This window comes from Streptomyces sp. CC228A (assembly GCF_021390935.1).
Lineage (GTDB): Bacteria > Actinomycetota > Actinomycetes > Streptomycetales > Streptomycetaceae > Streptomyces.
This window is the reverse complement of sequence record NZ_JAJPUI010000002.1, coordinates 972,616-1,029,493: the sequence shown is the minus strand read 5'-3', so window position 1 is coordinate 1,029,493 and position 56,878 is coordinate 972,616. Positions and strand designations below refer to the sequence as shown.

At 75.0% G+C, this 56,878-nt stretch carries 38 protein-coding genes and 8 pseudogenes (1 of these 46 cut by a window edge); 30 read left to right on the top strand and 16 right to left on the bottom strand.

The window, feature by feature from the left end; genetic code table 11:
- Positions 1–99 precede the first annotated feature (99 nt).
- A pseudogene (locus L6E17_RS09985) lies at positions 100–525 on the bottom strand (PspC domain-containing protein); the annotation flags it as partial.
- Positions 526–761: 236 nt separating this feature from the next.
- Between L6E17_RS09985 and L6E17_RS09980 the strand changes: the two are divergent.
- A pseudogene (locus L6E17_RS09980) lies at positions 762–2,063 on the top strand (PspC domain-containing protein); the annotation flags it as partial.
- 89 nt (positions 2,064–2,152) lie between these two features.
- Entirely contained in the window at positions 2,153–2,854 is a 702-nt protein-coding gene (locus L6E17_RS09975) for a response regulator transcription factor (RefSeq protein ID WP_236240367.1), read from the top strand.
- 48 nt (positions 2,855–2,902) lie between these two features.
- Here the strand turns inward: L6E17_RS09975 and L6E17_RS09970 are convergent.
- Positions 2,903–4,028 (bottom strand): annotated as a pseudogene (locus L6E17_RS09970) (NlpC/P60 family protein).
- A gap of 429 nt (positions 4,029–4,457) precedes the next feature.
- Between L6E17_RS09970 and L6E17_RS09965 the strand changes: the two are divergent.
- Positions 4,458–4,811, top strand: a complete 354-nt coding sequence (locus L6E17_RS09965) for a hypothetical protein (RefSeq protein ID WP_236240366.1) — start codon at positions 4,458–4,460, stop codon at positions 4,809–4,811.
- Positions 4,812–4,848: 37 nt separating this feature from the next.
- Here the strand turns inward: L6E17_RS09965 and L6E17_RS09960 are convergent, their stop codons facing one another.
- Positions 4,849–5,142, bottom strand: a complete 294-nt coding sequence (locus L6E17_RS09960) for a C40 family peptidase (protein WP_374109023.1) — start codon at positions 5,140–5,142, stop codon at positions 4,849–4,851.
- Between the two features lie 1,604 nt (positions 5,143–6,746).
- Between L6E17_RS09960 and pcrA the strand changes: the two genes are divergently transcribed.
- The gene (pcrA, locus tag L6E17_RS09955) at positions 6,747–9,221 is read left to right on the top strand and encodes a DNA helicase PcrA (RefSeq protein WP_236240365.1); all 2,475 of its coding nucleotides are present in this window, start codon (positions 6,747–6,749) and stop codon (positions 9,219–9,221) included.
- Between the two features lie 299 nt (positions 9,222–9,520).
- On the opposite strand, the gene L6E17_RS09950 is transcribed toward pcrA, so the two are convergent.
- Together L6E17_RS09950 and L6E17_RS09945 are read right to left on the bottom strand one after the other, a co-directional pair.
- Positions 9,521–11,182, bottom strand: a complete 1,662-nt coding sequence (locus tag L6E17_RS09950) for a M23 family metallopeptidase (protein WP_236240364.1) — start codon at positions 11,180–11,182, stop codon at positions 9,521–9,523.
- Positions 11,183–11,404: 222 nt separating this feature from the next.
- Positions 11,405–12,481, bottom strand: coding sequence for a triacylglycerol lipase (locus L6E17_RS09945; protein ID WP_236240363.1), 1,077 nt, complete (start codon positions 12,479–12,481; stop codon positions 11,405–11,407).
- Positions 12,482–12,847: 366 nt separating this feature from the next.
- Between L6E17_RS09945 and L6E17_RS09940 the strand changes: the two genes are divergently transcribed.
- On the top strand, positions 12,848–13,264 hold the full coding sequence (locus L6E17_RS09940; protein ID WP_236240362.1) for a cobalamin B12-binding domain-containing protein: 417 nt from the start codon (positions 12,848–12,850) through the stop codon (positions 13,262–13,264).
- A 517-nt stretch (positions 13,265–13,781) separates the two neighbouring features.
- Here the strand turns inward: L6E17_RS09940 and L6E17_RS09935 are convergent.
- Together L6E17_RS09935 and L6E17_RS09930 are read right to left on the bottom strand one after the other, a co-directional pair.
- Positions 13,782–15,437: a DUF5691 domain-containing protein gene (locus L6E17_RS09935; RefSeq protein WP_236240361.1), complete on the bottom strand. Its 1,656-nt coding sequence runs from the start codon at positions 15,435–15,437 to the stop codon at positions 13,782–13,784.
- A 704-nt stretch (positions 15,438–16,141) separates the two neighbouring features.
- Positions 16,142–17,515, bottom strand: coding sequence for an SWIM zinc finger family protein (locus tag L6E17_RS09930; protein WP_236240360.1), 1,374 nt, complete (start codon positions 17,513–17,515; stop codon positions 16,142–16,144).
- 168 nt (positions 17,516–17,683) lie between these two features.
- Here L6E17_RS09930 and L6E17_RS09925 point away from each other — a divergent pair, with 168 nt between their 5' ends.
- The 5 genes and pseudogenes from L6E17_RS09925 to sucD all read left to right on the top strand — a co-directional run bounded on the left by L6E17_RS09925 (position 17,684) and on the right by sucD (position 25,470).
- A complete protein-coding gene (locus L6E17_RS09925) occupies positions 17,684–18,820 on the top strand; it encodes an AAA family ATPase (RefSeq protein WP_374109031.1) in 1,137 nt (378 codons plus the stop codon).
- Positions 18,817–21,263: pseudogene (locus L6E17_RS09920) on the top strand (DUF5682 family protein). The gene L6E17_RS09925 and the pseudogene L6E17_RS09920 overlap by 4 nt, the downstream one beginning before the upstream one ends.
- The gene (locus tag L6E17_RS09915; protein ID WP_236240358.1) at positions 21,260–22,438 is read left to right on the top strand and encodes a VWA domain-containing protein; all 1,179 of its coding nucleotides are present in this window, start codon (positions 21,260–21,262) and stop codon (positions 22,436–22,438) included. The pseudogene L6E17_RS09920 and the gene L6E17_RS09915 overlap by 4 nt, the downstream one beginning before the upstream one ends.
- 938 nt (positions 22,439–23,376) lie before the next feature.
- Positions 23,377–24,555, top strand: a complete 1,179-nt coding sequence (sucC, locus tag L6E17_RS09910; protein WP_236240357.1) for an ADP-forming succinate--CoA ligase subunit beta — start codon at positions 23,377–23,379, stop codon at positions 24,553–24,555.
- 24 nt (positions 24,556–24,579) lie between these two features.
- Complete coding sequence (gene sucD / locus L6E17_RS09905; protein WP_236240356.1) at positions 24,580–25,470, top strand: succinate--CoA ligase subunit alpha; 891 nt, start codon at positions 24,580–24,582, stop codon at positions 25,468–25,470.
- Between the two features lie 470 nt (positions 25,471–25,940).
- On the opposite strand, the gene L6E17_RS09900 is transcribed toward sucD, so the two are convergent.
- Together L6E17_RS09900 and L6E17_RS09895 are read right to left on the bottom strand one after the other, a co-directional pair.
- Positions 25,941–26,732, bottom strand: a complete 792-nt coding sequence (locus L6E17_RS09900; protein ID WP_236240355.1) for an RNA polymerase sigma factor — start codon at positions 26,730–26,732, stop codon at positions 25,941–25,943.
- Positions 26,733–26,776: 44 nt separating this feature from the next.
- Complete coding sequence (locus tag L6E17_RS09895; RefSeq protein ID WP_236240354.1) at positions 26,777–27,109, bottom strand: hypothetical protein; 333 nt, start codon at positions 27,107–27,109, stop codon at positions 26,777–26,779.
- A gap of 64 nt (positions 27,110–27,173) precedes the next feature.
- Here L6E17_RS09895 and L6E17_RS09890 point away from each other — a divergent pair.
- Positions 27,174–28,178, top strand: a pseudogene (locus L6E17_RS09890) (DUF6350 family protein); the annotation flags it as partial.
- 390 nt (positions 28,179–28,568) lie between these two features.
- Here the strand turns inward: L6E17_RS09890 and L6E17_RS31405 are convergent.
- Positions 28,569–28,778: pseudogene (locus tag L6E17_RS31405) on the bottom strand (serine/threonine protein kinase); the annotation flags it as partial.
- A gap of 924 nt (positions 28,779–29,702) precedes the next feature.
- Here L6E17_RS31405 and purN point away from each other — a divergent pair.
- Positions 29,703–30,335: a phosphoribosylglycinamide formyltransferase gene (gene purN / locus L6E17_RS09880; RefSeq protein ID WP_236240353.1), complete on the top strand. Its 633-nt coding sequence runs from the start codon at positions 29,703–29,705 to the stop codon at positions 30,333–30,335.
- A complete protein-coding gene (gene purH / locus L6E17_RS09875) occupies positions 30,322–31,899 on the top strand; it encodes a bifunctional phosphoribosylaminoimidazolecarboxamide formyltransferase/IMP cyclohydrolase (protein ID WP_236240352.1) in 1,578 nt (525 codons plus the stop codon). Before purN ends, purH begins: the two co-directional genes overlap by 14 nt.
- A gap of 101 nt (positions 31,900–32,000) precedes the next feature.
- On the opposite strand, the gene L6E17_RS09870 is transcribed toward purH, so the two are convergent.
- A complete protein-coding gene (locus L6E17_RS09870) occupies positions 32,001–32,303 on the bottom strand; it encodes a hypothetical protein (RefSeq protein ID WP_236240351.1) in 303 nt (100 codons plus the stop codon).
- Between the two features lie 230 nt (positions 32,304–32,533).
- On the opposite strand from L6E17_RS09870, the gene L6E17_RS09865 reads away from it, so the two are divergent.
- Genes L6E17_RS09865 through L6E17_RS09855 form a run of 3 tightly spaced genes read left to right on the top strand, consistent with a single transcriptional unit; the run spans position 32,534 to position 34,253 of the window.
- Positions 32,534–32,971 carry a helix-turn-helix transcriptional regulator gene (locus L6E17_RS09865; RefSeq protein ID WP_236240350.1) on the top strand — a complete coding sequence of 146 codons (438 nt, stop codon included), beginning with the start codon at positions 32,534–32,536 and terminating at the stop codon, positions 32,969–32,971.
- Positions 32,950–33,384, top strand: a complete 435-nt coding sequence (locus tag L6E17_RS30910; RefSeq protein WP_236240349.1) for a peptidoglycan-binding protein — start codon at positions 32,950–32,952, stop codon at positions 33,382–33,384. The genes L6E17_RS09865 and L6E17_RS30910 overlap by 22 nt, the downstream gene beginning before the upstream one ends.
- Positions 33,381–34,253 (top strand): XRE family transcriptional regulator, encoded by an 873-nt coding sequence (locus L6E17_RS09855; RefSeq protein WP_236240348.1) that lies wholly within the window; start codon positions 33,381–33,383, stop codon positions 34,251–34,253. Before L6E17_RS30910 ends, L6E17_RS09855 begins: the two co-directional genes overlap by 4 nt.
- A gap of 127 nt (positions 34,254–34,380) precedes the next feature.
- Here the strand turns inward: L6E17_RS09855 and L6E17_RS09850 are convergent, their stop codons facing one another.
- On the bottom strand, positions 34,381–34,902 hold the full coding sequence (locus L6E17_RS09850; protein WP_236240347.1) for a hypothetical protein: 522 nt from the start codon (positions 34,900–34,902) through the stop codon (positions 34,381–34,383).
- Between the two features lie 379 nt (positions 34,903–35,281).
- Between L6E17_RS09850 and L6E17_RS09845 the strand changes: the two genes are divergently transcribed.
- The 13 genes from L6E17_RS09845 to L6E17_RS09785 all read left to right on the top strand — a co-directional run bounded on the left by L6E17_RS09845 (position 35,282) and on the right by L6E17_RS09785 (position 50,199).
- Positions 35,282–36,148 (top strand): bifunctional methylenetetrahydrofolate dehydrogenase/methenyltetrahydrofolate cyclohydrolase, encoded by an 867-nt coding sequence (locus L6E17_RS09845; RefSeq protein WP_236240346.1) that lies wholly within the window; start codon positions 35,282–35,284, stop codon positions 36,146–36,148.
- 817 nt (positions 36,149–36,965) lie between these two features.
- Positions 36,966–37,250, top strand: coding sequence for a DUF3017 domain-containing protein (locus tag L6E17_RS30905; RefSeq protein ID WP_308315856.1), 285 nt, complete (start codon positions 36,966–36,968; stop codon positions 37,248–37,250).
- A gap of 240 nt (positions 37,251–37,490) precedes the next feature.
- On the top strand, positions 37,491–38,711 hold the full coding sequence (locus L6E17_RS09835; protein WP_236240345.1) for an XRE family transcriptional regulator: 1,221 nt from the start codon (positions 37,491–37,493) through the stop codon (positions 38,709–38,711).
- Positions 38,712–39,534: 823 nt separating this feature from the next.
- Complete coding sequence (locus tag L6E17_RS09830) at positions 39,535–40,524, top strand: malate dehydrogenase (RefSeq protein ID WP_236240344.1); 990 nt, start codon at positions 39,535–39,537, stop codon at positions 40,522–40,524.
- A 137-nt stretch (positions 40,525–40,661) separates the two neighbouring features.
- A complete protein-coding gene (locus tag L6E17_RS09825; protein ID WP_236240343.1) occupies positions 40,662–40,922 on the top strand; it encodes a helix-turn-helix transcriptional regulator in 261 nt (86 codons plus the stop codon).
- Positions 40,919–41,446 carry a hypothetical protein gene (locus tag L6E17_RS09820; RefSeq protein ID WP_236240342.1) on the top strand — a complete coding sequence of 176 codons (528 nt, stop codon included), beginning with the start codon at positions 40,919–40,921 and terminating at the stop codon, positions 41,444–41,446. The genes L6E17_RS09825 and L6E17_RS09820 overlap by 4 nt, the downstream gene beginning before the upstream one ends.
- Positions 41,447–41,583: 137 nt before the next feature.
- Positions 41,584–43,092 carry an aldehyde dehydrogenase family protein gene (locus L6E17_RS09815; protein WP_236240341.1) on the top strand — a complete coding sequence of 503 codons (1,509 nt, stop codon included), beginning with the start codon at positions 41,584–41,586 and terminating at the stop codon, positions 43,090–43,092.
- 95 nt (positions 43,093–43,187) lie between these two features.
- Positions 43,188–44,732 carry a GMC family oxidoreductase gene (locus L6E17_RS09810; RefSeq protein ID WP_236240340.1) on the top strand — a complete coding sequence of 515 codons (1,545 nt, stop codon included), beginning with the start codon at positions 43,188–43,190 and terminating at the stop codon, positions 44,730–44,732.
- Positions 44,729–45,826, top strand: coding sequence for a glycine betaine/L-proline ABC transporter ATP-binding protein (locus tag L6E17_RS09805; protein ID WP_236240339.1), 1,098 nt, complete (start codon positions 44,729–44,731; stop codon positions 45,824–45,826). The genes L6E17_RS09810 and L6E17_RS09805 overlap by 4 nt, the downstream gene beginning before the upstream one ends.
- 136 nt (positions 45,827–45,962) lie before the next feature.
- Positions 45,963–47,912: a proline/glycine betaine ABC transporter permease gene (locus tag L6E17_RS09800; RefSeq protein ID WP_236240431.1), complete on the top strand. Its 1,950-nt coding sequence runs from the start codon at positions 45,963–45,965 to the stop codon at positions 47,910–47,912.
- An 89-nt stretch (positions 47,913–48,001) separates the two neighbouring features.
- The gene (locus L6E17_RS09795; RefSeq protein ID WP_236240430.1) at positions 48,002–48,964 is read left to right on the top strand and encodes an ABC transporter substrate-binding protein; all 963 of its coding nucleotides are present in this window, start codon (positions 48,002–48,004) and stop codon (positions 48,962–48,964) included.
- 281 nt (positions 48,965–49,245) lie between these two features.
- Positions 49,246–49,428, top strand: a complete 183-nt coding sequence (locus tag L6E17_RS09790) for a hypothetical protein (RefSeq protein ID WP_236240338.1) — start codon at positions 49,246–49,248, stop codon at positions 49,426–49,428.
- A gap of 141 nt (positions 49,429–49,569) precedes the next feature.
- Complete coding sequence (locus L6E17_RS09785) at positions 49,570–50,199, top strand: class I SAM-dependent methyltransferase (RefSeq protein ID WP_236240337.1); 630 nt, start codon at positions 49,570–49,572, stop codon at positions 50,197–50,199.
- Positions 50,200–50,502: 303 nt separating this feature from the next.
- On the opposite strand, the pseudogene L6E17_RS09780 reads toward L6E17_RS09785, so the two are convergent.
- Together L6E17_RS09780 and L6E17_RS09775 are read right to left on the bottom strand one after the other, a co-directional pair.
- Positions 50,503–52,135 (bottom strand): annotated as a pseudogene (locus L6E17_RS09780) (DEAD/DEAH box helicase).
- 88 nt (positions 52,136–52,223) lie between these two features.
- Entirely contained in the window at positions 52,224–52,427 is a 204-nt protein-coding gene (locus tag L6E17_RS09775) for a cold-shock protein (protein WP_071267200.1), read from the bottom strand.
- Between the two features lie 538 nt (positions 52,428–52,965).
- Between L6E17_RS09775 and L6E17_RS09770 the strand changes: the two genes are divergently transcribed.
- Complete coding sequence (locus tag L6E17_RS09770) at positions 52,966–53,442, top strand: DUF6463 family protein (protein WP_236240335.1); 477 nt, start codon at positions 52,966–52,968, stop codon at positions 53,440–53,442.
- Here the strand turns inward: L6E17_RS09770 and L6E17_RS31400 are convergent.
- On the bottom strand, positions 53,410–56,175 hold the full coding sequence (locus L6E17_RS31400) for a WD40 repeat domain-containing protein (protein ID WP_374109022.1): 2,766 nt from the start codon (positions 56,173–56,175) through the stop codon (positions 53,410–53,412). The two genes, L6E17_RS09770 and L6E17_RS31400, sit on opposite strands and share 33 nt — an antisense overlap.
- Positions 56,169–56,878: pseudogene (locus L6E17_RS09765) on the bottom strand (AAA family ATPase) (its annotated part continues 550 nt past the right edge of the window); the annotation flags it as partial. The pseudogene L6E17_RS09765 and the gene L6E17_RS31400, both read right to left, overlap by 7 nt.

The following is a 56,878-nucleotide window of genomic DNA, read 5'->3' as shown; positions in this document are numbered from 1 at the left end:
GGCCGCCGCCTTCGCCGCCGCGCTGGGCGCTGCCGGTGTTCCGGTACGCCTCTCCCGGACCGGGCTGAGTCCGGGTCACGTCGCCTCGTCTGCGGACCGGGGAGGCGAGGAGCCCGCCGAGGAGCCCGGCGGCGAGTCCCCACAGGAGGGCCAGGCCGCCGCGGCCGACCGGCGCTGCGACCAGACCGCCGCGCCGCTCACCGCGAAGACCAGCAGGATCGCGAAACCGACCGCGTCGCGGTTGGCGCCCAGCATGGTGAGGAACAGCCCGCAGCCCACCAGCGCCATCAGGACGGCCGTCAGCGACGAACCGCCGACCCGGCCCGACAGCAGCCGCCGCGCCTCGGTCTCCTCCTCGCCCTCGGCGGGCAGCAGCAGCCACGCGAAGCCGTAGAAGATCAGGCCGATGCCGCCCGCCACGGCGAGCACACCGGTCGCGACCCGGAAGACCACCGGGTCCAGGTCGAAGTGGCGGCCGAGGCCGCCGCACACCCCCGCCATCACCTTCTGCCGGGTGCGGCGCAGCGGGGGTGCGGCGCCGCCGGTCGGGTGCCCCGTCGGGCCCGGTCGCCCCGGCTGGGCGGCGGCGGCGGCGTCGCGGTAGTCATACGACCATGGTGACGGCCGCCGCGCCGGGACGGCAGCCGCCCCGACCCTGGCCGGTCCCTGATATTCCGCTCCCGGACCGCGCCCGCCGGGTCAGGGTGCGGGTCAGGGCCGACCCTGATGTTCCGGCGCGCCGGGCGTGTGACCATCGAGGCATGCCAGCCGCCGTCCCGCGCCCGTCCGCCCCCGCCGCCGACGACCCGCCGCCGCGCAAGCTGTACCGCAGCGCCGACGGGCGGATGCTCGGCGGTGTCGGCCGCGGCCTCGCCGGGCACCTCGGACTGCCCGTCGTGTGGGTGCGGCTGGCGTTCCTCGGGCTGTTCCTCGCCGACGGCCCCCTGGCCGTCCTGCTCTACGCCGCGCTCTGGATCGCCGTACCCCTCGGCGTCGGCGGGCGCTCCGCCGAGCCGCGCAGCCTCTTCGAGACCACCGCCGACGGGCGCCGCAAGCTCCGCAAGCCCGACACCGGCCAGGTCGTCGCGCTCGTCGCGCTGCTGGCCGGCATGTCCGTCTTCATCCGCAGCCTCGACCTCGGCGGCGACGCCAACCGGTACGTGTGGCCGGCGCTGCTCATCGGCGTCGGCGTCGTCCTCGTCTGGCGGCAGGCCGACAACGCCCGCCGGGCCCGCTGGACCGACGCGGGCCGCCGCAAGCAGCTGTTCCAGCTCGCCCGCGGCCTCGCCGGGGTCGCCCTCGTGGGCCTCGGCCTCACCGTGTTCCTCGTGGTACGCGGCTCCGCCGCCCAGCTCGGCACCGCGCTCACCGCCGCCCTCGCCGTGCTCGCCGGGATCGCGCTGCTCGCCGGGCCCTGGCTGGTCCGGATATCGCAGGACCTGACGGAGGAGCGCACCATGCGCATCCGCGCCCAGGAGCGCGCCGAGGTCGCCGCGCACGTCCACGACTCGGTGCTGCACACCCTCACCCTCATCCAGCGCCGCGCCGACGACCCGGCGGAGGTGCGCCGCCTCGCCCGCGCGCAGGAGCGGGAGCTGCGCACCTGGCTGTACCGGCCGGAGGGCACCGGCAAGGACGAGGACGAGGAGCCCGCCACCCTCGCCGACGCGGTGCGGAAGGCGGCCGCCGAGGTGGAGGACAAGCACGGGGTGCCGCTGGAGGTCGTGGTCGTCGGCGACTGCCCCCTCGACGAGAAACTGGCCGCGCAGATGCAGGCCGCGCGTGAGGCGATGGTGAACGCCGCCAAGTACGGTGGCGGGGAGGCGTCCGGCGGCGGGGGCCTCGGCGGCGGCGCCGTCCAGGTGTACGCCGAGGTGGAGGGCCTCACGGTCTTCGTCTCCGTACGGGACCGCGGTCCCGGCTTCGACCTCGGTGCCGTCCCCGCCGACCGCATGGGCGTACGGGAATCGATCATCGGCCGGATGCAGCGCAACGGCGGCACGGCACGGGTGAGGTCGGCGCCCGGGGAGGGCACGGAAGTGGAGCTGGAGATGCAGCGGGCGGTGCCGGAGGCGGAGCCGTCGGCGGCGCCGCGGACCGCGCCGGGAGCGGCGCGGGAGTCGCGGCAGTCGGAGTCGGAGGAGACGGGCGCATGAGCACCGAGGACACGAGCGGGCAGCAGCAGGGGGCGGAGCGGCACGTGCGCGTGGTGCTCGTCGACGACCACAGGATGTTTCGCACCGGCGTGCAGGCCGAGATCGGGCGGACGGAGGAGACCGGCGTCGAGGTCGTCGGCGAGGCCGCCGACGTCGACCAGGCCGTCACCGTGATCACGGCGACCCGCCCGGAAGTGGTGCTGCTCGACGTGCACCTGCCGGGCGGCGGCGGCGTGGAGGTGCTGCGGCGCTGCGCCTCGCTGATGGCGGCGCCGGAGCGGCCGGTGCGGTTCCTGGCGCTGTCCGTGTCGGACGCGGCCGAGGACGTCATCGGGGTGATCCGCGGCGGGGCGCGCGGCTACGTCACCAAGACCATCACCGGCGCGGACCTGGTCGACTCGGTGTTCCGCGTGCAGGAGGGCGACGCGGTGTTCTCGCCGCGGCTGGCCGGCTTCGTACTGGACGCGTTCGCGTCGACGGACGCGCCGCCGGTGGACGAGGACCTGGACCGGCTCACGCAGCGGGAGCGCGAGGTGCTGCGGCTGATCGCGCGCGGTTACGCGTACAAGGAGATCGCGAAGCAGCTCTTCATCTCGGTGAAGACGGTGGAGTCGCACGTGTCGGCGGTGCTGCGCAAGCTCCAGCTGTCGAACCGGCACGAGCTGACCCGCTGGGCGACGGCCCGCCGGCTCGTCTGAGTCGGCTGCCCCTTCTGCGCGCGGGTGGCCGCGTGCAGAAGGGCGCGCTCAGCCGACGCGGGCCGCGCCCGCCCACGGCATCTCGTCGATGGACGCGATCCGGACCGTGGAGCCGGTGCGGGGCGCGTGGATCATCTTGCCGTCACCGATGTAGATCCCGACGTGGCTCAGGCCCGAGTAGAAGAAGACCAGGTCACCGGGGGAGAGCTGGGAGCGGGCCACCCGCTGCCCGGCGTTGATCTGGCTGTAGGTGGTGCGGGGCAGCGCCACCCCGGCGGCCCGCCACGCGGCCTGGGTGAGCCCGGAGCAGTCGTACGAGGACGGGCCCGTGGCGCCCCACTGGTACGGCTTGCCGATGGCCCCGTACGCGAAGGCGACCGCCTTGGCGGAGCGGGCCGTCGGGGCCGGTGTCCGGGGCCCCGGGCGGCCCCGGTCCCCGCCGCCGCGGACGGCGCGGCCGCGCGGGTGAGTCCCTCGCGGCCGGACCGGTCCGTACGGGGCGCCGCACCCGGGCGGCCCGCGTCGCCGCCGTGCGCGTGCGGACCGGCCTCGTACGCCGCGCGCTCGGCGGCGGTGAGCCGGGCGAGCAGCTTCTCGGCGGCGTCCAGCCGCTGCCGCACGGTCGCCTTGTGGCGGTTCAGCTCGTCCTGGCGGGCCTTCAGGTCCCGGGTCCGGTCGGCGGCCTCCTGCCGCAGCCGGTCCAGGTCGACCAGCCGGCCGCGCAGCGACGAGACGGCGGCCGCCTGCCGCGCCCCGGCGGCCTCGGCGAGGGCGGCGCCGCGCAGATAGCGCTCGGGGTCGGAGGACAGCGCCAGCCGCAGCGCGGGCTCAGGCCGCCCGACCGGTACTGGGCGGCCGCCGCGGCACCGAGCGAGTGGCGCGCGGAGTTGAGGCGCTCGGTGCGCCGCGCGGCCTCGTCGCGCAGCGCGTCCAGCCGGTCGCGGGCCTGGTCGGCCTTCTCCTTGGCGCCGTTGTACTTCTCGGTGGCGATCTCCGCTTCGTGGTGGAGGCGGTCGACCTTGGCCTTGACCTGCGCGGCGGTCAGCTGCGGTTCGGCGTGGCCCGAGCCCTCGAAGGCGGTGGCGGTGGCCGCCCCGGCGAGCGCGAGCGTGGCGGCCGTACGACCGGCCTGTCCGCTCAGCGGGGACTGCTTGGGCTTCCGGTGCGCTGCCACGAGGGCGGTCACTTCCTTCGCTGCGTACGGGTGGACGGGGGCGGGACACGGGGTGGCGGTGTGCCGGGGCTCGGAGGCGGTGCGGTGCGGGTCCGAGGGGGCGTGCGGTGCGGGGTGAGGGGCGCGTGCGGGTGCGGCGGGTGCGGCGGGTGCGGCGGGGGTGGCGCAGGGGCATGGGGCGGGCAGGTGGGGGAGGTGTGCGGTGGCCGGTCGGTGGGGAGGTCCGGCCACCTGGGGAAGGACGCTAGGCCGGGGTTTCGGGGAGGGCAGGGAAGTGACCGCTATTGGCCGCAGTTGAGCGCTCGGTCGCTGCCTGCGACCGGGCGAAACGGTTCGGAACCGCGTCTTCCGTGTCACCCGCGACCGTTGCCGCGAAAGAGGCCGACCTCGGTGGCGGCAGGTGATATGGCCGGGGCTAGGCTCCCCACCATGGACGTCCTCATCAATGTCTTCGTCGCCCTGCACATCATCGGCATCGGCGCCCTCCTGGGCGGCTTCCTGACCCAGATGAAGGCCATGGGCGCGGGCACGGCCCGCATGGTTCCGGCCATGCTGCACGGCGCGCTCACCATGCTGGTGACCGGCGTCGCCCTGGTCGGCCTCAGGGAGGCCCAGGGCGCCGACCTCAACCACGTCAAGATCGGCATCAAGCTGGCCGTGCTGGTCGTGATCCTCGCGCTCGTGTACGTGAAGCGCGACGACGAGCACGTGGAGAAGGGCGTCTTCGGCGCGGTCGGCGGCCTCACCGTCGTCAATATCTTCCTCGCCACGCTCTGGACGTGACGCGGAGGGCGGCGGCGACGGTGAGGGCCGCGGCCGGTCAGGCCGGGCGGACCGCCCCGTGGACGGGCAGGTCGGACACCGGTTCCTCGCGGACCGCCGCACCGGGCCCCGTCGCGTGGATCACCGTGCCGCCCCCGGCGTAGACGCCGACGCGGCCGCCGTCGCCGGAGAGGAACACCAGGTCACCGGGGAGCAGCTCGGCGGGGGAGACGCGCCGGCCGCACCGCGCCTGCTCGCCCGCGGCGCGGGGCAGGTCGACCCCCGCCGCCCGCCAGGCGGCCTGCGCCAGCCCCGGGCAGTCGTACGAGCTCGGTCCCGTCGCGCCCCGCACGTACGGTTTGCCGATCTGGGCGCGGGCGAACGTGACAACCTTGTCGGCCTTGGCCGCGTAGACCGCGTCCCCGTCGGCCTCCGCGGCGGCGGCCGTCCCGCCCGGGGCTGGTGACGGCTCCTGCTGCCGCGCCCCCCACCCGGTCGCCGACTGCGGCTCCCGGGCCTGCTCGCCGGCCGCCGGGAGGCACTCCTGCGACCAGAGGGCGGCGTGGACCTCGTGGGCGGGGACCGGCGTGGGCTCCTGTGCCTGGAGGGGCGTCTGGGGGGCGTGGGTACGGGCGAGCGCCTGGGGTGCCTCGCCGTAGGCCGGCGTCGGCTCCTGGGCCTGACAGGGCGGCTGGATCTCCGCGGAGTGGATGAGCGCGAGGGCGGCGTGGGCGGGGGGCGGCGTGGGCTCCTGTGCCTGGAGGGGCGCGTGGAGGTCGAGTGCCGGGGGAGCGCCTGGGCCTCCAGAGCCTGGCGGGCCGCCTCCGCCGCCCGTGCGGCATGCTCCGCCGCCGCCCGCTCCTCCGCGAGGCGGTGGGCCTCCGCCTCCCGCAGGCGCTCCAGCTCCGCCAGCCGCTGCCGCTCCCCGGCCGCCAGCCGGTCCAGCAGCGCGCGGGCCTCGGCGAGCTTCCCCTGCACGGTCCGCTTTGCCGAGCGCAGCTCGGCCTGCGAGACCGCGGGCGTCTCCCGCGCGCGCGGCGCGTCCGCCCGCTGTGCGCCCCCGGCCGCCGGCTGGTCCGGGGCGGCCGTCTGCTGCCGCTGCGCGGGCAGGTCCACGAGCGGGGGCCGGTCGGCGTCCGCCTGCACGTCCGGCGCGGACAGCAGCGCCGCGGGACGGCCGAGCGGCGCCGTCCCGTACGGCGCCGCCGCGCGGGCACCGCGCTCCTGCCGCGGCGCGCCGAGGACCTCGGCGCGGTCGGCCTCCGCGCTGCGCAGGCCGCCGGCGCCGCCCCGCTGCCGGTCGGCGGCTTCCTTGGCCCTGCCCGGGCGCTGGGCCGTGGTGCCGGCCTGCCGGTACAGGTCGTCGACCTTGCGCTGGACCTCCTCCACCGTCGGCTTGTCGTCGCCGGGGGCGGCCACCGCGTTCTGGGAGGACAGCAGCGTCACGGAGGCGAGGGCGGCCGTGGTGAAGCCGACGGCGGGGGCGTGCGAGCGGATCGTACGGGTGGTGCTGAGGCTGCGCGGCTTGCGATGCGACGCCAAGGGTCGGCATCTCCTTCCGTGGGCCGCCGCGCCGGCCAGTGGAAGGGCAGGCAGGACAGGCCGGAATCGGCGGAGCGGCGCGGTCGGCGGGGATCGCCGAAAGGGGGACGGGCCGCTTGGGCGAGCACGCTAGCCAACCTGTGGTGGTGCTGTGAAGGATGATGTGCGATATGCCCGATACGTTTCCGTGACCTTTTCGATGTTTGTTCGCGTCTTCACCAAGGTCACGGCAGAGCGTCGCGCACCGTGACGGTCCGGGCGGGGCAACGGCGGGGGCAACGGCGGGGCGACGGCGAAGCGACGGCGGGGGAGGAGGCGGATCGCCGCCGGATCCTGTGAGTCCGCGCACCTCTCCCGGCGAGCGGTCCGGATCCGGACCGCTCTGTCGGTGGGGCCGCCTAGACTCGATAGGCGATGAGCAGCAGCCTCTTTGACGACAGCTTCCTGGCGGGCTTCGCCGACCACTCCGCGGAGGAGCCCCCGCCGCCCGAGGACCTCGACGGCGGTGCGCCGCCCGCGGAGGAGGTCCCGGACGACCTCTTCGGGGGCCGCTTCGACCTGCCCCCGGATCCGGACGCCTACTACCGGGACGGCGCCCCGCGCCCCGTCGTGGACCCGGCGGCCCTGCTGGAGGGCATGAACGAGCAGCAGCGCGCCGCCGTCGTCCACACCGGCTCGCCGCTGCTCATCGTGGCCGGTGCGGGCTCCGGCAAGACCCGCGTGCTCACCCACCGCATCGCGCACCTGCTGGCCACCCGGGACGTGCACCCCGGGCAGATACTCGCCATCACCTTCACCAACAAGGCCGCGGGCGAGATGAAGGAGCGCGTCGAGCAGCTCGTCGGTCCGCGCGCCCACGCGATGTGGGTGATGACCTTCCACAGCGCGTGCGTCCGGATCCTGCGCCGCGAGTCCAAGAGGCTCGGCTTCACGTCGTCGTTCTCGATCTACGACGCCGCCGACTCCAAGCGGCTCATGGCGCTGGTCTGCCGCGACCTGGACCTCGACCCCAAGCGGTACCCGCCGAAGTCCTTCAGCGCCAAGGTCTCCAACCTCAAGAACGAGCTCATCGACGAGGAGACCTTCGCCGACCAGGCGAGCGACGGCTTCGAGAAGACCCTCGCCGAGGCGTACCGGATGTACCAGGCGCGGCTGCGCGAGGCCAACGCCCTGGACTTCGACGACATCATCATGACGACGGTGCACCTGCTCCAGGCGTTCCCGGACGTCGCCGAGCACTACCGCCGCCGCTTCCGCCACATCCTCGTCGACGAGTACCAGGACACCAACCACGCCCAGTACACCCTCGTGAGGGAGCTCGTGGGCACCGCGGGCGGCGAGGGCGACCCCGAGCCGGCCGAGCTGTGCGTCGTCGGTGACGCCGACCAGTCGATCTACGCCTTCCGGGGCGCCACCATCCGCAACATCCTCCGGTTCGAGGAGGACTACCCGGACGCCACGACGATCCTGCTGGAGCAGAACTACCGCTCCACGCAGACCATCCTCTCCGCCGCCAACGCGGTCATCGAGCGCAACGAGAGCCGCCGCCCCAAGAACCTGTGGACCAACGCCGGCGCCGGCTCCCGCATCACCGGGTACGTCGCCGACACCGAGCACGACGAGGCGCAGTTCGTCGCCGACGAGATCGACCGGCTCACGGACGCGGGCGACGCGAAGGCGGGCGACGTGGCCGTCTTCTACCGGACCAACGCGCAGTCCCGCGTCTTCGAGGAGATCTTCATCCGCGTCGGCCTGCCCTACAAGGTCGTCGGCGGCGTCCGCTTCTACGAGCGCAAGGAGGTCCGGGACGTCCTCGCCTACCTGCGGGTCCTCGCCAACCCGGAGGACGCCGTCCCGCTGCGCCGCATCCTGAACGTCCCGAAGCGCGGCATCGGCGAGCGCGCGGAAGCGATGATCGAGGCCCTCGCCCTGCGCGAGCGGATCACCTTCCCGCAGGCACTGAAGCGGGTCGACGAGGCGTACGGCATGGCGGCACGGTCCGCGAACGCCGTGAAGCGCTTCAACCAGCTCATGGACGACCTGCGCACCATCGTCGAGTCCGGTGCGGGGCCCGCCGTCATCCTGGAGGCGGTGCTGGAGCGCACCGGCTACCTCGCGGAGCTCCAGGCGTCCACGGACCCGCAGGACGAGACCCGCATCGAGAACCTCCAGGAGCTCGCGGCGGTCGCCCTGGAATTCGAGCAGGAGCGGGGCGAGGGAGAGGGCGCGGGCACGCTCGCGGAGTTCCTGGAGCAGGTGGCCCTGGTCGCCGACTCGGACCAGATCCCGGACGGAGACGAGGAGGGCGACGGCGTGATCACGCTGATGACCCTCCACACCGCCAAGGGGCTGGAGTTCCCCGTGGTCTTCCTGACCGGCATGGAAGACGGCGTGTTCCCGCACATGCGGGCCCTCGGCCAGGCCAAGGAACTGGAGGAGGAGCGCCGTCTCGCCTACGTCGGCATCACCCGCGCCCGCGAGCGCCTCTACCTGACGCGCTCCACCATGCGCAGCGCCTGGGGGCAGCCCGCGTACAACCCGCCGTCCCGCTTCCTGGAGGAGATCCCGGAGCAGCACATGGACTGGCGCCGCACCGGCCGCAGGGTGGGTGCCCCGGCGGGCGGCCCGGCCACCCCCGCGTCCGGCGTGGCCGCCTCCCTGTCGGCCCACCGCGCCCGCTCCGGCCCGGCGGGCTTCGCCACGCGCCGCACGACGGACAGGCCGGTGATCGCCCTGGCGGTCGGCGACCGGGTCACGCACGACCAGTTCGGGCTCGGCACCGTGACGGCGGTGACGGGCACGGGCGGAGACGCCCAGGCCACGATCGACTTCGGCGACAGCAAGCCCAAGCGGCTGCTGCTCCGGTACGCGCCGGTCGAGAAGCTGTAACCGGTCCGGTCCGGACGGGAGCGGCCGCCGCTCCCGCCGGGCGGGGCGTCTCCTGGTGGGGCGGCGCCCCGACGGCCACCCGCTGCGGTCCTCTGCGGCCCGCGGCCCTGGGCGGCCCGCCGACTGCCGAGGACTCGCCGGTGGGCGTCGGGCGGCCCTGCTGAAGCCCGCCGGTTTCCGGCGGTTTCCGGGATCGGAGCTGCTGAGGCCCGCGGGCTACCGGCGGTTGCCGGCCTCCGGCCTGCTGCTGAGGCCCGCGGGTTACCGGCGGCCGCCGGCCCGCGGGCTTCCGTGGTGAATCAGCCCGTGGGGCTCAGGCCGTGGCTCCTCAGCCAGGCTTCCGGGTCGATGGCGGTGCCACCGCCGGGTCGAACCTCGAAGTGGAGGTGCGGACCAGTGGAGTTACCGGAGTTGCCCGAATACGCAATGACGTCACCGGCTTTGACCGGGCCGGAGCGGATCTTCGCGGTGCTGAGGTGGCAGTACCACGTCTCGGTGCCGTCCTTGGCGGTGACGATCACCATGTTCCCGTACGCGCTGTTCCACTGCGTGCGCACGGTGCCGTCCGTGGCCGCCATGACCGGCGTGCCGTACTGGACGGGGAAGTCGATACCGGTGTGCAGGGACATCCAGTTGACGCCGGCCTGGCCGTACCGGGCGCTGAGCTGGTGCAGCTCCACGGGAAGGGCGAACTTGGGACGCATGGCCTCGCGCCGCGCGGCCTCCTCCGCCTTCCGCTTGCGCTCGGCCTCCTGGCGTTCCTTGAGGTCGATGCGCTCCTGCGTGCGGCTGGCGCGGTTGCCGAAGTCGCGGGCCCCGGTGTCGAGTGCGGCGAGCTGTGTGTCGAGGGCCTGGTTGGCGACGGCCGGCTTCACGGGGGGCACGTCCGCGGCCACCGATGCCGCCTCCTCCTTGCCGTCCGTGCCGGTGAGGCCGCTCACGGACGCGGCGGCGATACCGGCGACGCCCATCACGCAGGCCGAGGGCACGGCCACGGTGAGCAGGGCCGACCGCTTGGCGGCGGGCCGCCGCCGGCTGCGGCTGCCACCGGCGCGGCGCACGGGGCGGGCGGCGGCCGCCGCGGCGGACGCGGCGGTCACCACCGGTTCGGGACCGGTCTCGTCGGCACCCGCGTCAGAGCGGTCGGTGCCTTCGCCGTAGCCCTCGTGCCCCTCGTAGCCGTCGTGGCTCTCGTAGGAGTCGTAGGGGTGGCTGTCGGGGTAACCGGCGTAATCCGCGCCGAAGTCGGCCCCATGGGTCTCGGGGGAGTCCGCTTCGTGTGGCCGGTCGTCGGTGAGCTGCCCGCCCGGGGAGGCGGCGCGGTGGCCGGCCGGGTGTCCGAGCGGCGCGGCGTCCGCGAGTCCTGCCTCGTCGGCCGTCGCGTAGTCGTACTGCTCCGGCACGAACGTTTCGGGAGTGTGCTCGGCGGGGCCTTCGGCCAGGCCCGAAGTGTCCGCGGCACCGGCGGCGGCCGACGCGTCGGCCCAGGCCGTGGCGTCGTAAGAGCCCGTGTCGAGCCCGCCGGTGTACCACTGCCCGGTGGTCTCGTAGACAGCGGTGGAGGCGAACTGCTGCGCGGCGTCGGCCTGCTGGGCCTCGTGCGCCTGGTTCCACGCACTGGCGTCCCACTGGCCGGTGTACGCGCCGGCGTCCCAGTGCGCTTGCGTGGTCGCGGAGGCGGCCGCGGTCCAGCCGCCCGTGTCGTACTGGCCGGTGTCGTACGAGCCGCTGTGCCCGGCGTCGTAGCCGCCGTGGGAAGCGGAGTCGTAAGAGGCGGCGTAGGAACCGGTGTCGTACACCCCGGTTCCGTAAGTCCCGCTGCCATACGTGCCGGTGGCGTAGGCCCCGGTGTCGTAGGTGCCGGTGCCGTACGTTCCGGCTTCGTACCCGCCCGTCTCGTGGCTGCCCGTGGGATAAGCGCCGTGGCTGGGATAGTCGGCGTGGGGGTGCTGGTCGTTCACCAACTTCTCTCTCGCCTCGGCAGCAGGACAAGGTCTGGGTACGGCCCCCGGAGGACGCCCAGAGGGGAAGCAGTGGGCGCGACTGTACCCGGCGGTATGCGCAAGCGACAATCTTCCACCGGTTTTACGCCCGTCGGAAACGGGCATTCGGCCGCCTTTCGGCGGAGCGCACACCGAGCCTTGGCGGTACGTTCGAAAGGTGTTCGAGAAATGGTGGCGTCTTCACGCCACCGACACGGAAGCGGAACCTCCGCTCGTCGCCGTGCACGGCCGGGCGTCCAGCTCCTCCCGCACCCGCGCCGACACCGCGGGGTGGACCGGCAGCGCGAGATGGCCTATTCCGATCACCTCCACATTGGTCGCCGTGAGGTCCGGATGGTGCAGGCGGGCGGTCTCGGCCGGAGCCATCCAGTGGTCGAGGCCGCTCCAGAAGCTGACGAAGCGGGTACGGCAGCCGGGGGCGGGCCCGGCGAGCTCGCGCAGGACGGGGGAGCCCGGCCGCATCTGCCGGACCAGCGGATGGAGCCCGGCGAGCGGCACCGCGGCCGTCCCGGAGTGCGGTGTGCCGAGCGTGACCACCGTACGGACGCGCTCGTCGCCGCCCAGCCGCTGGACGTAGTAGCGGGCCACCAGCCCGCCGAGGCTGTGCCCCACCAGATCCACCTGCCGGTGGCCGGTGCGGGCGCAGACGTCCTCCACGTGCCGGGCCAGCTGCCGGGCCGCGGTCCGCAGGTCGCAGGTCAGGAGGGAGTAGTTCAGCGCCTCGACGTGCCGGCCCCGGCCCAGCGCGCGGCGCAGCAGGACGAACACGGAGCGGTTGTCGACGAGGCCGTGCAGCAGCACGACCGGCGGCGGCGCCCACTGCGGCACCCGCGGTTCCCGCGCCTGCCGGCCGCCCGGTCCTCCGGAGTGCGCAGTCGCCACCCGGGCCTGCGGGTCTCCGCACTGGTGGGCTGGACGGTCCCGGCTCGGCTGCGGCTTGTGCGCCGGGGCCTCAGGCTCCCCCGCGTGCGGCTCGTGCGCGCCGCGCTCCCGAAGGTCCTGGTCCACGGCCGCCTCGCACGTCCGGGGCCCCTCGTGCTGTGCCCCGCCGTCGGGCGGTTCGCTGTCGGATGCCCGGCGGCTTCGAGGCTCGTGCTCGCGGGGCCGGCGGTCCTGCGCCCCGCCGTCGCCGTGGTCGACGGGGCCGCCCGCTCCGCCGTCCCGGTAAGGAAGGCGCCGCTCCTGGGTGACTCCGGTCGGGTAGAGCAGCAGGTGCAGCGCCAGGACGGCGACCTCCAGCGCGGTGGCCTTGGCCATGGGTCCGTATGAGGGGGGCAGGGCTTTCACGGGCTCGACCTCCGGAGCGGAGGGGCATACGGAGGGCGGCTCCGACCCCCCGTATGCCCTCAGGGCGGGGCCGTCGGCGAGGTGGTGGGGATGGGTCGTACCGCCGTGCCGCGCGGCTGTCGGCACGGGGATACGACACCTCGTCGAGGCTCCTGGTGCGTCCGTCCCAGCCGTGACCGAGGGTCCGCCTGATGCGGGTACGACGCAGAGTGAACGTGTCCCACGTGTGATTTCCCCCTCGCTGCCCGCCGTGAAACTGTCGGGTGCGGGATGCTGTAGATAACGTTCGTTCACCTCCCCGGCACACAGGTACGGGGGACGCATCTGGAGGCACTGATGGGTGTGACCGGTCCGATCCGCGTGGTGGTCGCCAAGCCGGGTCTCGACGGCCACGATCGCGGCGCGAAGGTGATCGCGCGTGCGCTGCGGGACGCCGGTATGGAGGTCATCTACACCGGGCTGCACCAGACGCCGGAGCAGATCGTCGACACCGCGATCCAGGAGGACGCGGACGCGATCGGTCTGTCGATCCTGTCGGGTGCGCACAACACGCTGTTCGCGAAGGTCATCGAGCTGCTGAAGGAGCGGGACGCGGAGGACATCCTGGTCTTCGGCGGGGGCATCATCCCCGAGGCGGACATCCCGCCGCTGAAGGAGAAGGGCGTGGCCGAGATCTTCACCCCGGGGGCGACGACGGCGTCGATCGTCGACTGGGTGAACGCGAACGTCCGCCACCCCGCCGACGCGGCCTGACCCCCGGGCCGCGCACGCGGCCTGACCCCCGGGCCGCGCACGCGGCCTGACGCCCGGGCCGCGCATGTGGCCTGACGCCTGGGCCGCCCGCGCGGCTTGACCCCAGGCCCCGACGAGGGCGTGTGATCCCCGGTTCCCCGCACGTGGCCTGATCCCAGGCCCCGCTCACGCGGCCTGCCTCCACCGCCACCGCCACCGCCGGGGCCGGACCCCGGCGGCACCGCAGGTCTCCCGGCGCCGGTCCGAGGCTCCGCGGTGCCGGGAACGGCCCCGGAAACCGCCCCGTCGGGCGCGGGCAGCCGCCGGGCGCGACGGGACACGTCCGCACCCGGCGGCCGTACGGCACCGTGCGACCGCGAAACGTGCATGTCCCGCGGGCGGGATTTTCCCCAGCCTGTTCGCCCGCCGCTCCGCGACGGACCGGTCTCGTGGCCGGTCATCGCCGTGGCGGTGGCTCCAAGCCGCGGAGGCGGCGCCGGGGCGGATGCTCCGAGGGGGCAGGCCCTTGCGGTGCGGGTCAGGGGCCGGGCGGCCGAGGAGAGGGCTGCGCCAGTTCCGACACCTTCTGCGGTTCCGAGACCTTCTGCGGTTCCGACCGCTCCGACAGCTCGGCGTGCATGGCCCCCCTCAGACGCAGCGTGGCGACGAGGCGGCGGAACGCCTCCGACCAGTAGCCGCCGGCACCCGGCGAGGCGCCGTCCGGTTCGTCGGGCACCGCCGTCAGCGGTTCGAGCCGGTCCGCCTCCGCCGGGTCCAGACACCGCTCGGCGAGTCCCATCACCCCACTGAAGCTCCACGGGTAGCTGCCCGCGTCCCGCGCGATGTCGAGCGCGTCGACCACCGCACGCGCCAGCGGGCCCGACCACGGCACCGTGCAGGCACCGAGCATCTGGAACGCCTCCGACAGGCCGTGCGCCGCGATGAACCGCGCCACCCACAGGGCGCGTTCCGCGTCCGGCAGCGTCGACAGCAGCGACGGCCGCGCCCCGGTGGGGGCGAGCGGCGCCGGCGCGGACCCCAGGAGGGCCCGGGACCATTCGGCGTTCCGCTGCCGGACCGCCGCCCGGCACCACGCGGCGTGCAGTTCCTCGCGCCAGTCGTCCGCGACGGGAAGCGCGACGACCTGTTCGGCGGTGCGGCCGCCGAACCTGTCCGTCCAGACCGCCAGCGGTGCCGCCTCCACCAGTTGGCTCAGCCACCACGAGCGGCGGCCGCGGCCGGCGGGCGGGTTCGGTTCGACACCGTCGCTCCGCATGGCCGCGTCGCACTCGTGCGGCGCCTCCACGGCGATCGTCGCCCCGGCGCCGGTGTGGTCCAGGCCGACGCAGGTGGCGGCCCGCCGCGCCATACGGCCGGCCAGCGCCGACCCGGGGAGTGCCGAGAGCAGCTCCGCCGCCGTGGCCCGCACGTTGCGGCTGCGGTCGGTCAGGGCACGTTCGAGGAACGGCTCGTCCTCCGGCGACAGCCCCCTCCTCAGCACGTCAAGGAACATCAGCCGGTCCTCGGCCCGCTCGGCCTCCCACGTGGAGTCCAGCAGGGCGCGCGCCACCGCGGCATCGCGGGTCCGCAGGGCCTCCAGCAGGGCCACCCGTTCCGCGAAGAGACCCTCCTCCCACAGCTGCCGTATCCGTCCGCTGTCGGCCGGGTCGGGCAGTGCAGGCCCGCCGTGCGGTCCGCGCAGCGCGAACCGCCACTCGTCGTTGAGCCGGGCCAGCCACAGGCCCCGCGGCCCGGCGAACGCCAGCACCTGCTGCCTCAGGTCCGTACGGGCCCGTGCCGCGTCCAGCAACGCGGGCAGCAGGGCGGCGGGCGCCCGGTAGCCGTGCCGGTTCGCGGCGGCCAACCACTGCGGCAGCAGCTCGGTGAGGTCCGGCGCCGCGCCCCGGCGACCGGCGCCGTGGCCCGCGCCGGTCCGGTCGGCTAGCAGCTGCGCGAGCCGCCTGCGCGCCGCGTCGGGCAGCGGCGGCCGTCCGTCGCCGGGTGCGGGCTCCGGCAGCGGCACGGCGGCCGCGGGGCGCAGCCCGGCCCGCCGCCGTACGGTCGCCAGCGCGGCCGCGTCGAGCAGCGCCTCGGGCGCCTCCTGCCCGTCGGCGGCGACGCCGGGGCCCGGCGGCCGGCGTTCGGTGCCGAGCAGCGCCGACGTCACGAGGTCTTCCCACGGGGTCGCGGTCATCTCTACTCCAGGGGGTCGAGGGGAGGTCGGAGAAAGGTCAGAGAGACGGGACGGCGGTGACAGCGGGCCCGCGGCGCCCGCGGGGCGGCTGCTGCTGCGGGGTCGTGCGGGGGTGCGGTGGCTGGAGGGTGCGGGTCCGGGGGTCGCCTGGGGGTGTGGTGCTGGGGGACGGGGGGCTTGCGGTGGTGCTGGGGGTCGGGGGTCCTGGGGTGTGGTGCTGCTGCGGGTCCGGGGGTTCGTCCGGGGGCGTGGTGCTAGGGGTCGGGGGTTGTGCGGGGGTGTGGTGCTGCTGCGGGTCCGGCATTCGTCCGGGGCGTGGTGCTGCGGGCCAGGGGCCGTGATGGGTGCGGTGCTGCGGTGTCCGAGGGGTGGCTGCTGCATCTGCGGCTGTTTGTGGCGTGCAGGGGCTGGGGTATCGCCGGCTTCTGTGGGGTGCTTGGGGTTGCGATATGGCGGGCTTTCTGCGGTGTCCATGGGGCCGCGGCACGGCCCGGCTTCATGCGCTGGGCGCGGGGCCGCGGCACCCCTGGGCTTCTGCGGTCCCCAGGCCGGGCATCCTCGCCTTCGCGGTGTCCCCGGTGGGGCGCTGCCCTTCGGTCCGGCGCCCACCGCGCCCCTCCGGGAGGCAACGCGCCCCTCCGGTAGCGGCGGTCGAGTGCGCCTGCTGCGGCCCGCGCCGCCGTGCAGGGCCGTGCGCGGGGGCGTCATGTGAGGGCGACCGGCCCCGGGGCGTCGGGGCCCCAGGCGGCCAGGGGCGTGAACCCGCGGTGGCCGCACTCGCCGAACACCGTGACCGGTGCTCCTCCGGACAGCGCCGCCAGCCGCCACAACCCCTGCCGGGACACCGCGGCGCGGCTCAGGGGCAGGGCCGCGGCGCCGTCCGCGTCCGCCAACTGCCAGCCGCCCCCGCCCGTCGGGGCGGGTATGGCGTCCCGCAGGGTCACGGGCCAGGAGTCGAGCCACGGATCCTGCCGCAGGGCCAGGCCGTACGCGTCCAGCGCGTCCCCCGCCGTCCCTCCCGGCGGAGGCGCCTCCGCCGGGGCGGGCGCCGCGAACTGCCGCCCCAGCTCCCCCCGCAGCCGACCGGATCCTGGATACGGCGTGACCTCCGCGTCCAGGACCGCACCGACCGGAAGCGCCAACTCCGGTGCCCTGCCCGCCGCCCCGAAGGACAGCAGCAGGGCCGTGCGCCCCGACCCCTCGCCGTACAGCCATATGCGGCGCGTCGTCAGCCGGCCGTCCGACGTGTCGTACTGGCAGAGGACCAGCCATCGGTCCCGCACGGCCGGGCCCTCGGCCCGTACCGGAAGGCCCACGCGCGTGCGCACCGTCGCGGCCAGGGGGTCCGGCAGCCGGTCCACGGTCAGCCACGCCCGGTCCAGGAGGTGCGTCAACGCGCTCTCCTCCAGCAGCCGCACCGGCCAACCCGGCCCGGAGCCCGGTATCACGGCCAGTTCCCGCGCCCGGCCCGCGAGACCGGGGGCCTGCGCGTCCACCATCCGGCGGGCCGTCTCCTCCCACAGCTCCGCCCCCGCGTGCTCTGCCGACGACAGTCCTTCCCGCAGCAGGTCGGACAGCCGCTGCTGCAACTCCTCGACCCCCGCGGTGACCCGGGCCGCGCGGGCAGCCGCACGCCGCTGCGCCGCCCGCACGTCCGACGGCCCGCGCACGCCGGTGCCTTCCGCCCCGCCCGCACCGGCCGCTGCCGTGCCGCCCGCCGTGCCCGGCCCCGCGTGCAGGCCCTCAAGCCACCGCGCCGCCCAGTCCGGTAAGGCCGCACCGGACGGCAAGGCCGACGGGTCGGCGGCCCACAGCAGCAGGAGCCCCCGCACATGCCGGCACGGCGACCTGCGGCTCGGGCAACTGCACCGGTACGCGCGGCCGTCCGAGCAGGCCACCGTCCGGTACGGCGCGCCGCCGCCGTCCTCGCACACGCCCCAGACGACCCCCGCACTGCTGCATCCCGCCCCCGACCACGCCTCAGCCGTCCCCAGCCCGCTGCCCGCCCTGCCTGCCGCGGCGTCAGGAGCCGGGACCGGCGCCTGATCCGCCGTCCGGCGCACCCCCTGCTGATTCATGCCTCCGACCGTAGGACCCGCCACTGACAATCGGGCCGGCCGGGCCGGGGCCGGACCCGGCCGCACGCCGGGTGACGTGCGGCAACGGCCCGTTGTCAGTGGCGTGGTGCACGGTGGATCGCAGACCGGTCGAACCACGCGAACGATCTGGAGGGGGAATCCATGACCATGCCCGGAACCACCGAGAGGCCCGCCCCGCGGACCGGGGCCGAGGTCCTGCCCGACGGCACGGCCCTGCGGCCGCACGCCGAGGACGCGTTCGCCCACGAGCTCGCCGCGCTGGCCGCCGCCGACGACCGGCCCCGCCCGGAGCGCTGGCGGCTGTCGCCCTGGGCCGTCGCCACGTACCTGCTCGGCGGCGCCCTGCCCGACGGCACGGTGATCACTCCCAAGTACGTCGGGCCGCGCCGCATCGTCGAAGTCGCGGTCGCCACCCTCGCCACCGACCGGGCGCTGCTCCTCCTCGGCGTGCCCGGCACCGCGAAGACCTGGGTCTCCGAGCACCTCGCGGCGGCGGTCAGCGGAGACTCCACCCTCCTCGTCCAAGGCACCGCGGGAACACCGGAGGAGGCCATCCGCTACGGCTGGGACTACGCCCGGCTCCTCGCCCACGGCCCCAGCCGCGACGCCCTCGTGCCCAGCCCCGTCATGCGCGCCATGGCCCACGGCATGACCGCCCGCGTGGAGGAGCTCACCCGCATCCCCGCCGACATCCAGGACACCCTCATCACCGTCCTGTCCGAGAAGACGCTGCCCATCCCGGAGCTCGGTGAGGAAGTGCAGGCGGTCCGCGGCTTCAACCTGATCGCCACCGCCAACGACCGCGACCGCGGTGTCCACGAGCTGTCGAGCGCGCTGCGCCGCCGCTTCAACACCGTCGTGCTGCCCCTGCCCGAGACGGCCGAAGCCGAGGTGGAGATCGTCACACGGCGCGTCGAGCAGCTGGGGCGCTCCCTCGACCTGCCCGCCGCCCCCGACGCGAGCGACGAGATCCGTCGCGTCGTCACCGTCTTCCGCGAACTGCGCGACGGCGTCACCGCCGACGGCCGCACCAGGCTCAAGTCGCCGTCGGGCACGCTCTCCACCGCCGAGGCCATCTCCGTGGTCACCGGCGGGCTCGCCCTGGCGGGCCACTTCGGGGACGGCGTGCTGCGCCCCGCGGACGTGGCCGCGGGCGTCCTCGGAGCCGTCGTCCGCGACCCGGCCGCCGACCGCGCCGTCTGGCAGGAGTACCTGGAGACCGTCGTGCGGGAGCGGGACGGCTGGAAGGACTTCTACCGCGCCTGCCGGGAGGTGTCGGCATGACGGCGACGACGGCACGCGACCGCGCGGCGGGCGGCCCGCTGCTGCTGGGAGTGCGCCACCACGGGCCCGGATCCGCCCGCGCCGTGCGGGCGGCGCTGGACGCGGCGAGGCCGCGCGCGGTGCTCGTCGAAGGACCGCCCGAAGGGGACGCCCTCGTGAGGCTCGCCGCCGACGAGGACATGCGCCCCCGGTCGCGCTGCTGGCCCACGCCGCGGACGACCCGGGCAAGGCCGCCTTCTGGCCCCTCGCCGCCTTCTCACCCGAGTGGGTCGCCATCCGGTGGGCCCTCGGCCACGGCGCAGCCGTCCGCTTCGTCGACCTGCCCGCCGCCCACACCCTCGCCATGATGGGCGACCCCACCTGGGACGAGGAGGACGAGGAGGGCGACGCGGAGGGCGGTGACGGCGCCGAGGCCGCCGCCCGGCGGCCCGTCCCGCGCACCGACCCGCTGGCCGCCCTCGCGGAGGCCGCCGGGCACGACGACCCCGAGCGGTGGTGGGAGGACGTCGTCGAACACCGCGCCCCGGGCGACGGCTCCCCGGCCGGGGCCCTACCGGACGGCTCCGGCGCCGCCGCCCCCGGTGCCGCCGACCCCTTCGCGCCGTTCGCGGCCGTCGCCGAGGCCATGGGCGCCCTGCGCGACACCCCCGGCGGCCCCGCCACCGGCACGGGCCGTGACGCCGTCCGCGAGGCCCATATGCGGCTGCGGATCCGAGCCGCCCGCAAGGAGTACGGGGACGCCATCGCCGTGGTCTGCGGTGCCTGGCACGTCCCCGCCCTGGACACCGGGGCCACCACCGCGACCGCCGACCGGGCCCTCCTCAAGGGGCTCCCCAAGGTGAGGACCGACATCACGTGGGTCCCGTGGAGCCACCGCAGGCTCGCCCGCCGCTCCGGCTACGGCGCGGGGATCACCTCGCCCGGCTGGTACGCCCACCTGTTCCACGCCGCGGACCGGCCCCTCGAACGGTGGATGACGAAGGTCGCGCATCTGCTCCGCGCCGAAGACCACCCCGTGTCCTCCGCCCACGTCATCGAGGCCGTCCGGCTCGCCCGGACGCTCGCAGCCGTGCGGGGGCGCCCCGCCGCCGGACAGGCCGAGACGACCGACGCCGTGCGGGCCGTGATGTGTGACGGCTCCGACGTGCCCCTCGCCCTCGTCCGCGACCGGCTGGTCGTCGGGGACGTGCTCGGCGAGGTGCCGGACGCCGCCCCCGCCGTACCGCTGCAGCGCGACCTGGCCCGGCTCCAGCGGAGCCTGCGGCTCAAGCCCGCCGCGCCGGAACGGGAACTCGACCTGGACCTGCGCAAGGAGACCGACGCCGCCCGCAGCCGTCTGCTGCACCGGCTCCGTCTCCTCGGCGTCGACTGGGGCGTGCCCGCCGGGGACCGCGGCGGGACGGGCACGTTCCGGGAGGGCTGGCGGCTGCGCTGGGAACCGGAACTGCACCCACGGGTCGCCGAAGCGGGCATCTGGGGCACCACCGTGCTCGCCGCCGCCACCGCGAAGGCCCGGGCGCAGGCCGCCTCGGCGCGGTCCCTCACCGACGTCACCACCCTCGCCGAGCACTGCCTGCTGGCCGGCCTGCCCGAGGCGCTGCCCCGCGTGATGCGGTCCCTCGCCGACCTGGCCGCCCTCGACGCGGACATCGGCCGCCTCGCCCGCGCCCTGCCCGCACTCGCCCGCGCCCTGCGGTACGGGGACGTCCGCTCGACGGACACCGCAGCGCTCGCCGAGGTCGCCACCGGACTCGCCCTGCGGGTCTGCGTCGGCCTGCCACCCGCCTGCACCGGCCTCGACGCGGACGGCGCCGCCGAGATGCGCGGCCACCTCGACGCCGTACACGCCGCGATCAGGCTCCTCCCGGACATCCGCGGCCTCCGCACCCGGTGGGGCGCCGCCCTGCGCGGGCTCACCGCGCGGGACCGCGTCCCCGGGTCCCTGCGCGGGCGGGCGACCCGCCTCCTCCTCGACGGCGGGCGGCTTCCCGAGGACGACGCCGCCCGCCTCATGGCCCTCGCCCTGTCCCCCGGAGCGCGACCCGCCGACGCGGCCGCGTGGATCGAGGGCTTCCTCGGCGCGGCCACCGGCAGGGAAGCACGTCAGGACCGGTCAGGCGGCCTCCTCCTGGTCCACGACGAGCGGCTCCTGCGGCTCGTCGACAGCTGGCTCGCGGGCGTGCCCGCGGACGCGTTCACGGACGTGCTGCCGCTGCTGCGCCGTACGTTCTCGACGTACGACACCGGGGTGCGGCGCACCCTGGGCGAGCTGGTGCGGCGCGGCCCGTCAGCCGGGGGCGGCCGCCCCGCGCTCCGCGAGGACGGCGCACCGGAGTTCGGGGCGGGGCTGGACGAGGCCCGCGCCGACGGGGTGCTGCCGGTGCTGCGCCTGCTGCTCGGCAGCGGACACGACCACAGGGAACCCGTGGGGGCGGGCCGATGACCACGACGCACGGCATGAGCGCGGACGACGAGCGGCTGCGGCGCTGGCGCCTGGTCCTCGGCGGCGGCGAGGCCGACGGCACGGAACGCGCGCTCACCGGCACGGACACCGCCGTGGACGACGCCCTGACCGCCCTGTACGGCGGAGCGGCCGGCGGGGGCGGCGAGCGGCCGGGACGCGGGCCGCGCTCCGCGGGGCTCGGCGGCTCGGCGCCGTCCGTCGCCCGCTGGCTCGGGGACATCCGCGCCTACTTCCCGCGGTCCGTCGTCCAGGTGATGCAGCGCGACGCGATCGACCGGCTCGGCCTCGCGGCACTGCTGACGGAGCCCGACGTGCTGGAGTCCGTCGAGCCGGACATCCACCTCGTGGGCACGCTGCTCTCCCTCGCCCACGCCCTGCCGGAGACCACGCGGGAGACCGCGCGGGCCGTCGTCCGCACGGTCGTGGACGACCTGGAGCAGCGGCTGTCGGCGCGCACGCGCGCCACCCTGACGGGCGCCCTCGACCGCAGCGCCCGCACCGCCCGCCCGCGGCACGGGGACATCGACTGGAACCGGACCATCCGCGCCAACCTCGGGAACTACCTGCCGGACCACCGCACCGTCGTGCCGGAGCGGCTGATCGGGCACGCGCGAGCCGCGCCAGCCGTGCGGAAGGAGGTCGTGCTGTGCGTCGACCAGTCGGGCTCGATGGCGGCGTCCCTCGTGTACGCGTCCGTGTTCGGGGCGGTGCTCGCGTCCATGCGGTCGCTGTCGACCCGGCTGGTCGTCTTCGACACGTCCGTCGCCGACCTGACGGACCGGCTCCACGACCCGGTCGACCTGCTCTTCGGCACCCGGCTCGGCGGCGGCACCGACATCAACCGGGCGCTCGCCCACTGCCAGTCGCGCATCACCCGGCCCAGTGACACGGTCGTGGTGCTCATCAGCGACCTGTACGAGGGCGGGATGCGCGACGAGATGCTGAAGCGGGTGGCGTCGATGACGGCCTCCGGGGTGCAGGTGGTGGCACTGCTCGCCCTCTCCGACGACGGCGCTCCGTCGTACGACCGGGAGCACGCCGCCGCACTGGCCGCGCTGGGCGTCCCGGCCTTCGCCTGCACCCCGGACCGGTTCCCGGAGGTGATGGCCGCGGCCCTGGAACGCCGGCCGATACCGGTTCCCGAAGCCGCGTGACGCCCCGGGCGGGGAAGGGCGTGCCGGGACCCTCCGCAGGCCGCGCGGGGTGAAGGGCCGCCCTCGACGGCACGGAACCACTGCCCCACACGTTGCCGCTGGGGCTGGGGCTGGGGCTGGGGCTGGGGCCGTCGGCCTTGCCTCCGCGCGCCCCAGCGCCTCCTCACGCCGTCGGCGTCCCCGGCACCACCGGAGAAGCCCCGGCGCCTCCCTGTACCTCCCCGCCCTCGGCGCCCCGGCCTCACCGGCCTCACAGGCCTCACCGGAGCCGCCGAGCCTCCCCGCCCCGTCGGCGCCCCCGGCACCACCGGCGGCCGCGCCCCCGCGCCCCCGCGTCCCTGGCAACCGATGCCGCGCCCCCGGCGCCCCGACACCACCAGCGCCCACGGCGCGCCCCGCGCCCCCGGCACCACCAGCGCCCCGGCACCCCCCACCCCCGCACCACCAGCGCCACGGCGCGCCCCCCGTACCCACGGCGCGCCCCCGCGCCCCCGTTCCGCCGCAGTGAACACCGCGAGCCCCCGACGCTCCGATCCGCCGTCGGGATCACCGCGGCTCCACGGCGGGTCCACCCGCCGCCGCGTGGTGTCGGGGCGCGGTGTGCCGTGAGAGCCGTCACGCCGGGAGCTCCCGCCGGGGGCCGGTTCTGGTACGAAATCCGTAGCGGCGGGCGGCCTCACACCAGGTGGGGCCGCCCGTTTGAGGTGACTGTGCGATTCCCTGCTGTGACAGGTATCACCACACCGGTGTGATCTGTGATTTAGGGACCCACGTCGTCCGGGGATAACCTGCGGGACGGACATGCCGCGTCACACGGACACCGTGTACGCCCTCCCTCAGTGACAGAGCAGTCACGTTGCCCTCCGCCCGCACCCCGGGCGCGCGGCACGCCCACGCATGAAATCGAACCGCGATCACCAGAAAAGGGACGGACGCGCGTGGACCTGTTCGAGTACCAGGCGAGGGACCTCTTCGCCAAGCACGGTGTACCGGTGCTGGCCGGTGAAGTCATCGACACGCCTGAGGCGGCGCGCGAGGCCACCGAGCGTCTGGGCGGCAAGTCGGTCGTCAAGGCGCAGGTGAAGGTCGGCGGCCGCGGCAAGGCCGGCGGCGTCAAGCTGGCGGCCACCCCGGACGAGGCCGTCGCGCGTGCGACGGACATCCTCGGCATGGACATCAAGGGCCACACGGTCCACAAGGTGATGATCGCCGAGACCGCTCCGGAGATCCTTGAGGAGTACTACGTCTCCTACCTCCTCGACCGTACGAACCGCACCTTCCTGGCCATGGCCTCGGTCGCGGGCGGCATGGACATCGAGGAGGTCGCCGCCACGACCCCCGAGAAGCTCGCCAAGGTCCCGGTCGACGCCAACGAGGGCGTGAGCATCGAGAAGGCCCGCGAGATCGTCGCGCAGGCGCAGTTCCCGGCCGAGGTCGCCGAGCAGGTCGCCGAGGTCATGGTCACCCTGTGGAAGACCTTCGTCGCCGAGGACGCGCTCCTCGTCGAGGTCAACCCGCTCGCCAAGGTCGCCTCCGGGGACGTCATCGCCCTCGACGGCAAGGTGTCCCTGGACGAGAACGCGGACTTCCGCCAGCCCGAGCACGAGGCGCTCGTCGACAAGGCGGCGGCCAACCCGCTGGAGGCCGCGGCCAAGGCCAAGAACCTCAACTACGTCAAGCTGGACGGCGAGGTCGGCATCATCGGCAACGGCGCCGGCCTGGTCATGTCGACCCTGGACGTCGTCGCGTACGCCGGTGAGGCGCACGGCGGCGTGAAGCCCGCCAACTTCCTGGACATCGGCGGCGGCGCTTCCGCCGAGGTCATGGCCAACGGCCTGGAGATCATCCTGGGCGACCCGGACGTCAAGTCCGTCTTCGTCAACGTCTTCGGCGGCATCACCGCCTGCGACGAGGTCGCCAACGGCATCGTGCAGGCCCTGGAACTGCTCAAGTCCAAGGGTGAGGACGTCACCAAGCCCCTGGTCGTGCGCCTCGACGGCAACAACGCGGAGCTGGGTCGCAAGATCCTGTCGGACGCGAACCACCCGCTCGTGCAGCGCGTGGACACCATGGACGGCGCGGCCGACAAGGCCGCCGAGCTCGCGGCTGCGAAGTAATAGGGACGAGGTCACAGACACACCATGGCTATCTTCCTCAACAAGGACAGCAAGGTCATCGTCCAGGGCATGACCGGCGCCACCGGCATGAAGCACACCAAGCTCATGCTGGGTGACGGCACCAACATCGTCGGTGGCGTGAACCCGCGCAAGGCCGGCACGTCCGTCGACTTCGACGGCACCGAGGTGCCCGTCTTCGGCTCGGTCGCCGAGGCGATGGAGAAGACCGGCGCCAACGTCTCCGTCCTCTTCGTGCCGCCGGCCTTCGCCAAGGCCGCCGTCGTCGAGGCCATCGACGCCGAGATCCCGCTCGCGGTCGTCATCACCGAGGGCATCGCGGTCCACGACTCCGCCGCCTTCTGGGCGTACGCGAAGGCCAAGGGCAACAAGACCCGCATCATCGGCCCGAACTGCCCCGGCCTGATCACGCCGGGCGCGTCGAACGCCGGCATCATCCCGGGCGACATCACCAAGCCCGGCAAGATCGGTCTGGTGTCGAAGTCCGGCACGCTGACGTACCAGATGATGTACGAGCTGCGGGACATCGGCTTCTCGTCCTGCGTCGGCATCGGCGGCGACCCGGTCATCGGCACCACCCACATCGACGCCCTGGAGGCCTTCGAGGCCGACCCGGAGACCGAGCTGATCGTCATGATCGGTGAGATCGGCGGTGACGCCGAGGAGCGTGCGGCCGACTTCATCAAGGCCCACGTCACCAAGCCGGTCGTCGGCTACGTCGCGGGCTTCACCGCCCCCGAGGGCAAGACCATGGGCCACGCGGGCGCCATCGTCTCCGGCTCCTCCGGCACCGCGCAGGCGAAGAAGGAGGCCCTGGAGGCCGCGGGCGTCAAGGTCGGCAAGACGCCGACCGAGACGGCCAAGCTGGCGCGCGAGATCCTTGAGGGTCGCGCCTGAGGCTCCGCCTGAGCCGCTGTCCGTACGGATCCGTACGACGTGTGGGCCCGCTCCCGGTGACGACCGGGGGCGGGCCCGCCCGCGTTCTGGGGCGGCGCACCGTCCACGGGCCCACGGGCGGGAGCCCGGCGGGATGCGGCCCGCGGCGGCCTCCCGCCTCCCGGGCGGCCTGCCCTCTCGGTCGCCTGCGCCTGCGCCCGGCGGTCGGTCGGCAGCCCTGAGGCGGTCGCCCGCGGTGCAGGGCTTGCTTCCCCGGCCACCCGCGCCCGTTCGCGCCCGCGCGCCGGGCGGCGCGTCGGGCGGGGGAGGTGAAGGGTGTGGCCACCGGGCCGGACCCGGGTCGGCGGCCGCCTGCTCCGTCGCGTACGGGCACAGGCGGCCGCGCGGTCACCGGGCGTCGGGTACGAGGCGGGGCGGGCCGGTCACGGACTCCTCGCCGAGCCGCGCGCGCAGCTTCCGGTCCGCGGAGGTCAACTGCGGCGGGCCGCCCAGGGCGGCGGTACCCCGGCCACGGCCTCGCCGGGCGCGATCGCCGGTTCGTAGTGGGTGGGCGCGGTCGCCAGGGTGAAGGCGGTCGCCGCGGCGATCAGCGCGGTCATCGCCGCGGTGCCGCGCACCCACCCCCGCACCCGCCGCTCGCTGCCCGAGCGGACGGCGGCAGGCGGGGCCAAGGGAGGCGTCGGCCCGCCGGTGAGCAGGGCGGCGAGCCGTTCCCGTACCTGCTCCGCCGAGGCGAGTTCGGGCAGCAGCTCCGCGAGGGCCTCGCGGGCGTGCATCAGCCGGTGGCCCGCGGCGGGCGTGCTGGCCTCGGTCTCCGCCGCGGTGTCCGGGAGGCCGAGGCGCAGCCCGTCGAAGAGCAGCAGGGTGCGGCGGTACGGGGCGGGCAGCGCGAGCAGGGCGGTGCGGAGTCTGCGGTCGTCCCCCTGGTCCGGCGGTTGCGCCGCCCGGGTGAGGCCGGGCCGCAGCCGGTGCCAGGGCGACAGCGCGTAGTCGTGCGTCGCCGCCCGTACCCAGCCTGCGGGGTCGCGGTCCACCGCGACCTCGGGCCACCGCTCCCATGCCTGGTGGAACGCCCGTTCCACGGCCTCGCGCGCCAGCTGCCGCCGCCCGGTCAGCAGGTACGCCTGCCGGGCGAGGGGCGGGGCGACGTGCGCGTACAACCTGTCGAATGCCTCGACGGGCCCGGCGGGCGCTGCGGGGGTCGCGGACGCCCCGGACACCGCGGGAGGCGCGGACCGTACAAGGTGGGCGGAAAAGTACATAACCGTATCTTGAGCGACACAACGGGCATACGCCTGTTACATGGCTACAGCGCGTGTCGTTGGCAGCATGCTTCCGTGACCGAGTTGACGCGCGACCCGTCCGCCCCGACACCGCCGCCGACCTCCACGACGCCGGCCGTCCCCGCGTCGCCGCCCCCCGCCCCGCCGACCTCCACGACGCCGGGCACCGCCGCGTCGCCGCCCCCCGCGTCTGCCGGTGCCATGCCGGCCGGTGCCATGCGGGCCGCCCCCGCGCCGACCGCCCCCGCGCCGACCGCCCCCGCGTCAGCGCCCTCCGCGTCGCCGCCTTCCGCGTCAGCGCCCTCCGCGTCGGCGGCGCCGCCGCCGTCCCAGCCGTCCGCACCGCCCCCTTCCACGGCTGCGGCAGCACCCGGCCCCGGGTCCCGGCCGTCCCCGACCGCGCCTCCGCCGCAGCCGCCCATGGCACCCCGCCCTGCGCCCGCTCCGTCGCCCCCGTCGTCTGCGGCGTCGTCCGTGGTGTACGGGGGCAGCGCCCCCGCCGCGGTCGCCGTGTGCCTGGCGCGCGGGGTGATCGCAGCGGGGCTCGGGCTGGGGGCGCTGGCCGTCCTGGTGATCGTCGCGTGGATCAGCTCCCCGTACCCGGACAGCGGCCCCGGCGGTGCCCTGCGCGTGGCGGCGGCGCTGTGGCTGCTGGCGCACGGGACGGAGCTGGTCCGGCCCGACACCCTGACCGGGGCTCCGGCTCCGGTCGGACTCGTGCCGCTGCTGCTGTCGGTCCTGCCGGTGTGGCTGGTGTACCGGACGTCGAGGGACGCGCTGGACCCGGGTGACGCTCGGGCCCGGCCGTCCTCGTCCGGCGTCGTGGCCGCCGTGACGGTGGGCTACCTGCTGGTCGCGGTCGGCGCGGTGGCCTACGCCAGGGACGGGGCGCCGGCCGCCACCGCGGTGAGCGCGGCGCTGCACGTGCCGTGGGTGGTGCTGCTCGCGGCGGCCGCCGGCGCGTGGAGCGCCTGCGGACGCCCCCTGGGGCCGCTGCCCGGGTGGCTGCCGCAGTGGGTGCGGTGCGCTCCCGCGCGGTCGCGTTCCCTGGTGGCGGCGCGGGCGGCGGGCGGCGCGCTCGCGGCCCTGCTGGGGAGGCGCGCTCGTGGTCGCCGTCGCGGTGGGCTGGCACGCCGGGGCCGCACGGGCGTCGCTCATGGGGCTGTCCGGCGAGTGGGGCGGCCGGATGGCGGTCCTGGCGCTGGTCGTGGCACTGCTGCCGAACGCCGCGGTGTGGGGGCGGCGTACGGGCTGGGCCCCGGTTTCCTGGTGGGTACGGGGGCTGCGGTGTCCCCGCTGGCCGTGAGCGGCGACGCGGCCGTACCGGACTTCCCGCTGCTCGCCGCCGTACCGGACGGGGCGGCGCGCGGCGACTGGCTGACGTGGTCCGCCGCGGTGGTGCCGGTGGCCGCGGGTCTGGTCCTGGCCTGGCGCACGGCGGGTGCGGCGGCGCCCCCGCCGGCGCGGAGGGACGAAGCCTGGGGGCGCCGAGCGCCCACAGGTCGGAGGCGGGCTGGGTCGCCGCCGCGTACCCGTTCGGGCGCCAGGAAGTCGATGGAGCCGACGAGTTCGCCGGTGCGGGTGATGGTGGAGTCGCCTTCGATGGCGGCGATCCCGGGAAGTCGGTCGGGGCAGCACCCGCTCCGGTCCCGGGCGAGCAGGACGTTGCCCGGCTTGACGTCCCGCAGCACCCCGGCCGCGTGGGCGGCGCTGAGGGCGCCGAGCACGTGCAGGCCGATGTATGGCCTCCCGGTCGATGCGTCCGCTGTCGGCCGCCTTCACCGCGTCGGCGAGCGACTGGCCGTCCACGTACTGCATGACGATCCACGGGCGGTCGTCGTACTCCAGCACGTCGTGGACGGTGACGACCGAGGGGTGGCTGATACGGGCGGCGGCCCGCGCCTCCTTCTGGGTGCGGGCGTGCAGGACCGTGCGGTCGGCCTCGGAGACGTACCGTCCCGCCGTCAGTTCCTTGACGGCGACGGTGGTGGAGTACTCGTCATGGGCCCGCCACACCCTGCCCATGCCCCGCGGCGTCTCTCCCTCAGCCGGTACCGACCGTAGGAGCACCAGCCCAGCGCCCATGCCCTGGTGTGTTCCACGTGTCCGCTCGGCCCGCCCGCTGCTTCGGAGCAAGGTTACGGAGGGTGTGCGACGGGCGGAACAGCGGGGCGGCCACGGAGACCTACCCGTGACGCACTCTCCCCTGTTGCACAGGTTTCGACGGCGGGTCGGCCACGCAGAGTGACCGCTGTGGAGGCGGCGCGAACGTCTCCGACGGTGCGCCCGGGCGCCCGGCCGACTCCGTTCCCGACTGCCCGGCCGACTCCCTTCCCGGGTGCGCCATGAGCCCGAGGTGGGTGCTGGGCCGGACGGGTCGGGGAGCGTCGGTGCAGTCGGCGGCGGGGGCCGGACCGGTGGCCGCGGCCGGTGGGGGCCAGTACCGCTGCCGTGCCAGGTCATCAGCCCGGGGTGCTCAACGCCGGGCTGGCGCGGGCTCCACCGGCCGCCGGGCGCCTTCGAGCCGCCCTCGTCCTGGCCGTCGTCGTTCCCTTCGCCCTCTCCGGAGTGGTGGCGCGGCTGCCAGGGCTGGTCGGGCCTGCCCTCCGGCGGCGGCGCGAACGGGTTGCTGTCGTCGGTGGACTGGCGTTCCCGCGGCAGGAGGTGGGTGGCCGTGCGGCGGCGTCGGTCCGGCATGTGGTGAACGTCTTCCCCTCAGACCCCGGGCAACGGGCGCCCGCGGATCTTGTGTTGTCGTGTCCGTCCGTCGTCCGGACGGCTCCCGCCCCAGACGCTACCGCCCTGGTCCGCCCCCGTCCCGTGGGGGAGGGACGCCGTGCCGGTATCGTTGCTGACGGTCGGCTCCTTCGTAGAGTTCCCCGTATCCGAGGGGGCGACGCGTTCGTACGACCACACAAAGCCGAACGGAACAGCGAAAAGAGTCCCCCCGTGGCTGCCGCCGCCCCCGCCCGCCTCGTCGTCCTGGTCTCCGGATCGGGGACGAACCTCCAGGCGCTGCTCGACGCCGTCGCCGCCGACCCCGCCGGATTCGGTTCCGCCGTCGAGGTCGTCGCCGTGGGCGCCGACCGCACCGGCATCGCCGGCCTGGAGCGGGCCGAGCGCGCGGGGCTGCCGACGTTCGTGTGCCGGGTGAAGGACTACGGCAGCCGGGACGCGTGGGACAGGGCGCTCGCCGAGGCGACCGCCGCGTACGCGCCCGACCTCGTCGTCTCCGCCGGCTTCATGAAGATCGTCGGGAAGGAGTTCCTGGCGCGCTTCGGGGGACGGACGATCAACACGCATCCCGCTCTCCTGCCCAGTTTTCCCGGTGCCCACGGGGTGCGGGACGCACTCGCGTACGGCGCGAAGGTCACCGGATGCACTGTCCACTTCGTCGACGACGGCGTCGACACCGGCCCGATCATCGCCCAGGGGGTGGTCGAGGTGCGGGACACGGACGACGAAGCCGCTCTCCATGAGCGCATCAAGGAAGTCGAGCGCAGGCTGCTCGTCGAGGTCGTGGGGCGTCTGGCCCGACACGGCTACCGCATTGAGGGACGAAAGGTTCATGTCGGTGAATAAGCCCATCCGTCGCGCGTTGATCAGCGTCTACGACAAGACGGGTCTGGAGGAGCTGGCCCGCGGGCTGCACGAGGCGGGCGTCGAGCTGGTCTCCACGGGCTCCACGGCCGCCCGGATCGCGGCGGCCGACGTGCCGGTCACCAAGGTCGAGGAGCTGACGGGCTTCCCCGAGTGCCTGGACGGCCGCGTCAAGACCCTGCACCCGCGCGTCCACGCCGGCATCCTCGCGGACCTGCGCCTGGACGCGCACCGCGAGCAGCTCGCCGAGCTCGGCGTGGAGCCCTTCGACCTGGTCGTCGTGAACCTCTACCCCTTCGAGGCGACCGTCGCGTCCGGCGCGGGCCCCGACGAGTGCGTGGAGCAGATCGACATCGGCGGCCCGTCCATGGTCCGCGCCGCCGCCAAGAACCACCCGTCCGTCGCCGTGGTGACGTCCCCGGCGCGGTACGGCGACGTGCTCGCCGCGGTCGCGGGCGGCGGCTTCGACCTGGCGGCCCGCAAGCGGCTGGCCGCGGAGGCGTTCCAGCACACCGCCGCCTACGACGTGGCCGTGGCCTCGTGGTTCGCCTCCTCGTACGCCCCGGCCGACACGGCGTCCGACAGCGGCTCCGCCGCGGGGCTCTTCCCGGACTTCGCGGCCTGTACGTACACCCGCAAGAACGTGCTGCGCTACGGCGAGAACCCGCACCAGGGCGCCGCGCTCTACGTCGACGGCAAGGGCGGCCTCGCCGAGGCGGAGCAGCTGCACGGCAAGGAGATGTCCTTCAACAACTACACGGACACGGAGGCCGCGCGCCGCGCCGCGTACGACCACGCCGAGCCGTGCGTGGCGATCATCAAGCACGCCAACCCGTGCGGTATCGCGGTCGGCGCGGACGTGGCCGAGGCCCACCGCAAGGCCCACGCCTGCGACCCGCTGTCCGCGTTCGGCGGGGTGATCGCCGTCAACCGCCCGGTGTCCGTGGCCATGGCCGAGCAGGTCGCCGACATCTTCACCGAGGTCATCGTCGCGCCCGGCTACGAGGACGGCGCCGTCGAGGTCCTGGCACGCAAGAAGAACATCCGCGTGCTGCGCTGCCCTGACGCCCCGTCCGCCGCCGTCGAGCTGAAGCCCATCGACGGCGGCGCGCTGCTCCAGGTCACCGACCGGCTGCAGGCCGACGGCGACGACCCGGCCACCTGGACCCTCGCCGCGGGCGAGGCCCTGCCGGAGGCGGAGCTCGCCGAGCTGGCGTTCGCCTGGAGGGCCTGCCGGGCCGTGAAGTCCAACGCGATCCTGCTCGCCAAGGACGGTGCCAGCGTGGGCGTCGGCATGGGGCAGGTCAACCGTGTTGACTCCGCCAAGCTGGCCGTCGAGCGGGCCGGCGAGGAGCGGGCGCGCGGGGCGTACGCCGCGTCGGACGCCTTCTTCCCCTTCCCCGACGGCCTGGAGATCCTGACGGCGGCCGGCGTGAAGGCCGTCGTGCAGCCGGGTGGTTCGGTCCGCGACGAGCAGGTCGTCGAGGCCGCCGAGAAGGCGGGCGTCACGATGTACTTCACCTGCACCCGCCACTTCTTCCACTGACGCCTGACGTCTGATGTCTTCCCGGTCGAGGTGACCGTACGGCGCCGGAGCCCCTCCCCCGTGAGGCCTCCGGCGCCGTCGCGTCTCATCTCACGGAAGGGTCAGCACTTGACCGTCTTCTTGTAGTAGCCGGGCGCCTTGATCCGGAAGTGGTAGGGCTTGGCCCCCTTCGGCAGCGTCACGCACGGGCTGTCCTTGTGGAAGGCCGCGACGACCTTCACCTTGACCGATCCCTTGCACCGGTTGATCACCTGCGCGACCTGGTCGGCCGGCTGCGTGTACACGTTCGTCTTGACGCAGGTCCCGACGTTCTTCCCGACGGCCTGGGCCGGCGCGGCGAGGCCGAAGAGGCCCACGCCGAGGGCCGCGGTCGTCGAGGCGACGCCCATGAGGGTCTTGCGCATGCTGCTCCTTATGCCTGGTGGCTGTGCGTTGCGCGGCCGGTGTCCCGCCGCGCCACCAGTGGGCCACAAAGCGGCCCCGCCGCAGGGCGGTTTGCGGCCCATACGGGTCACCCACGCCGCTGACCTGCGGTGGGGGAGGACGGGGCGGGACCTCGTGGGTCGCCTCGGTACGCTGGGAGCCGACTCCGGGCCGACCATCCGGAGCGGTGCCACAGTGCGTGGGGGGACACATGACGCCGTGGAAACGACTGCCCGCAGGGCTCGGCGCCGACGAGCGCAGGCTCGTCGGCGGGATGCGCGCCCTCAAGGACCGCAGCGGCCTGGGGCTGGCGGCGCTCGCGTCGCGCACCGGTTTCAGCAGGTCCTCCTGGGAGCGCTACCTGAACGGCAGACAGCTCCCGCCGCCGGAGGCCCTGCGGGAGTTGGCCCGGCTGTGCGGCACCGACGCGGACGCGGACCGGCTGCTCGCCCTGCGGCTGCTGGCCGTGGAGGCCCGTGAGGCGGCGGCTCGTACGGACACGGAGCCCGGCCCGGCTCCGGATGCGGGCGCGGACGGGTCGGGAGGGCCGGCCGGCACGGGGGCGGCGGCCAGGCCTCCGCTCCGCCCGCCGGCGGGTCCGGGAGGCCGGGGAAGGCGGGCCGCGCGGTGCCGGGAAGGGCACGGCTGATCGCGGGCGGCGCCGTGGTGCTCTCGGGGCTGGTCGGGGTCGCCGTGCTGCTCCTGGTACGGGGGCTGCCGGGGGACGGGACGGGCGCCGAGGCGCGCCAGAAGACCCGGGTGGCGGCGTCCCCGTACGTGTTCGAGCGGGGGCGCACCTACGACTGCGACGTCCGCCGCGAGGACGGGCGGCTGTACGCGGGGCACAGCGACACCTTGACCGCGCTGCTGGAGCAGATCGGCACGAGCTGGGACGTGGCGGAGGCGCAGTGCCTGCTGAACCACCACGGGTACGACGTGGGGGCGGTGGACGGCGTGTACGGCCGGGCGACGGAGAAGGCCGTGAAACGGCTCCAGGACGACGCGGGGCTGGTGGTGGACGGCGTCGTGGGGGAGCACACCTGGAAGGTCCTGCGCCGGTGACTCCTCCCGGTGCGTCCGGAGCGTCGCGTGAGTGGCGTGTCCTGGCGCGTGAGCTGCGGGCCCTGAAGGACCGTTCGGGGCTGAGCATGGCGGCCCTGGCCGCCCGTACGACCGCCAGCAAGTCGTCGTGGCAGCGCTACCTCAGCGGGGCCCTGCCGCCGCCCCGGGAACTCGTGCGCGAGCTGTGCGTCCTCTCCGACGAGCCGCCCGGCCGCCTGCTGGCCCTCTGGGACCTGGCCGACCTGGGCCGCCGCCACGCGACCGAGTCCGAGCCCGAGTCCGAGGCGGAGCCGGAATCTGCCCGGGAGGCGGAATCCGAGCCGGAACCCCGGCAGGACCCCGGGGGCGGACCCCGGCACGGCCCCGTGGGTGAACGCCGGCAGGAGGGGCGGTCTCCGGCGCGGGCGCGGCGGTGGGGCGTTGCCGTCGGGGTGGTCGCCGCGGTGCTCGGAGGCGTGGGGGCCGCGGTGGGAACCGGGCCCGTGTGGCCGCCGGGGCCCGGCGAGCGCGCCGCGGTGGGCGGTTGCAGCGGGGCCGGCTGCGAGGGGCTCGGGTCCTATGCGCAGGGGTGCGGGACGACCGCCGCCCGGCCGCGCACGGTCGTGGAGCGGCGGGTGGTGGGCGGCCGCATGGTGTCCGTCCGGCACAGCGCGGCGTGCGAGGCGACCTGGGCCCGGGTGTGGCTCGCCGACATCGGTGACCGGTTGGAGGTCCACGCGCCGGACGGCCGGCTCCAACGGGCGGAGATCGGCGACAAGTACGACGCCGAGGGCTACTTCTCGACGCCCATGCTGGGCGGCGGCCCCGACGGTGTGCGCGCGTGTGTCGTCCTGGCGCGGACCGGCGACCGGCACTGCGTCGGCGGCTGAGGCCCGGTCCCGCCTGTGCGGGGCCTGGTCGGCTGCATGGCAGGGCCCGGGTCCGCGGGGTCACCGATCGGTCCGGTGAGGGGCGCGGACCCGAGCCCCGGGGAGCCGTCGACCGGCTCGGGCGGCCTCAGTAGCGCGGACGCTTGAACCAGGCCGCGCTGTCGCCCTTCGCGGCGAAGACGATCAGCAGGATCGCGAGGATGATGGTCGCGATACCGATCGGCAGCTGGAAGAGGCCGCCCACGATCGCGAACGACGCCCAGACGATCGCGCAGACGCGCACACCGTTGCTGCCGTTGCTGTACTTCAGACCGATGACCAGGCCCAGGATGGCGAAGAGCACCGCGAACGCGGCGAAGAAGACGACCACGCCCTTGCCGATGTCGGAGGCGATCTGGGCCTCCTGGCCGTTCAGCCCGGCGCCCTCCAGCGCCTTGTCGACCTCGCCCATCTGCGTCACGGCGTAGATGGCGAAGACCACCTGCAGGGCGGTGATGATCCACACCATGATCCGGGCCGTCTTCACGGAACTCGGCATCGGCATGGGGGCGGCGGGCTGCCCGCCGAACTGGCCCGGGGCCTGGGGGTAGCCGTAGCCGGGCTGCGGCTGCTGGTTGCCGTAGGGGTTGTTGGGGTCGCCGAAGCTCATGGCGGACTTCCTCCGTGGGTCGTGCGGGGACGCGCGGCCCGCGCGGAGGAACGGCACCTCGGCGTATACGCGTACGGAAATCTGCGTATCGGCGGCCGCCAGTCCCCCCGGCACTGCCCGCGGCATTGCGCGGATCATCGTGTTATTCCGAACGTCTCTTTGTCCAGTCGCATTGATGACGGAAACCGGATTGTTGTGCACATGGAATGTTTGTGGGCCGCGACTTCCCGTTGGTCTCCCGCTGCGCCACACCGGCCGCATGCGTTTCGTCCACGGCGCGTACACGCCACGTACACGGACCTGTACGCATCCGTACGGATCTCCGCGGCCGCACCGGGGAATTGGTGGAGCACGGCGTCCATCCGGGAAGATGGGGCGCATGAGCGCCCAGATTCTCGATGGCAAGGCCACCGCAGCCGCGATCAAGTCCGATCTCACCGCCCGGGTGGCCGATCTGAAGGCCGGGGGCATCACGCCGGGGCTGGGGACCGTGCTCGTCGGCGAGGACGTCGGCAGCCAGAAGTACGTGGCGGGAAAGCACCGCGACTGCGCCCAGGTCGGCATCGCGTCGATCCAGCGGGAGCTTCCCGCGACGGCGACGCAGGAGGAGATCCAGGCCGTCGTCCGCGAGCTCAACGAGGACCCGGCGTGCACCGGCTACATCGTGCAGCTCCCGCTGCCCAAGGGCATCGACACCAACCGCGTGCTGGAACTGATGGACCCCGCCAAGGACGCGGACGGGCTGCACCCCACCAACCTCGGCCGCCTGGTGCTGGGCGTTCCCGCACCGCTGCCCTGCACGCCCGCCGGCATCGTCGCGCTGCTGCGCCGGCACGGCGTGGAGATCGCGGGCGCGCACGTGGTCGTGGTCGGACGCGGCGTCACCATCGGCCGTCCCATGCCGCTGCTGCTCACCCGCCGCTCCGAGAACGCGACCGTCACGCAGTGCCACACCGGTACGCGGGACCTCTCCGCCCACCTGCGGCAGGCGGACATCGTGGTGGCGGCGGCGGGCGTGCCGCACCTGATCAAGCCGGAGGACATCAAGCCGGGCGCCGCCGTGCTCGACGTGGGCGTCAGCCGCGACGAGAGCGGCAAGGTCGTCGGCGACGTGCACCCGGGCGTGCGCGAGGTGGCCGGCTGGGTCGCCCCGAACCCCGGCGGTGTGGGCCCGATGACCCGTGCCCAGCTGCTCGTCAACGTCGTCGAAGCGGCCGAGCGCGCCGCGGCGGCCACCGCGAACTGAACGGGGAGGACCACCCCATGGGCGTACGGGCGAACGACGGATCCCGCACCGAGGCGGGCGACACGGAGCCGGCCGACCCGGCGAGCGGTACGGCACCGGCCGCCTCCGGCCGCGCGGCGGCGGAGGGCGGCGGCGCGCCCGGCGGCGCCTCGGGCCCGTCGGCCGACCCCGCACCGCACGGGCGCGCCGCGCCCCGGAGCCGCGTCGCGGACGGTCACCCGGCTGACGCCCGACCGGCCGACGGCCACGGGGCCGAGGGCCACGGGGTGACCGGCCACCAGGCGGACGGCCGCGGGGCGGACGGACATCCGACGCCATCGACCTCCGCCGAGCGGACTGCCTCCGCCGAGCGGACTGCCTCCGCCGAGCGGACTGCCTCCGCCGCCAGGGTCGTCTCCGCCAAGCGGACAGACCCTGCCAAGCGGAAGGATTCCGCCGAGCTGGCTGCCTCCACCGAGCGCGCAGGCGCCACCGAGCAGACAGACCCCGCCGAGCCGGCTGCCTCCGCCGAGCCGGCTGCCTCCGCCGAGCCGGCTGCCTCCGCCGAGCGGGCACAGCACGCTGACGGGGCGCCCTCTGCCGGACGGGGCGGCCCCTCCGGGCCGTCCGCATCCGCCGACGAGGGGCCCCCGAGGGGTGAGGGCGGCCGCGCCGCCACCCGGGGCAAGTCGGCAGCGGACGACGGCGTCCCGTCGGACGGGGCGTCCCGGGGCCGGTCCGTCGTGCGGGTCACGGAGGGCACGGCGCGGCCCGAGGGCGGGGGCAGGGCTGCCCCGGCGACGCGCCCGCGCCGGCCAGGCAGTGGCCGCTGCTCGCCGTGCTGGGGCTCACCGTGCTGGGGCTGCTCGTCATCGGGGCGGACCCGTTCCGCGAGGCCCCGCGGATCGGTGCGCTCCTCGTCGGTGGCGCGCTGCTCACGGGCGCCGTGCTGCGCCGCGTCCTGCCCTCGGCGGGCATGCTGGCCGTACGGTCCCGCTTCACGGACGTCATCACGTACGGCGTGCTCGGCAGCGCCATCGTGCTGTTCGCGCTCAAGTCGCAGCCGAGCCCGTGGCTGGAGATCCCGTTCCTGACGGAGGCCGTGAAGTTCACGGTGCGCTGAGTCGGGACGAGCGGCGCCCGTCCCCTCCCCCGAGTCGGGACGGGCGCCGCTTGCGAGAACAGCGTCATGGACGCGCCAATTCCGATCAAGGGATGTCCGTTCGCTGTGGCACGGAAGTGACCATTCCGGCACGGTGTGCGCGCTCGGCCACGAGTGGGAAACCGTGCGCCGGAGCTGTCATCCTGGCGGCACGCACCGTCACAGGGTGAACCGACGTCAGGGGGCAGGGGGGAGCGGGCAATGCCGCGGTGGAGGGCGCTACCGGATGAGCTGGACCCGCAGGTGCGGGAGTTCGCGGACCGGCTGCGCCGACTGGTGGACCGCAGCGGCCTGAGCGTCGCCGCCGTCGCGGACCGCACCGGCTACAGCAGCAGCGCGTGGCAGACATACCTGGATGCCCGGGTGCTGCCGCCCCGGGGCGCGGTCACCGCCCTCGCCGACGTGACCGGCACCAGCCAGGTGCACCTGCTGACCCTGTGGGAGCTGGCCGAACGGGCCTGGGACCGCGCCGGGATGCAGCGTGACCGGACCCTGGACGCCCTGCGCATCGCCCAGGCCCGCGCCGCCCTCGGAGACTTCCCGCGCACCGGCCACGGGAGCCAGGACGGGCCTGACTCCCCGGCCGCTTCGGGCGAGTGGCCCGGGGCCCCGGCCGCACCGGCGGGTGAGCCCGGAGCCCGTACCCCGTACGGCGGTCGGCCCCGGCAGCCGCAGCGCGGCCTCCCCGGCGCGCCGCGCGTCGGCGTCCCTGCGCCGCGGCAGCTGCGCACCCCCGCCCGGCCGCCCGCCCCGCCCCGCCGGGTGCAGCCGCCCACCGCGGCTCACCGGTCCCCCCGCAGCGCGCGGCCCCCGCCGCGCCGCGCCTCCCCCGCGCCCGGTGGCGGCGGGCGCGTCCTCGCCATGTTCGTGGCGGGCGCCGTGGGCGCGCTCCTGGTGGTGGCCGCCGCCGTCCTCCTCGCCGACCTGGGCGGCGACCGGAAGGGCGCGGCGGGTGCCGCCGCCGACCGCTCGGCGGCGGCCTCCGCCCCGCCCGCCCGGTCCGCCGCGTCCACGCGCCCCGTCCCGGACGCGCCGCCCGCCGGCACGGCCGCACCCACCGCTGCCGCCGGGCCCCGACCGGCGTCCGGCGCGGGCTGCTTCGGCGACCGGTGCGCGGGCCGGGACCCGGAGAGCATGCGGTGCGGCCGCCCGTACGCCACCACCGTCGCGTACCGGACCGTCGGCACCACCCGGGTGGAGGTCCGGCACAGCCCGGTGTGCGGTGCGGCCTGGGCCCGAGTCTCCGGGGCCGCGCCCGGCGACGTCGTGGAGGTCAGCGCGGCCGGGGCGACCCACGAGAGGGCCGTGCGCCCCGGCGACGACGACGCCTACACGCTGATGGTCGCCGTGTCCGACGCCTCCGAGGCCCGGGCCTGCGCCACCCTCGCGAGCGGTGCACGCGGCTGCACCGATCCCGACTGACGCCGGCGAGCGGGGACCCCGACCGTCGTTACCCGCTGCCCGCTGCCCGCTGCCCGCTGCCCGCTGCCCGCTGCCCGCTGCGGGTCCGGACTGCCGACCGCATGCGGCCGCTCCTGCCCGACCGCCGGAACGCGGCCCCGGACCGGCCGCCGCAGGCCGCCCGGGACCGGCGCCCGCAGGCGCCGCCACGCGGCCGTCACCCGAGGGCCGCAATCCCCCGCGGGCGCCCGTGGGCTCCGGACCGGACTGGCGCGCCCGGGAGGCGGGCTGACGCCGCCGGGGGCCGGACTGGCACGCCGGGAGGTGAGCCGTCGGTGTCCGGGCGGCGGTGCTGGGGAGGCGAGCTGATGCCGCGGTGTCCGGATGGCCGCGCTGGGGAGGCGAGCTGATGCCGCCGGTGTCCGGGTGGCCGCGCTGGGGAGGTGAGCTGATGCCGTCGCTGTCCGGGTGGCCGCGCTGGGGAGGTGAGCTGACGCCGCCGGTGGGGTGGGCGGCCGCGCCCGGGAGGCGGGTTGGCGCCGCCGGGTCCGGGTGGCCGCCGCGGGTGTGCGCTGCGGAGGGGGCGCCGACCGCAAGCCGACCGCAACTGGCCTTCCCTTCCGGGGGACTGGCCGCCGGGAGGCGGGTCCCCCGTCCGGGTGAGCCGGGACACAAGGGGGCGGGGGTGCGCGGGGGGCCGGGTCGGATAGCCTGACCGCTGGATCTCTTCACGTCGAGAGACCGCGCGGCGACACCGGGCGACCTCGACGCCGGGGAGGCCCAGCACCAGCTTCAGGAACCAGGGCCACCGAACCCTCACAGCCAGCTTCTTACGGAGACCGCCATGACCCGCACTCCCGTGAATGTCACCGTGACCGGCGCGGCCGGCCAGATCGGTTACGCGCTGCTCTTCCGCATCGCCTCCGGCCACCTGCTCGGCGCCGACGTGCCGGTCAAGCTCCGTCTGCTGGAGATCCCGCAGGGCCTGAAGGCCGCCGAGGGCACCGCCATGGAGCTCGACGACTGCGCCTTCCCGCTGCTGCGCGGCATCGAGATCACCGACGACCCGAACACCGCCTTCGACGGCGCCAACGTCGCCCTGCTCGTCGGCGCCCGCCCGCGCACCAAGGGCATGGAGCGCGGTGACCTGCTGGAGGCCAACGGCGGCATCTTCAAGCCGCAGGGCAAGGCCATCAACGACCACGCCGCGGACGACATCCGCGTCCTCGTCGTCGGCAACCCGGCCAACACCAACGCCCTCATCGCCCAGGCCGCCGCGCCCGACGTACCGGCCGAGCGCTTCACCGCGATGACCCGTCTGGACCACAACCGCGCGATCTCGCAGCTGGCCGCCAAGACCGGCGCCGCGGTCTCCGACATCAAGCGCCTCACCATCTGGGGCAACCACTCGGCCACCCAGTACCCGGACATCTTCCACGCCACCGTCGCCGGCAAGAACGCCGCCGAGGTCGTCAACGACGAGAAGTGGCTGGCCGACGAGTTCATCCCGACCGTCGCCAAGCGCGGCGCCGCGATCATCGAGGCCCGCGGGGCGTCCTCCGCCGCCTCCGCCGCGAACGCCGCCATCGACCACGTCCACACCTGGGTCAACGGCACCGCCGAGGGCGACTGGACCTCCATGGGCATCCCGTCGGACGGCTCCTACGGCGTCCCGGAGGGCCTCATCTCCTCCTTCCCGGTCACCTGCAAGGACGGTGCGTACGAGATCGTCCAGGGCCTGGACGTCAACGCGTTCTCCCGCGCCCGCATCGACGCCTCGGTGCAGGAGCTGGCGGAGGAGCGCGAGGCGGTCCGCGCCCTCGGCCTGATCTGAGCCCCACCCGGTCGCTCCTCCCGCAGACACCCCGCCCCCGGCAGGCCCCGCGCCGCCGGGGGCGGGGTGTCTGCCGTTGCGCCCAGTGCTCCCGCACGCCGTTGCAGACCCACGATCAAATGTAGTACTCCTTATACATGAGCGAGCAGGTGCACAACAGGCTGGCCGTGGTCAGGGCCGAGCGGAAGGTGTCCCGGCAGGCCCTCGCGGAGGCTGTCGGCGTCCACTACCAGACCATCGGCTACATCGAGCGCGGCCAGTACAACCCCAGCCTCGACCTCGCGCTGAAGCTGGCCGCGCACTTCCGGCTCCCCGTGGAGGCGCTGTTCTCCCTGGAGCCGTTCCCGCCGCTCACGACCGAGGTCTACGGGGAAAACGGGAGGAACGGGAAGAAATGAACGCACCTGCGAGCACGCGCACGCCCCTGGCGCCCACGCGCCGCGACCGGCGCATGTACGCCCTGATGAACCGCGCGGAGGCCGCCCCGCTGTACGCCACGGCCGCCCGCCGCCGTGCCTGGGTGGCCGCCCACGCCGCCCTGACGGCCGGATATGTGGCGGCCCTGTCGGCGACGGTCGTCGGCGACCGCGTGTGGCCCGCCTTCGTGCTGCTGGGTCTGCTGCTGCCCTGGTGCGTGGCCATGGGTGTCGTCAACGCCGCCACGCGCGGCCTGTTCGAGCTGAGGGCCCGCATGCTCGACGAGCGCCAGCGCGCCGAGCGGGACCGCGCCCTGGCCGCCGGGCACCGGTGGACCGCCGCGGTGCTGGCGGGGCTCGCCGCCGCGGCCGTGCTGACGGACCGGCTCGGCGGCGCCGGCTTCGGGAACGTCCTCTTCCCGGTGGCCCTCGGGGTCTTCGCGGTCCACATGACGGCGCCGCGCTGGATCGCCTGCCTCCGCGTCCAGGACGAGCCCGCGGAGTAGGCACCGCACAGCCCCGACATCCGCGCCAGGGTGATCCGCGCCACTTTCGCGCATGCTTTCCAGGCCCTAGGGCAGGCGCCCGGGTCGCCGGTCATGACCGGTTCTGACCGCACCCGGTACGGAAGGCAACACGCGAAGTGTCGGAACACGACAAACACACCATCCATGTGGACGGACAGTGGCGCTCGGCCGCTTCCGGAGCCACTCGTGACGTACTCGACCCCGCCGACGCCACGGCCTTCGCCGTCGTGGCGGAAGGCGGGGCCGAAGACGCCGACGCCGCGATCGCCGCCGCACGCAGGGCATTCGACCGGGGCCAAGGGGAGTGGCCGCGCACACCGGTCGCCGAACGGGCGGCCCTGCTGCGACGCGTCGCCGACCTGCTGCAGCGCGACCGCGAGGAACTGGCCCTGCTGGAGAGCCGCGACGCCGGCAAGACCCTGGAGGAAGGCCGCGTCGACGTCGACTGCGTGACCGACGCCTTCCGGTACTTCGCCGACCTCGTCGTCAACGAGAGCGGCGGCCGGGTCGTCGACGCCGGCTCACCGGACATCCACAGCGTGGTCGTCCACGAACCCGTCGGCGTCTGCGCCCTCATCACCCCCTGGAACTACCCCCTCCTCCAGGCCAGCTGGAAGATCGCCCCGGCGCTCGCCGCGGGCAACACCTTCGTCGTCAAGCCGAGCGAGATCACCCCGCTCTCCACCGTGGCCCTCGTCCGGCTGCTCGTGGAGGCCGGCCTCCCGGCCGGTGTCGCCAACATCGTCACCGGCCCCGGCGACCCCGTCGGCGCCCGCTTCGCCGAGCACCCCGACGTCGACCTGGTCTCCTTCACCGGCGGCCTCGTCAGCGGCACGAAGGTGATGCGCGCCGCCGCCGACTCCGTCAAGAAGGTCGCCCTCGAACTCGGCGGCAAGAACCCGAACGTGGTCTTCGCGGACGCCTGCGCCACGGCCGGGGGCTTCGACACCGCCGTGGACCAGGCACTCAACGCCGCGTTCATCCACAGCGGCCAGGTCTGCTCGGCCGGCTCCCGGCTCATCATCGAGGAGTCCCTGCGGGAGCGGTTCACGGCCGAACTGGCCCGCCGCGCCGAGCGGATCCGCCTCGGCCGCGGCACCGACCCGGACGCCGAGTGCGGCCCGCTGGTCTCCGCCGCGCAACTGGCCCGCACCGAGGACTACGTCGCCTCCGCCCTCGCCGAAGGCGCCGTCCTGCGCGCGGGCGGCGAACGCCCCACCGAACCCGAGCTGCGCGACGGCTGGTTCTACCGGCCCACCGTCCTCGACCGCTGCCACCGCCGCATGCGGGTGGTCCGCGAGGAGGTCTTCGGCCCGGTCCTCACCGTCGAGACGTTCCGTACCGAGGACGAGGCGGTCGCCCTCGCCAACGACACCGAGTACGGCCTGGCCGGAGCCGTCTGGTCCGCCGACGCGGGCCGCGCCCGGCGCGTCGCCGCCCGGCTCCGCCACGGCACCGTCTGGATCAACGACTTCCACCCCTACCTGCCGCAGGCGGAGTGGGGCGGCTTCGGCAAGAGCGGCATCGGCCGCGAACTGGGCCCCGCCGGGCTCGCCGAGTACCGCGAGAGCAAGCACGTCTACCAGAACCTCGCCCCCCGCCCGGTGCGCTGGTTCAAGGGCTGATCAGCCACCGCCGGCGACCGGCCGGGCCCCTCCCGCCCCGCCCGACCGGCCGCCCACCGACCGGCACACCGCACACGGACGCAGGAACACACACCATGAGCAGCACCCCTGACCACACCCCCGCAGCTTTCGACTACGTCATCGTCGGCGGCGGCACCGCGGGCTCCGTCATCGCCCACCGCCTCACCGCCGACCCGGACGTCACCGTCGCCGTCGTCGAGGGCGGCCCCGACGACCGGGACCGGCCCGACGTCCTCACCCTCCGCCGCTGGCTCGGCCTCCTCGGCGGCGACCTCGACTACGACTACCCCACCGTCGAGCAGCCACGCGGCAACTCCCACATCCGGCACAGCCGCGCCCGGGTCCTCGGCGGCTGCTCCTCCCACAACACGCTCATATCCTTCAAGCCGCTCCCGTCCGACTGGGACGAGTGGGCCGCGGCCGGCGCCGACGGCTGGGACGCCGCCGCCATGGACCCGTACTACGACCGGCTCCTCAACCACATCGTCCCCGTCGACGAGAAGGACCGGAACGCCATCGCCCGCGACTTCGTCGACGCCGCGCAGGCCGCGCTCGGCGTGCCGCGCGTCGAGGGCTTCAACAAGAAGCCGTTCCACGAGGGCGTCGGCTTCTTCGACCTGGCCTACCACCCGGAGGACAACAAGCGCTCCTCCGCCTCCGTGGCCTACCTGCACCCGGTGATGGACGAGCGGCCCAACCTCCGCATCCTGCTGGAGACCTGGGCGTACGGCCTGGAGTTCGACGGAACCCGGGCGTCCGGCGTCCGCGTCCGCCGCCAGGACGGCACCGAGGAACTGCTCACCGCCCGCCGCGAGGTGATCGTCTGCGCGGGCGCCGTCGACACGCCCCGCCTGCTGATGCACTCCGGCATCGGCCCGCGCCAGGACCTGGAGGCCCTCGGCATCCCGGTGCGCCACGACCTGCCGGGCGTCGGCGAGAACCTGCTCGACCACCCCGAGTCGGTCATCGTCTGGGAGACGGACGGCCCCATCCCGGACAACTCGGCGATGGACAGCGACGCGGGCCTGTTCGTCCGCCGCGACCCCGATGCGCCGGGGCCCGACCTGATGTTCCACTTCTACCAGATCCCCTTCACCGACAACCCGGAGCGCCTCGGCTACGAGAAGCCCGCGCACGGCGTGTCGATGACGCCGAACATCCCCAAGCCGCGCAGCCGCGGCCGCCTCTACCTCACCAGCGCGGACCCGTCCGTGAAGCCCGCCCTCGACTTCCGCTACTTCACGGACGAGGAGGACTACGACGCCCGCACCCTCGTCGACGGGATCCGCATCGCGCGCGAGATCGCGAAGACCGAGCCGCTGGCCGGCTGGCTCAAGCGGGAGGTCTGCCCCGGGCCGGACGTCACGGGCGACGAGGAGCTCAGCGAGTACGCCAGGAAGGTCGCCCACACCGTCTACCACCCGGCCGGCACCTGCAAGATGGGCGCGGCCGACGACGAACTGGCCGTGGTCACCCCCGACCTGAAGGTGAGGGGCGTGGACGGCCTGCGGATCGCCGACGCGTCCGTCTTCCCGACCATGACGGCCGTCAACCCGATGGTGGCGGTGCTGATGGTCGGCGAGAAGGCCGCCGAACTGCTGGGCGGTGACGCGCGATGAGCACGTCCACGCACACGACCACGCAGACGCCCGCGGGCACGGCCGAGACCGCGCAGACCCCCGTCTTCCGGGTCCGCGACCTCTGGAAGGTCTTCGGCCCCAAGGCCGACCGCATCCCCGGCGACCGCGGCCTCACCGGCCTGTCCCAGGCCGACCTGCGCGCCCGCACCGGCTGCACCGCGGCCGTCCGCGACGTCTCCTTCGACGTCCGCAAGGGCGAGGTCTTCGTCGTCATGGGCCTGTCCGGGTCCGGCAAGTCCACGCTGGTGCGCTGCCTCACCCGGCTCATCGAGCCCACCTCCGGCACCCTGGAGATCGACGGTGAGGACGTCCTCGCCATGGACAAGAACCGGCTGCGCGAACTGCGCCGGCACCGTGCCGCCATGGTGTTCCAGCACTTCGGCCTGCTGCCGCACCGCACCGTCCTCGACAACGTCGCGTACGGCCTGGAGATCCAGGGCATGGCCAAGGCCGAGCGCCGCGCCAGGGCCGCCGAGATGGTCGCGAAGGTCGGCCTGGAAGGACTGGAGCAGCGCCGCCCCGGCCAGCTCTCCGGCGGCCAGCAGCAGCGCGTCGGCCTCGCCCGCGCCCTCGCCGCGGACCCTGAGGTGCTGCTCTTCGACGAGCCGTTCAGCGCCCTCGACCCGCTGATCCGGCGGGACATGCAGGAGGAGGTCATCCGCCTGCACCGCGAAGAGGGCCGCACCATGGTCTTCATCACCCACGACCTGAGCGAGGCCCTGCGCGTCGGCGACCGGATCGCCCTCATGCGCGACGGCGAGATCGTCCAGCTCGGCACGCCCGAGCAGATCGTCGGCTCCCCGGCCGACGACTACGTGCGGGACTTCGTCCGCGACGTGCCGCGCGAGCAGGTCATGACCGTGCGCACGGCCATGACGCCCGGGGACTGCGGCGACGCGGAGCACCCGGCCGCCCTCGCCCCCGACACGGTCGTGTCGGCCGCCATCGAGAACGTCGTCCGCACCGGCAGGCCCGTCTGCGTCGTCGAGGACGGCGAGTGCCTCGGCGTGGTCGACCACCAGGGGCTGTTGTCGGTCGTCGCCGGGGTCCCCCGGGGGAAGGCGGCGGCATGACCGCGACGACCGCCCCCACCCCCGCATCCGAGAGACCCGAGCCGGAGGAGGCCGCGGTGCTGAAGGACACCGGCGGCACGTCCGCCGCGCCGACCGCGCCGGCCGGCGGGTCCGCCCCGCCGGCCGCCGCTCGCCGCTGCGCCACCCGCTGCTGCGCCGCCTGCTGCCGCTGGGCGCCGCCGCGCTCGTCCTCGTCCCGCTCGCCGCCGCCCTGTGGGGCAGCGGCACATGGCCGACCGCGCTGACCGTCGACGTGCAGAGCCCCCTGGACGACGTGTACGGCTGGATCGTCGGCAACCGGGACACCCACCCCGTCTTCCTCTACTTCCTGCTGCACCTGAGCAACTGGTCCGAAGGCTCCGTCGCCTGGATGACCGGCCTGCTGGAGGGCGTCGGCTGGTTCCCGGTGACGGTGGCCGCCGTGCTGCTGTCCTGGCGGATCGGCGGACTGCGCGACCGGCGCGGACTGAAACTCGCCGGTGTCACCCTCGCCGCGTTCGCGGCGTGCGGGGTCCTCGGCATGTGGCAGGCCACCATGGAGACCCTCGCCCTCATGGCGGTCGCCGTCACCGTCGCGGCGGCGGTCGGCGGACTGCTCGGCCTGGGCGCCGGCCTGTCGGACCGCTTCGAGCGGATCCTGCGGCCCGCCCTGGACACCATGCAGATCATGCCGGCGTTCGCCTATCTGCTGCCGCTGGTCCTGCTGTTCGACATCGGTGTGCCGTCCGCGCTGATCGCCACGATCATCTACGCGGCCCCGCCGATGGCCCGGCTGACCGCCCTCGGTCTGCGCGGCGCCGATCCGTCCGTGATGGAGGCCGTGGCGTCGCTGGGCACCGGCCCGGTGCAGCGGCTGCTGACCGCGCGGCTGCCGCTCGCCCGCAAGGAGATCCTGCTCGGCCTCAACCAGACGATCATGATGGCGCTGTCCATGGTCACCATCGCCTCGGTGATCGGCGCCGGCGGCCTCGGCGAGGAGGTGTTCCGCGCGCTGTCCACCGTCGACGTCGGCGGGGCGCTCGCCGCGGGCATCCCGATCGTGCTGCTCGCCGTCTGGCTGGACCGCGTGACCTCCGCCGCCGGGGAGCGGCTCGGCGAGGGCGCGGCCACCTCCGGCCCCCGCTGGCTGCACGGCCTGCGCGCCTGGACCGTCACGGCCGTCTCCGGCGTGGCGCTGGGCGTGACCGGGTGGCTGCTGCTGATCGCGGAGTGGCCCCAGACGTGGGAGGTGGACATCGCCCCGCCCGTCAACGCCGCCGTGGACTGGTTCACCGGCCACCTGGCCGAGGGCGTGCCCGTCGTCGGCGGCACCCGCGCCTGGGCGGACGGCTTCACCGTGGGCGTCCTCAACCCGCTCCGCGACGGCCTGACGGCCACGCCGTGGTGGCTGCTGCTCCTGCTGGCCGCCGGGTGCGCGCTGCTCGCGGGCGGCTGGGGCGCGATGTGCACCGCGGTCCTGGCGATGGCCGGCGTCGGTGTCCTCGCCGTGTCCGACGGCTCCCTGTGGAACCACTCCCTGGACACCCTGTCCCAGGCTGTCGCCGGTGTCGTCGTCACCCTCGTCCTCGGCTTCGCGATCGGTGTGGCGGCGGCCCGGATGCCGCTGCTGGAGCGGATCCTGCGGCCGGTCCTGGACACCATGCAGACCCTGCCGCAGTTCATCTACCTGATCCCGGTGGTGGCCCTCTTCAACGTGGGCCGTGCGGCGGCCGTCGCGGCGGCCGTGCTGTACGCGCTGCCCGCCGTCGTGCGGATCACCGTGCAGGGCCTGCGCCAGGTCGACTCCGCGACGCTGGAGGCGGCCCGCTCGATGGGCGCCTCCACGTTCCAGCAGATCCGCCAGGTGCAGCTCCCGCTGGCCCGGCCCGCGCTGATGCTCGCCCTCAACCAGGGTGTCGTGCTGGTCCTCGCCATGGTCATCGTCGGCGGCTTCGTCGGCTCCGGCGCGCTCGGCTACGACGTCGTCTACGGCCTCCAGAAGAGCCAGCTCGGCGTCGGCCTGAGCGCCGGTGTCGCGATCGTGCTGCTGGGCCTGGTCCTGGACCGCACCACCCAGCGCACCGGCCGGCCGGCCGGCACCCGCTAGCCCCCCGCACCCCGAGGGACGGCCGTCCCTGTCCCGCCCCCGCAGGCCCCCTGCCCGTACGAAACGAGAGACACCCCCTCATGAACACCATGAACAGCAGAAAGAACCTGATCCGCACCGCCACCGCCGCCGCCGTCGTCCTCGGCATCACCGGCCTGACGGCCTGCGGCGCCGCCAAGACCGACTCCGCGTCCGCCAAGTCCGGCGGCACCGTCACCATCGCCGTGCCGTCCTGGGTCGGCGCCGAGGCCAACGCGGCGGTGGCCAAGCACATCCTGGAGAAGGAGCTGGACACCGAGGTCGAGCTCACCCAGCTCGACGAGTCGGTTGCCATCGACGGCCTCAACAGCGGCAAGGTCGACGCCGTCCTGGAGGACTGGGGGGGCGCTCCGGACAAGATCAAGCTGTACACCGAGGACAAGAAGTCCGTCGTCGAGGGCGGCGACCTCGGCGTGGTCGGCCACATCGGCTGGTTCGTGCCGAAGTACCTGGCCGACAAGCACCCGGACATCACGGACTGGAAGAACCTCAACAAGTACAAGGACCTCTTCAAGACCGCCGAGAGCGGCGACAAGGGCCAGCTCCTGGAGGGCTCGCCGTCGTACACCACCAACGACGACGCGATCATCAAGAACCTGGAGCTGGACTACAAGACGGTCTACGCCGGCTCCGAGGCCGCGCAGATCACCCAGATCAAGGAGAACTACAAGGCCCAGAAGCCGTTCATCACCTACTGGTGGACGCCCCAGTGGCTGAACGCGCAGGTCGACCTGGTCGAGGTGAAGCTGCCGGAGCACAAGGAGGGCTGCGACGCCGACCCGGAGAAGGTCGCCTGCGGCTACGCCCAGACGTCGCTGCAGAAGTACTTCAACGCCGACTTCGCCAAGGACGGCGGGGACGCGGCCCAGTTCCTGAAGAACTTCTCGTGGACGGCGGAGCAGCAGAACGAGGTCGCCGCGATGATCGCCGACCAGAAGCTGTCCCCGGAGGCCGCGGCCGAGAAGTGGGTCAAGGCCAACGAGTCCACCTGGAAGGCGTGGCTGCCCAAGTAAGCGACGCGGCCGGCCTTTTCAGGCCCCTTCCCGCCGGCCGCCCCCCGCCGCCCGCCCCGTCCGCCGACTGCACCGGCGGACGGGGCGCGCTCGTGCCCTGAGGGATCCCCGTGCTGTCCGAAGGGTCCATGAGGCAGCAGAGCCGCATCCCTCCGTGCCCGCTGCGTGGGTTTCCAGCCGAAAAGGGCGGGGCCGTCCCGGCGGCCTTGCCGGGTGATCATCGGGCTCGTACGGTGAACGGCGGCGGAGGCCGGTGGCGTATGCCGGACGAGGGGGGTTCCGTGAAGGCACTGCTGTGGCGGCTGGGCGCGATCTGCGCCGCGTTCATCGCCCTGCTGGTCGTCCTGGGCGGGCAGACCGGGACGACGGAGCTGGCCGTCCTGACGGCCGCGACGGTCGCGGTCGCGGCGCTCACGGTGCGGCGCCACCGGCGCAGGGCCGGCGCGCGGGCAGGCTCCTCGTGACGTCCCGGAGAAGCCGTGCCTCCGGCCCGTACCGGGGTGTCCGGTGAGCGGCCGCCCGCCTCCCGAGACGTCCGTGTGCCGAGCCCGGATCGGACACGGTGCCGGGGACCCGGGGGGCTGCTGGTGCTAGCTTGCTCTCCCGTGGCGGGGTACCAGGACGAGACCAGGGCGGCCTACGACGGGGTCGTCGAGCTGTACGCGTCGATGTACGCCGACCGGTTGGAGACCCAGCCGTTCGCGCGGAACATGATCGGCACCTTCGCCGAGCTGGTGCGGGGGACGGGGAACCCGCGGACCGCGGATGCCGGCTGCGGCCCCGGGCACCTGACGGCCCTGCTGCGCGACCTGGGGCTGGACGCCTTCGGAGTCGACCTCTCCCCGGGCATGGTCGCCCACGCCCGGCGCGCCCACCCGGCACTGCGGTTCGCCGTGGCGCGGATGGAGGAACTGCCGGTCGCGGACGGCGTGCTCGGGGGCGTGCTGGCCCACTACTCGATGATCCACACCCCGCCCGGTGACCTGCAGGAGCTGCTTGCCGAGCAGTTCCGCGTCCTGGCCCCAGGGGGGCTGCTGCTGGCGTCGTTCTTCGCGACGGACAGCCCGGAGCCGCTGCGCTTCGACCACAAGGTGGCCCCCGCCTACAGCTGGCCGGCCGACCGGTTCTCCGCGCTGCTGGCCGCGGCCGGGCTCGTGCCCTTCGCCCGGCTGCTCCACGACCCCGCGTCCGAACGCGGCTTCCTCGACGCCCACGTCCTGGCCCGCCGCCCCTGAGGCCGCCGTGCACCGGGGGCCGCCGGACCGGCTGCCCCGGTCGGCGCGGCGGGGCCGGTGGCGGGCCGGGTCGGCCCCGTCCACCGCCCCCGGCCGCGGCCGGGCCGCCCCGCAGGCGCCGGTAGCGGATCGGCGCGCCGGCGCAGCCGGGGCCCGCGGTGGAGCCCCGTGTCCGTACGTACGGGCACAGTGTCAACCCGCCGACCGTGCGACGCTCCCGCGCCGGGCCGCGCCCACCGTCGGGCAGCGGCGCCACGCGGGAGCAGGGACGCGCCAAGCTCGCTGCCGCGTCCAGGCAGGCGCCTACGAGCCGCCGGGGCCCGCGTCGCCCGAGCCGGCGCGGGCGGCGGAGCGTCGGCCGCCGCGGCGGTCGGAGCCGCGGCGGTCGGCACCGGCGGCCGAGGCCGCCGCCCCGGTGGCCGGCGTACGCCGCCCGGATCCGCGCCCGCCCTGCCGGGCGGCGTCACCCGCCGCCGCGCCGGCCGTGCCCCGGCGCTCGGAGCCGCGGCCCCCGCCCTGGTGGCGGCGCCCGCCGCCGTCTGCGTCCCGCCGCCGCGGCGCGGCGGCCGGACCGCCTGCCGGGCTCGGTGCCCGTCCCGCCGCCCTGGCGTCCCGTCGCAGGCGCCGCGGCGGGCTGCGGCACCTCGATGGTGACCGCCACGCCGGACGGCTCCCGTGCGCCCGTGACGGTGGCCAGGACCGCGTCGCTCGACGTGATGCGCGCCGTCCGCGGGCGGATGCCCGCGTCGGACATCAGCCGGGTGACGTCCCGCTTCTGCTCGGGCAGCACCAGGGTGACGACGCTGCCGGAGCCGCCCGCACGGGCCGTGCGGCCGCCCCGGTGCAGGTAGTCCTTGTGGTCGGTCGGCGGGTCGACGTTCACGACCAGGTCGAGGTCGTCGACGTGTATGCCCCGGGCCGCGACGTTCGTCGCCACCAACGCGGTGACGTGGCCGCTCTTGAACTGCTCCAGGGTGCGGTTGCGCTGCGGCTGGGAGCGGCCCCCGTGCAGCGCCGCCGCCCGGACGCCGGCCGCCAGCAGGCGCTTGGCGAGCCGGTCCGCGGACCTCTTGGTGTCGAGGAACAGGATGACCCGGCCGTCGCGGGCCGCGATCCGCGTGGTGACGGCCTTCTTGTCGGTCTCGTCCTGCACGTGGAACACGTGGTGCTCCATGGTGGTCACCGCACCCGCGGACGGGTCCACGGAGTGCACCACGGGATCGCTCAGGAACTCCTTGACGAGGCGGTCGATGTTGCCGTCCAGGGTGGCGGAGAAGAGCATGCGCTGCCCGTCGGGCCGCACCTGCCGGATCAGCCGGGTGATCTGCGGGAGGAAGCCCATGTCGGTCATCTGGTCGGCTTCGTCCAGCACCGTGATGCGGACGTCGTCGAGGATGCAGTCCCCGCGCTCCACGAGGTCGTTGAGCCTGCCGGGGCTCGCCACGACCACCTCGGCGCCGCGCCGCAGCGCGTGCGCCTGCTTCCCGATGGACAGCCCGCCGACCACGGTGGTCAGCCGGACGTCCACCGCCGCCGCGTACGGGGTCAGGGCGTCCGTCACCTGCTGGGCCAGCTCGCGGGTGGGCACCAGCACCAGCGCGAGCGGCGCCCTGGGGGCCGCCCGCAGCCCGGCCGTGCGCGCCAGCACCGCCAGTCCGAACGCGAGGGTCTTGCCGGAGCCGGTGCGGCCGCGGCCCAGCAGGTCGCGGCCGGCCAGCGAGTTCGGCAGGGTCGCGGCCTGGATGGGGAACGGGGCCGTCACGCCCTGCGCGGTGAGGGTCTTCAGCAGCCCCGCGGGCATGCCCAGAGCGGCGAAGTCCTCGACGGCGGGAAGTGCGGGGGTCGTGCTCTCCGGCAGCCGGAACTCCCTCCGGGGCGGCGCGGACGGAGAGGGCGCCGAGGCGCGCCGGTTCGGCTTCTGGGGTCTGCGGGACATGCGGGTGTCTGCCTTCCTGGGAACAGCACAAACCGGGGTCTGCACCATGGCGGTGCGGACCCCGGTGAGCGGATACGCGATCCGGCGATCAGGCGGGGAGGATGTTCTCCGCCTGCAGGCCCTTCTGGCCCTGCGCGACGTCGAAGGACACCCGCTGACCCTCCTGGAGCTCACGGAAGCCCTGGGTCGCGATGTTCGAGTAGTGCGCGAAGACGTCGGGGCCGCCGCCGTCCTGCTGGATGAAGCCGAAGCCCTTTTCGGCGTTGAACCACTTCACGGTTCCCTGTGCCATGTTTCTCTCTCCTTCAGTAGGCAGAAGGCCCCATCCGGAGACGCCGGAAACAAACAAATGCGCCTGAAGGAGAAACATTCCCGTCAGGCGCACATAGGTTCATGGGTACCACAACTGCAACACCAAGACCGTAGCACAGCCCGGCGGCCCGTGGCGGATCACCGAGGTGTGGGCTGCGCCTCCCTCCGGCTCTCTCCCGTGCCCGCGGACGCGCGCGGGAGGCCGCGAGGCGTGGCACGGCGCCGCGCCCGTCGCCGGTCCTCGGGGCGCAGCAGGAGCTCCCCGGCGAGGCGGGCGGCGGCCTCGCGGGAGGCGGGACCGGGGCGGCCCGCGCCGGTGAAGTGGCGTCCGGGGAAAGCGCGGACGCGGGGATGCCGTGCGGCCGCCGGGTCGGGGCGGGCTGCGAAGCCCTCGCCGCAGGCGGTTCCTCGCCGGTGCGCGTCGAGGCGTTCGCCGACCGGCCCGGCGTGACGGGGGCCGAGGCCTGTACGGTTCCGTATGGATCACTTGTACGGGTCCGGAGGAACGGGGGAGAGCCGTGGCACAGGTCGAGGGGCGAGGGCTGCTGCGCTGGGCGGGCGGGATCATGGTCGGGCTGGGGGTCGGACACCTCTCGCTGCTGGCGGTCATGGCCTGGGACGACATCGGGGTGTGGGTCGAGAAGGGCCTCTGGGCGGCAGTCCCCCTGGGCCCGGCCGACGGGCCCGCGGAGCCGGCCCTGCAGAACGCAGTCACCTTCTGGGCCGGCCCCGGCAGCTTCTCGGTGCCCCTCGTCCTCCTGGGCTGCCTGGTCTGGCACCTCGCGGGGCGCGGGGCGGCCGTGCCCGCGTGGGTCGGCTGGGGCCTCGCGGCATGGTGCGTGCTCGGCGGGATCCTGCTGGTGCCGTCGCCGTTCGTGCTCGGGGCCGTGGCCGGGGCGCTCGTCGTCCTGGCGGCACGCAGGCGGGCCGCGGCGCCCGGGTCCTCGGCGGCGCCCGGGGGCTCAGCGGCGGCCGGGGCAGATCCGGTCCGGTAGGCCCGGCGGCAGACCGCGGCGCTCCTGCTCCGTGACATCGCGGCCGACGACCGCGCACAGGTGGCGCTTCCACAGCGCGGGGTCGAGCCGGACCGCGTCCATCCCCCCGCCGTCCTGCCGCAGCACGGTGAGCCCGTCGGCGGAGAGCGCGTGGAAGACCTGGTCCGTCCCGAAGTCGTAGGTGTCGATCCGGAGCGGCTCGGTGAAGTGCAGGAAGCGGACGTACGTGCCGTTCGCCACGGCGTACGAGGAGTCCCCCACGGGCCGCAGTTGGGCCCCGGGGGTCCTCATCGGCGGCACGAGGGGGCCGACCACTCTGGTGGCCTTCCCGTTCCCCGTCAGCCGCCAGCCCTCCAGCACGCCGCCGGTGGCCATCGTGACGGCGTACCGCCCGTCCTTCGTGAACGACCCGTAGAGGTAGTCGTCGTCGAAGCGCACCCGGAGCCGCTCGTCCACCCTGCCGGTGCGACGGTCCACGGCGTGCACGACGGGCTCGCCGGACACGCTGACCAGCAGGTGCCCCGGCACGGCGTGGGGACGTACGAAGAACTCCGCCGGCTCGCGGCCGGTGAGCCCGAGGTCCCGCGCGTCGATCGCGGCGGCGGCGCGCCGGCCGCTGCGGGGGTCCCACTGCTCGATGCGGCTGCCGGACACCGTGAGCAGCACGTCGTCGTCCGTGAACCCGAAGTACGGCGGAAGCGTCTTGCCCGCGGTGTCCGGCGGCGGCACCGCGAGCGGGATCCGGGCGAGGACGCGCAGGGACGGCAGGGACCGGACCTCGATCCGGTCCGGCCGCACCAGATCGGCGGCCAGCGTCTCCGACGCGTTGACCTTCACGGCCTCCAGGGGCGCGGTCAGGGCGGACGGCGACGGCGTGCGGGGAGCCTCCTCCACCACCTTCACCCGCCCTCCGGTCACTGATCCGGCGATGTCCAGGAGGCTCAGCCGCTCACCGCGGTCGCCCTGGTGCACGAGCATCCTCGCGCCTCCGGCGAGGAGCACCGGCGGGCTGACGACGTCGAAGGAGGCCGTGTGCATCGGCAGGGCCGTCACCGAGCCCCCGTCCCAGACCAGCGGGGCGGGCGTGCCCGCGACGGTGAGCAGGGGCAGCCCCTTGACCAGGCCGGACCGGATGCCGTAGGTCTGCCGCGCCGCCCCGCCCGGCCCGGTGCCGACGAACGTCCACCGCCCGTCCCCGTGGTGCACGGCGAAGCGGCTGCCCGTCAGGTCCACCGCCACGTCGGCGCACGTGCTGTGCGACGCGGGGGTGTGGCGCACCAGCTCCCGCCCGTCGGCGACCCGTACGGCCCGGTAGCGGCCGCGGCCGCCCTCCTCCGGGCGCTCGCAGAAGGCCAGGACGCGGCCGTCCCCCGAGAGCGCGCTCGCCGTGGACTCCCCGATCAGGCCCACGCCGCGGGACACCGTCCGCGCCGTTCCGGCAGCCGTGTCGACCACGGCGAGGGTGCCCCGGAGAGGGCCCCGGCCCTCGCCGAGGTGGACGACGAGGGTGTCGCGGTCCGGGCCGTACGCGACGCCCTCGGCGCCGCCCGCCGGTGCGGGCAGCGTCCGGTTCCGGCCCGTCCGCAGGTCCCATTGCCACACCCGGCCGTCCCGTGACACGGACGCCACGGCGTCGCCGTCCGGGGAGAACCCGGCGATGTCGGCGGGCACCCCTCCGGTCGACCGGGCGCGCTCGGCGTTCCGGAACGCCCCGGCCGGGACGGTGTGCGCGGGTCCCAGCGGGTCGTCGGCCGCGGGATCCACGTCGTGCCACGTCAGGCTGTCGGTTCCGGCCGACAGATAGGCGACGCGCCGCCCGTCCCGGCTCACCAGGGGCACGACGGCGTTGGTGTCCGGACGCAGGTGCCGACGCGTCACCTGCCCCTCGGCCCGGCGGACGAACAGGGTGGCGCGGCCCCGCTCCGTCGTCGCCAGGACGACCGACCCGTCGGCGGCCGAGGCCACCCCGCGGATCTCGTCCTCCGCCCCGCTCAGCACCCACGCCGCCCTCTTGAGCGACACATAGCGGCGCAGCAGCGCGTTGCGGGCCTCGCGGGTCGGCGCGGTGTCGTACGCGGCGACCGCGGCCAGGGCCGCCAGGCCGGGCTCCCGCACCGCCTGCTCGTCCGAGAAGACGGCCAGGGCGCGGGACCGCGCCTCCGCGTCCCGGGCGGCGCTGACCCCCGCCTGGTGCACGAGGTAGGTGCCGAGCCCCACCAGCAGCGCGAGCACCGCGGCGGCCGCGGTCCACGCCGCCCTGGCGCGGATCCGGCGGGCCCTGCGGCGGCGCCGCGCCCGGTGCAGGAAGTCCCGCTCCGCGGGGGCGAGTTCGTGTTCCCTCCCGTCCAGCCGTCCTTCCAGGGAGCTCAGGTGCAGCGGGCCCGGCAGCAGGTCGGGGGCCTGCCCGCCGCGCTCCCAGCGGTCGAGGTCGTGCGCCAGCTCCGCGCGGGCGGCGAGGAACCGCGCGTCGACTTCCACCCGGAGCTCCAGTTCCGGCCAGGCCGTGAACAGCGCCTCGTGGGCCAGCTCCGCCGTCTCCGGTTCGCCCTCGTCGCCGTGCAGCACGAGCAGCCGCTCCGCCGCCAGGGCGCGGGCGAGCGCCCAGCGGGCCTCGCCGGCCTCCTCCCGGGTGAGCCTGCGCCGCAGCGGCGCCCGCTGCCCGGCAGCACCCGCACCAGGCCGGTGAGCAGCCGCAGCGCCTCGGCCTCCGGTACGCCCCGGGTGCCCGTGCACGCCTTCCACGCGGCGGCCGCGTGCTGCTTGAGCGCGCCGGACACACCGCCCATCTCCTCGTACGCCGCCGCCGGCAGCCGGCCGCAGGACCGCCGCTCCCACAGCGCCCCCAGGACGAAGCCGAGCAGCGGCAGGACGCCTGGGTCGTCGCCCGCGTCGCTCAGGATGCGCTCCACCAGCCCCGGGTCGTACTCCACGGCGGGCACCCGCTCGACCGGCCTGACCACCACCTCCCGGAGCTGCTCGGCGGACATCGGCGTGAGCGGAAGCGTCCGCCCGGAGCGCAGTGCGGGGCCGAGGCGGGGGTGCTTGAGGACGGCGTCCATGAAGTCCGCCCGCAGCGTGAGCAGCACCCGCGTGCCGCCCGCCGCCCGCTCGGGGAAGAGCAGGTCCACGGTCTGCGCGAGTTCGGCGTCCGTACGGTCCAGGAGCGCCTCGGCCTGGTCGAGGACCACGAGGAGCCGGCCGTCCTGGTCGCCGCGCAGCCGGTGGAGGGTGTCCGCGAGGCCGTGCGCGGCGAGCCGGCCCTCCACCTCGTCGACCCCGCCCGCCCGGGGCGGGCCGTACCGCTCCTGCCTGACCCTCTCGTACAGTTCGACCGCCAGAGCGGCCCGCGGTGACGACACCTTCCCGGCGTCCACCACCAGCACCTCGTACCCCGCCCGCCGCATCCGGGGCACGACGCCGGCCCGCGCCACGGACG

What these genes read in the sequence shown, in the direction of transcription:
- L6E17_RS09975 (WP_236240367.1), top strand. Translation starts at nt 2,153, where the DNA reads ATGAGCACCGAGGACACGAGCGGGCAGCAGCAGGGGGCGGAGCGGCAC.
- L6E17_RS09965 (WP_236240366.1), top strand. Translation starts at nt 4,458, where the DNA reads ATGGACGTCCTCATCAATGTCTTCGTCGCCCTGCACATCATCGGCATC.
- pcrA (WP_236240365.1), top strand. Translation starts at nt 6,747, where the DNA reads ATGAGCAGCAGCCTCTTTGACGACAGCTTCCTGGCGGGCTTCGCCGAC.
- L6E17_RS09945 (WP_236240363.1), bottom strand. Translation starts at nt 12,481, where the DNA reads ATGGCCAAGGCCACCGCGCTGGAGGTCGCCGTCCTGGCGCTGCACCTG.
- L6E17_RS09940 (WP_236240362.1), top strand. Translation starts at nt 12,848, where the DNA reads ATGGGTGTGACCGGTCCGATCCGCGTGGTGGTCGCCAAGCCGGGTCTC.
- L6E17_RS09935 (WP_236240361.1), bottom strand. Translation starts at nt 15,437, where the DNA reads ATGACCGCGACCCCGTGGGAAGACCTCGTGACGTCGGCGCTGCTCGGC.
- L6E17_RS09930 (WP_236240360.1), bottom strand. Translation starts at nt 17,515, where the DNA reads ATGAATCAGCAGGGGGTGCGCCGGACGGCGGATCAGGCGCCGGTCCCG.
- L6E17_RS09925 (WP_374109031.1), top strand. Translation starts at nt 17,684, where the DNA reads ATGCCCGGAACCACCGAGAGGCCCGCCCCGCGGACCGGGGCCGAGGTC.
- L6E17_RS09915 (WP_236240358.1), top strand. Translation starts at nt 21,260, where the DNA reads ATGACCACGACGCACGGCATGAGCGCGGACGACGAGCGGCTGCGGCGC.
- sucD (WP_236240356.1), top strand. Translation starts at nt 24,580, where the DNA reads ATGGCTATCTTCCTCAACAAGGACAGCAAGGTCATCGTCCAGGGCATG.
- L6E17_RS09900 (WP_236240355.1), bottom strand. Translation starts at nt 26,732, where the DNA reads ATGTACTTTTCCGCCCACCTTGTACGGTCCGCGCCTCCCGCGGTGTCC.
- purH (WP_236240352.1), top strand. Translation starts at nt 30,322, where the DNA reads ATGTCGGTGAATAAGCCCATCCGTCGCGCGTTGATCAGCGTCTACGAC.
- L6E17_RS09870 (WP_236240351.1), bottom strand. Translation starts at nt 32,303, where the DNA reads ATGCGCAAGACCCTCATGGGCGTCGCCTCGACGACCGCGGCCCTCGGC.
- L6E17_RS09865 (WP_236240350.1), top strand. Translation starts at nt 32,534, where the DNA reads ATGACGCCGTGGAAACGACTGCCCGCAGGGCTCGGCGCCGACGAGCGC.
- L6E17_RS09850 (WP_236240347.1), bottom strand. Translation starts at nt 34,902, where the DNA reads ATGAGCTTCGGCGACCCCAACAACCCCTACGGCAACCAGCAGCCGCAG.
- L6E17_RS09845 (WP_236240346.1), top strand. Translation starts at nt 35,282, where the DNA reads ATGAGCGCCCAGATTCTCGATGGCAAGGCCACCGCAGCCGCGATCAAG.
- L6E17_RS09835 (WP_236240345.1), top strand. Translation starts at nt 37,491, where the DNA reads ATGCCGCGGTGGAGGGCGCTACCGGATGAGCTGGACCCGCAGGTGCGG.
- L6E17_RS09830 (WP_236240344.1), top strand. Translation starts at nt 39,535, where the DNA reads ATGACCCGCACTCCCGTGAATGTCACCGTGACCGGCGCGGCCGGCCAG.
- L6E17_RS09825 (WP_236240343.1), top strand. Translation starts at nt 40,662, where the DNA reads ATGAGCGAGCAGGTGCACAACAGGCTGGCCGTGGTCAGGGCCGAGCGG.
- L6E17_RS09820 (WP_236240342.1), top strand. Translation starts at nt 40,919, where the DNA reads ATGAACGCACCTGCGAGCACGCGCACGCCCCTGGCGCCCACGCGCCGC.
- L6E17_RS09810 (WP_236240340.1), top strand. Translation starts at nt 43,188, where the DNA reads ATGAGCAGCACCCCTGACCACACCCCCGCAGCTTTCGACTACGTCATC.
- L6E17_RS09805 (WP_236240339.1), top strand. Translation starts at nt 44,729, where the DNA reads ATGAGCACGTCCACGCACACGACCACGCAGACGCCCGCGGGCACGGCC.
- L6E17_RS09795 (WP_236240430.1), top strand. Translation starts at nt 48,002, where the DNA reads ATGAACAGCAGAAAGAACCTGATCCGCACCGCCACCGCCGCCGCCGTC.
- L6E17_RS09775 (WP_071267200.1), bottom strand. Translation starts at nt 52,427, where the DNA reads ATGGCACAGGGAACCGTGAAGTGGTTCAACGCCGAAAAGGGCTTCGGC.